This is a genomic window from Paracoccus sp. J56, from assembly GCF_019633685.1.
In the GTDB taxonomy this organism is placed as follows: Bacteria; Pseudomonadota; Alphaproteobacteria; order Rhodobacterales; family Rhodobacteraceae; genus Paracoccus; species Paracoccus kondratievae.
Genome location: NZ_JAFL01000014.1, coordinates 57,672 through 106,644, shown reverse-complemented (window position 1 = coordinate 106,644; position 48,973 = coordinate 57,672). Strand labels below are relative to the sequence as shown.

The following is a 48,973-nucleotide window of genomic DNA, read 5'->3' as shown; positions in this document are numbered from 1 at the left end:
ATGGCAAAGGCAAAGTTTGAACGTACGAAACCGCACGTCAACATTGGTACGATTGGTCACGTTGACCACGGCAAGACGACTCTGACGGCAGCGATCACCAAGTACTACGGTGAATTCAAGGCCTACGATCAGATTGACGGGGCCCCTGAAGAGCGTGCTCGGGGTATCACGATCTCGACGGCGCACGTTGAGTACGAGTCCGATACGCGCCACTATGCGCACGTCGACTGCCCCGGCCACGCTGACTATGTCAAGAACATGATCACGGGCGCTGCGCAGATGGACGGCGCGATCCTGGTTGTGAACGCTGCTGACGGCCCGATGCCTCAGACACGTGAACACATCCTGCTGGGCCGTCAGGTTGGCATCCCCTACATGGTCGTTTACCTGAACAAGGTTGATCAGGTTGACGATCCCGAGCTGCTGGAACTGGTCGAGATGGAGGTTCGTGAGCTTCTGTCGTCCTACGACTACCCCGGCGACGACATTCCGATCATCAAGGGCTCGGCCCTGGCTGCTCTGGAAGGCCGCGACGCCGAGATCGGCGAGAACTCGATCCGGGAACTGATCAAGGCCGTTGACGAGTACATCCCGACGCCCGAGCGTGCGGTTGACCTGCCGTTCCTGATGCCGATCGAAGACGTGTTCTCGATCTCGGGCCGTGGTACGGTTGTGACCGGCCGTGTTGAGCGTGGCGCGGTGAACGTCGGCGACGAGCTTGAGATCATCGGGATCCGTCCGACCAAGAAGACGACCTGCACCGGCGTCGAGATGTTCCGCAAGCTTCTGGATCGCGGTGAGGCTGGCGACAACATCGGCGCTCTGCTGCGCGGTGTTGAGCGTGACGGCGTTGAGCGTGGTCAGGTTCTGGCGAAACCGGGTTCGGTTACCCCGCACACCGAGTTTGAAGCCGAGGCCTACATCCTGACCAAGGAAGAGGGCGGTCGTCACACTCCGTTCTTTGCGAACTACCGTCCGCAGTTCTACTTCCGGACCACTGACGTGACCGGTACGGTGAAGCTGCCGGAAGGCACCGAGATGGTTATGCCTGGCGACAACCTGAAGTTCACGGTTGAACTGATCGCTCCGATCGCGATGGAAGAGAAGCTGCGCTTCGCCATCCGTGAAGGTGGCCGCACCGTCGGCGCAGGCGTCGTCTCCAAAATCATTAAATAAGCAAGCCTTGTGCTTGTTGCGGGCTGCGTCTCTGGCGCAGCCCGTAAAGAAAATATGGCAATCGCCCGATTCGGGGTTGCCAAGAGGCGGACCGGCGGCTATGTCGCCGGCCTGCCAATTTGAAGACGGTTCGACGCAGGCGCCGCATGGTGTGGGGTCTGCCTCTCAACTGAACACGCCCCGCAAGAGGGATGATGATGCAAAGCCAGAATATCCGCATCCGGCTGAAGGCGTTCGATTACCGCGTTCTGGATGCCAGCACGCAGGAAATCGTGAACACCGCCAAGCGCACCGGCGCCCAGGTCCGCGGTCCGATTCCGCTGCCCAACAAGATCGAAAAATTCACCGTGCTGCGCGGTCCGCATATCGACAAGAAATCCCGCGACCAGTGGGAAATCCGCACGCATAAGCGGCTGCTGGACATCGTCGATCCGACCCCGCAGACCGTGGACGCCCTGATGAAGCTCGACCTCGCCGCTGGCGTGGACGTCGAGATCAAGGTGTAAGGAGGCTATCATGCTGCGGACTGGTGTTATCGCCAAGAAGCTGGGCATGACCCGGCTGTTCCTGGAAGACGGGCGTCAGGTGCCCGTCACCGTCCTGCATGTGGACAACGTGCAGGTTATCGCTCAGCGTACCGTGGAAAAAGACGGCTATGTCGCGCTGCAGCTTGGCGCTGGCGAAGCCAAGGCCAAGCGCACGACCGCTGCGCTGCGCGGTCATTTCGCCAAGGCCAATGTCGCGCCCAAGCGCAAGATCGCGGAATTCCGCGTCTCGCCCGAGAACCTGGTTGAAGTGGGTGAAGAGATCGTTGCCGATCACTACTTCCCCGGCCAGTATGTCGACATCGCCGGCACCTCGATCGGTAAAGGTTTTGCCGGTGCGATGAAGCGGCACAACTTTGGCGGTCTGCGCGCCTCGCACGGTGTGTCGATCAGCCACCGCTCGCACGGTTCGACCGGCCAGTGCCAGGACCCCGGCAAGGTGTTCAAGGGCAAGAAGATGGCCGGCCATCTGGGTGCGGTCCGTGTCACCACCCAGAACCTGCAGGTCGTCAAGACTGATTCCGAACGTGGCCTGATCATGGTTAAAGGCTCGGTTCCGGGTTCGAAAGGTGGCTGGGTCACCATCAAGGATGCCGTGAAGAAGCCGCTGGCCGAAAACACCGTTTTCCCGGCCGCGACCCGTTCCAAGGTCCAGGCTCAGGCCGAGGCTGCGGTCCCGGCTGAAGCTGCCGCGCCCGAAGGAGACAACTGATGAAACTCGACGTTATCACGCTCGATGCCGGCAAAGCCGGGAACATCGAACTGAGCGATGACATCTTCGGGCTCGAGCCGCGTGCGGATATCCTGCATCGCGTCGTGCGCTGGCAGCGTGCGAAGGCTCAGGCGGGCACCCATTCGGTGCTGGGCAAATCGGATGTCAGCTACTCGACCAAGAAGATCTACCGCCAGAAGGGCACCGGTGGCGCCCGTCACGGCAGCCGCAAGGCCCCGATCTTCCGTCACGGTGGTGTCTACAAAGGTCCGACCCCGCGGTCGCACGCCTTTGATCTGCCCAAGAAGGTCCGCGCTCTGGGTCTGAAGCATGCGCTGTCGGCCAAAGCTGCTGCCGGTGAGCTGGTGATCGTAGAGAACCTGAACATCGCGGAAGCCAAAACCGGAGCCGTCGCCAAGGCAGTCAAGGAAAACGGCTGGAAGCGCGTTCTGGTCATCGACGGTGCCGAGGTGAACGAAACCTTTGCCCGCGCTGCCCGCAACCTGGAAGGCGTTGATGTGCTGCCCTCGATCGGCGCCAACGTCTATGACATCCTGCGTCGGGATACGCTTGTGCTGACCCGCGCCGGTGTCGAAGCTCTGGAGGCTCGCCTGAAATGAGCGTCAAACCCGAACATTACGACGTGATCGTCAAGCCGGTCATTACCGAAAAGGCCACCCTGGTGGGCGATGCCAACGCCTATGTCTTCCAGGTGGCCAAGGACTCGACCAAACCGGCGATCAAAGAAGCCGTCGAGGCTCTGTTCAATGTCAAGGTGAAGGCCGTGAACACGACCATTACCAAAGGCAAAACCAAGCGTTTCCGCGGCCGCCCCGGTGTCCGTTCGGACGTGAAAAAGGCCTATGTCACGCTGGAAGCTGGCAACAGCATCGACGTGTCGACTGGTCTCTGATATAGAGCCTGCGAATCGACGGCCCCGGCAGCGGGGCCGTCGCCTTTTGACTGAAACGGACCACCTGAGGTCCAAAGCAACGGAAGACAGAAAGCATGGCACTCAAGTCGTATAAACCGACGACGCCTGGCCAGCGTGGGCTGGTTCTGATCGACCGTTCGGAGCTTTGGAAAGGGCGCCCGGTCAAATCCCTCACTGAGGGTCTGACCAAGAACGGCGGCCGGAACAACACCGGACGGATCACGATGCGCCGCAAGGGCGGCGGGGCGAAGCGTCTCTATCGCATCGTCGATTTCAGGCGCACTAAATTTGATGTTCCGGCGACCGTCGAGCGGATCGAATACGACCCCAACCGTACCGCCTTCATCGCGCTGATCAAATATGAAGACGGTGAGCAGGCCTACATCATCGCTCCGCAGCGTCTGGCTGTGGGCGACAAGGTCATCGCCGGCAATAAAGTGGACGTCAAGCCCGGCAACGCCATGCCTTTCAGCGGTATGCCGATCGGTACCATCGTTCACAACGTCGAGCTGAAGCCCGGCAAGGGCGGCCAGCTGGCCCGTTCGGCCGGCACCTACGCCCAGTTCGTCGGCCGCGACGGTGGCTATGCCCAGATCCGCCTGTCCTCGGGCGAACTGCGCATGGTGCGTCAGGAATGCATGGCGACCATCGGCGCCGTGTCGAACTCTGACCACTCGAACCAGAACTTTGGTAAAGCTGGCCGCAACCGTCACAAGGGCATCCGTCCGAGTGTGCGCGGTGTCGCCATGAACCCGATCGACCACCCGCATGGTGGTGGTGAGGGCCGGACCTCGGGTGGTCGTCACCCGGTTACCCCCTGGGGCAAGGGCACCAAGGGGACCAGGACCCGCTCGAACAAATCGACCGACAAATACATTCTGCGGTCGCGTCACGCGAAGAAGGGGCGTTAATCCATGGCACGTTCTGTTTGGAAGGGCCCCTTTGTCGATGCCTATGTGCTTCGCAAGGCCGAGAAAGCCCGGGAATCCGGCAAGTCGGATGTCATCAAAATCTGGTCGCGTCGTTCCACCATCCTGCCGCAGTTTGTCGGCCTGACCTTTGGTGTGTACAACGGCCAGAAGCACATCCCGGTCTCGGTGACCGAAGAGATGATCGGCCAGAAGTTCGGTGAGTACTCGCCGACCCGGACCTACTACGGTCACGCCGCCGACAAGAAAGCGAAAAGGAAGTAATCGTCATGGGTAAGGAAAAGAATCCGCGCCGCGTGGCGGAGAACGAGGCGATGGCGAAGACCCGCATGCTTCGCACCTCGCCGCAGAAGCTGAACCTGGTGGCGGCGATGATCCGCGGCAAGAAGGTCGACAAGGCGCTGGCCGATCTGACCTTTTCGTCCAAGCGCATCGCGGGCGATGTGAAGAAATGCCTGCAATCGGCTATCGCCAATGCCGAAAACAACCATAACCTCGACGTTGACAATCTGATCGTCGCCGAGGCCTGGGTTGGCAAGAACCTGGTGATGAAGCGCGGCCGTCCGCGGGCGCGGGGCCGTTATGGCCGCATCATGAAGCCGTTTTCGGAAATCACCATCAAGGTGCGTCAGGTCGAGGAGCACGCGTAATGGGTCAGAAGGTAAACCCCATCGGGATGCGTCTCCAGGTCAACCGCACCTGGGATAGCCGCTGGTATGCGGATGACAAGGACTACGGCAATCTGTTGCTGGAAGACCTGAAAATCCGTAGCTTCATCAAAAAAGAAGCCAAGCAGGCCGGTGTCAGCCGCGTCGTGATCGAACGTCCGCACAAGAAATGCCGGGTGACGATCTATGCTGCGCGTCCGGGCGTGATCATCGGCAAAAAAGGCGCCGATATCGAAACCCTGCGTAAAAAGCTGGCGAACTTCACCGCCTCGGAACTGCATCTCAACATTGTTGAGGTTCGCAAGCCCGAGTTGGATGCCCAGCTGGTGGCCGAGTCGATCGCTCAGCAGCTTGAGCGTCGGGTGTCCTTCCGCCGCGCCATGAAACGTGCGGTGCAAAACGCCATGCGCATGGGCGGCCTGGGGATCCGGGTGAACGTTTCGGGCCGTCTTGGCGGTGCTGAAATCGCCCGTACCGAATGGTACCGTGAAGGCCGGGTTCCGCTGCACACGCTGCGTGCCGACATCGACTATGCGCTGTCGGAAGCATCGACCCCTTACGGGATCATCGGTGTGAAGGTCTGGATCTTCAAGGGCGAGATCATGGAGCATGATCCGCAGGCCCACGACCGCCGCGCGACCGAAGCGCAGGACGGGCCGTCGCCCCGCGGCCCGCGCCGTGACCGCGACGCGCGCTAAGGAGAAGAAGCAATGCTGCAACCGAAACGGACTAAGTTCCGCAAACAGCACAAGGGCCGCATCCACGGCGAGGCCAAGGGCGGGTTCAACCTGAACTTCGGCTCCTATGCGCTGAAAGCCATCGAGCCCGAGCGTGTCACCGCCCGTCAGATCGAAGCGGCTCGCCGCGCGATCACTCGTCACATGAAACGTCAGGGCCGGGTCTGGATCCGGATTTTCCCGGACGTGCCGGTTTCGTCGAAACCGACCGAAGTGCGGATGGGTAAAGGTAAAGGCTCGGTGGATTACTGGGCCGCTCGCGTCCACCCCGGCCGGATCATGTTTGAGATCGACGGTGTGAACGACACTATCGCGCGCGAAGCTCTGCGTCTTGGTGCTCAGAAGCTGCCGGTTCTGACCCGCATTGTGGTTCGCGAAGACTGGTAAGAAGGAGGCGCCATCGCGCCTTCGACTTCGGTTTGAAATAAAAAAGCTCCGGAGAGATCCGGGGCTTTTTCATATGTAGTCTCTAACCAGCTTTCTGACTGACTGACTGATTGGCTGGCTTGGATTGTGTCTGTTTTACGCCAGGGGCATTCCACGTTTGATAGCTGAGCAAGCCCCGATCGCCTGAACACTACCGTCCTCCCCACTATAGGGGTCGGCAGTATATGAACTAATTGCATCGGCCCTGCTCTCGCCATGGATTGCTGCGAGTTCACTGGATCAGTCGGGATAATAGCTGATCCCGTCATCTCCATCGTTCCGACCATCCGGCCCCGTTCGTCAATCGCGGGTTCAGGTCCTTAATCCGGCATCGGAAAGCCCTCGGGGCCGGGCTCATCCGGCTATGTCATTGCCATCCGGGTTAACGACAGCAGAATTATCGCTCACTTGCGAGCAATTATAGGTTGGATGATGCAGGGGTAGGTGAGCACACCTGTCCGGCTGGTACGGCCGGTTCAATAAAGCCCTTGTGTTTGCTGGGGGTCCAGCGTATAGGCACGGCTTCATCATGGACTCCACCGGGAATCAGGGTGGCCCTGCGTGCAGGGGCTCTCCGGTGATGTTGAAAGGAAGAGGCGCATGAAAGCGCAGGAACTAAAAGACAAAACGCCGGATCAGCTGAAAGAACAGCTGCTCTCGCTGAAAAAGGAAGCGTTTAACCTGCGCTTCCAGCAGGCCACCGGCCAGCTCGAATCGACCGCCCGTATCCGTGCCGTCCGTCGTGACGTTGCACGCGTCAAAACCGTTTTGAACCAGAAAGCGGCCGAAGCCGCGGCGTCGAATTAAGGAGCCGGTCCATGCCCAAACGCATCCTGCAAGGCAAGGTCGTCAGCGATAAGAACGAACAGACCGTCACCGTTCTGGTGGAGCGGCGCTTCAAGCATCCGCTGCTGCACAAAACCGTGCGTTCGTCGAAGAAATATCGCGCCCATGACGCGAAAAACGAGTTCAAGGTCGGGGATATCGTTCGCATCGCCGAATGTGCGCCGATTTCGAAAACCAAACGCTGGACTGTTTTGTCTGACGCTTCTGAAGCCCAGGCCTGACACCAGAATTTAACGAAACCCTGGGGCCGGAGCATGAAGCAATTCGGGCCGGTCCCCAAAGGTCGGGAGTAACCAAATGATCCAGATGCAGACCAATCTGGATGTTGCTGATAACTCCGGCGCACGCCGGGTTCAGTGCATCAAGGTCCTGGGTGGTTCGCACCGTCGCTATGCGTCGGTGGGCGACATTATTGTCGTCTCCGTCAAGGAGGCCATCCCGCGCGGCCGTGTCAAGAAAGGCGACGTCCGCAAGGCCGTTGTCGTGCGCACCGCCAAAGAGGTGAAACGCGAAGACGGCACCTCGATCCGCTTTGACCGTAACGCTGCCGTCATCCTGAACAACCAGGGTGAACCGGTCGGTACCCGTATCTTCGGGCCGGTCGTGCGCGAGCTGCGGGCCAAGAACTTCATGAAGATCATCTCGCTTGCGCCGGAGGTGCTGTGATGGCTGCGAAGCTCAAAAAGGGCGACAAGGTCGTCGTGCTGACGGGCAAGGACAAAGGCAAGCAGGGTGAAATCACTGCTGTGTTCCCGAAAGAGAACAAGGCCGTGGTTGATGGCGTCAACATCGCTATCCGTCACCAGCGTCAGACCCAGAACAGCCAGGGCGGCCGTGTGGCGAAAGCCATGCCGATCGACCTGTCGAACCTTGCGCTGATGGACAAGAACGGCAAGGCCACCCGCGTCGGCTTCCGTGTCGAAGACGGCAAGAAGGTCCGCTATGCCAAGACCACCGGGGAGGCGATCTGATGCTGGATCAAGCCAATTACACTCCGCGCCTCAAGTCGCTCTACAAGGACAATATCCGCGCCATGCTCAAAGAAGAGTTTGGCTATAAGAACGACATGCAGATCCCGAAACTGGACAAGATCGTCCTGAACATGGGTATCGGCGAGGCCGTCAAGGACACCAAGAAGGTCAAACAGGGCGCTGAAGAGCTTTCGCTGATCGCTGGTCAGAAGGCCGTCATCACCAAGGCGAAGAAGTCGATCGCAGGCTTCCGCGTCCGTGAAGAGATGCCGCTGGGCGCCAAGGTGACCCTGCGTGGCGACCGGATGTATGAATTCCTGGACCGTCTGATCAACATTGCGCTGCCCCGCGTCCGCGACTTCCGCGGCGTCAAAGGCACGGCTTTCGATGGCCGCGGCAACTACGCCATGGGCCTGAAAGAGCACATCGTGTTCCCGGAAATCAACTTCGACAAGGTCGACGAAGTTCTGGGGATGGACATCATCATCTGCACCACCGCGCGGACCGACGCGGAAGCGAAGTCGCTGCTTCGGCATTTCAACATGCCGTTCAACAGCTGATCGCGGAGGGAAGAAGATATGGCAAAAAAATCCATGGTCGAGCGCGAGAAAAAGCGCCAGCATCTGGTTGAGAAATACGCCGCCAAGCGTGCTGCTCTTAACGAGATCATTCACGATCAATCCCGCCCGATGGAAGAGCGCTTCAAAGCCAGCCTGAAACTGGCTGAACTGCCGCGCAACTCTTCGGTCACGCGTCTGCACAACCGGTGCCAGCTCACCGGCCGTCCGCACGCGTATTACCGCAAACTGAAACTGTCGCGGATCATGCTGCGCGAGCTCGGCTCGTTCGGCCAGATCCCTGGCATGGTCAAATCGAGCTGGTAAGGGGGCACGATGTCGATGAACGATCCTCTCGGCGATATGCTGACCCGCATCCGCAACGCACAGATGCGCGGCAAATCGACCGTCCGTACGCCCGCCTCCAAGCTGCGCGCCTGGGTGCTGGACGTGCTTAAAGCAGAAGGCTACATCCGCGGTTATGAGCAGATTCAGACTGAATCCGGCCATACCGAGCTGGAAATCAGCCTGAAATACTTTGACGGCACCCCGGTGATCCGCGAGCTTGCTCGCGTGTCGAAACCCGGCCGTCGTGTCTATGCTTCGGTCAAGGACATCCCGCTGGTCCGCAACGGCCTTGGCGTGTCCATCGTCTCGACGCCGAAAGGCGTGATGTCGGATGCGGCGGCTCGCAGTGCCAATGTCGGCGGCGAAGTCCTCTGCACCGTGTTCTAAGGAGGGCAGGATGTCTCGGATTGGTAAAAAGCCGGTCGAACTGCCCCAGGGCGTGACCGCCGAAGTGAAAGGCCAGACCATCGAGGTGAAGGGTCCGAAAGGGACCCGTTCCTTCACCGCGACGGATGACGTGACCCTTGCGATCGATAACGGTGCTGTCACCGTTACGCCGCGCGGTCTGTCCAAGCGCGCGCGCCAGCAATGGGGCATGTCGCGTTCGATGGTGGCGAACCTTGTAACTGGCGTCAGCCAGGGCTTCAAAAGAGAGCTGGAAATCCAGGGTGTGGGTTACCGCGCGCAGATGCAGGGCAAGGTCCTGAAACTGGCGCTTGGTTATTCGCATGACGTGGATTTCGTGACGCCCGATGGCGTGACCATCACGGCGCCGAAGCAGACCGAGATCGTGGTCGAAGGCATCGACGAGCAACTCGTCGGCCAGGTCGCCGCGAACATTCGCGAGTGGCGCCGTCCCGAGCCCTATAAGGGCAAGGGGATCCGCTACAAGGGCGAGGTCGTCTTCCGCAAGGAAGGCAAGAAGAAGTAAGGGGCGCATAAATGGCACTGACCAAAAAAGAGCTGTTCCAGAAGCGCCGCCTGCGCGTGCGGAACAAGTTGCGGAAGATTGCGAACGGTCGTCCGCGTCTCTCCGTCCACCGTTCGTCCAAGAACATCAGCGTTCAGGTGATCGACGATGTGAAAGGGGTCACGCTGGCCTCTGCCTCGTCGCTCGAAAAGGACCTGGGTGTTATTGGCAAGAACAACGTCGAAGCCGCGGCCAAGATTGGCGCCGCGATTGCCGAGCGGGCCAGGAAAGCCGGTGTCGAAGAGGTTATCTTCGACCGTGGTGGTTTCCTGTTCCACGGCAAGATCAAGGCTCTGGCGGATGCAGCCCGCGAAGGCGGTCTGAAATTCTGATGGTGCGGGTGGCGTTCGCGCCACCCCGATGATCCGGGGACTGCTCTTTCTTTTGCGGCCCACCTGGATTGGCTAACACGGCGCGCGACGCGCCAGCTTATGAGGAATGCCAGATGGCAGAACGTGAAAACCGTCGGAGTCGGCGCGAAGAGCGCGAAGAGACTCCGGAATTCGCCGACCGGCTGGTCGCGATCAACCGCGTGTCGAAAACCGTTAAGGGTGGTAAGCGTTTTGGCTTTGCTGCTCTTGTGGTGGTTGGGGATCAGCGCGGCCGCGTCGGCTTTGGTAAAGGCAAGGCCAAAGAGGTGCCCGAGGCGATCCGTAAGGCTACTGAACAGGCCAAGCGCAGCCTGGTCCGCGTGCCGCTGCGTGACGGTCGCACCCTGCATCACGATGTCGAAGGCCGTCACGGCGCTGGCAAAGTGGTGATGCGGACCGCCGTTCCGGGTACCGGTATCATCGCCGGTGGTCCGATGCGCGCTGTGTTTGAGATGCTGGGCGTTCAGGACGTTGTGGCCAAGTCGCTGGGTTCGCAAAACCCCTACAACATGATCCGGGCCATGATCGACGGGCTGAAAAAAGAAGCCTCGCCCCGCAGCGTTGCACAGCGCCGCGGCAAGAAAGTGGCCGAGATCCTGCCGTCCAACGACAAGCCGGCAGAAGCCGCTGTCGAAGCGTAAGGAGACAGGCTTATGGCTAAAACCATCGTTGTGAAGCAGATCGGTTCGCCGATCCGCCGTCCGGCCATCCAGCGTGAAACGCTGAAAGGTCTTGGTCTGAACAAGATGAACCGTACCCGCGAGCTTGAGGATACCCCGGCGATTCGCGGTATGGTTGCCAAGATCCCGCATCTGGTGACCATCATCGAAGAGCGCGGCTGATCTCGGTCCCGCGCGACGGAAAGTCAGAAGCGCCCCGGAGATATCCGGGGCGTTTTTCATTCGCGCAGGGCACGAAAGCAGGACCTGTTAACCTTGTGGTAAGGGGTTCCGTCTATGCTGCGGGGGTGATTTGGGCTCCTGCAAGGGACATGCTGTGCTGTGCCGGATATTTGGTCTGATCCTATGCCTGTTGTTTTCGGCTGGGTTCGCTGATGCCAGTCCGTGGGCGCGTGGGAAGCGGGGTGTTTTTCTTTCCCTGTCCGGGGAGCGGGATCATGAGGGCAACGGCTATCTTGGCCTTTATGGCGAATATGGGCTGAGCCCGCGAGACACGCTGGGCTTTGAACTGGGGCGCGCCAGCGGCGGCGAAAACAGCGCAATGATCTGGTGGCAGCGGTCTCTCGATCAAGGGGCGGGGCCGGATCGCTGGGTGGTTTCTGCTGGTGGTGGAGTGCTGAAACGTGGCGGAGATTATTTGCCGTTAGCTCAGGTTGGTGTGGGCTGGGGCAGGGGTTGGGATGCACTTCCGCTGTTGCGCGCCCTGCATGGTGGCGGCTGGCTTTCGGTCGAGGCCCGTTACCGGGTCGCACTACGCTGGAAGGATGGGGAGGCTTGGTCCGAACTCGCCTCGCAAGGGGCGGGGCTGTTTAGTTATCTGACGCCAGAGGCGACCGCCAAGGCTGAGCTGACATTCGGCTGGCATACGACCGACACAATGATGCTGATCAACCAGTTGCGATTTGAGGATCGCACGGATACCGGCTTTTCAGCGAGTCTCGCAACCACAGTGGTGCGGGATCTGGCTGGCCCCGTAAGACTGGAAGTCGGCGCGGTTCTGCCTCTGAGCGGAGCGGGGGAGACGGCGGTAAGGATCGGAACATGGGTCGAGTTTTGAGTCAGGCCGAAGGGCTGTGCGACCAAACCCCACAGGGTAACGGCAGCTTGTTGACCGCGGCGCCTGCACTGTATAAAGACCCCCGGTGCCCATCGGCACCGACTCAATCAAGAATGCCGTGTTCGCCCTTTTCGCTTCATGGGGCGCTTCCGGCCAAGGAGAAGCGATATGAAACTGCATGAACTGCACGACAATCCCGGCGCCTCGCGCAAGAAAAAGCGCGTTGCCCGTGGTCCCGGCTCGGGCAAGGGTAAAACCGCCGGCCGTGGTATCAAAGGTCAGACCTCGCGTTCAGGCGTCGCGCTGAATGGCTATGAAGGCGGCCAGATGCCGCTTTACCGCCGCCTGCCCAAGCGTGGCTTTAGCAAACCGAATCGTCTTGAATTCGCGGTGGTCAATCTTGGCCAGCTGCAAACGTTCATTGACGCCGGCAAGCTGGACGTAAAAGCCGAACTGAACGAGGATGCGCTGGTTGCTGCCGGTGTCATTCGCCGCAAGCGCGATGGCGTGCGTCTGCTGGCCAAGGGTGAGCTGAGGGCTGCCGTGAACCTGACCGTGACCGGCGCGTCGAAATCGGCGGTCGAAGCGGTCGAGAAAGCTGGTGGCAAGGTCACCGTCACCCGTCCGGCAAAAGAAGCCGCTGACGCTTCCGCGGCCGAATAAGCTGTTGAAGGGCGCGCCCGCGCCCCATAGATAGCTATCGAGTTTTCCAGGCGCCGCGGGATCGGGAAACGATCCGGCGGCGCTGCCACGAAGGGGCTTAAGCATGGCGTCAGCCGCAGAACAGATGGCCGCGAACCTTTCCTGGGGCGCGCTCGGCAAGGCGACCGAGCTGCGTCAGAGAATCTGGTTCACCCTCGGACTTCTCATTATCTACCGCCTTGGCACCTATATCCCGGTGCCCGGCATTGATGGCGCCGCATTGCGCAATTTCATGGATCAGGCGCAGGCTGGTCTGGGCGGAATCCTGTCCATGTTCACCGGCGGTGCGCTGGGACGCATGGGCATCTTTGCGCTTGGCATCATGCCCTATATCTCGGCCTCGATCATTGTGCAGCTGCTGGCTTCCATGGTGCCGGCTCTTGAGCAGCTCAAGAAAGAGGGCGAACAGGGCCGCAAGAAGATCAACCAATACACCCGTTATGGTACGGTCGCGCTGGCGCTGTTCCAGGCCTGGGGTCTGGCGGTCAGTCTTGAGCACGGCAACCTTGCCCATGAACCGGGGATGTTCTTCCGCGCCTCGGTCGTGATCACGCTGGTCGGCGGCACCATGTTCCTGATGTGGCTGGGTGAGCAGATTACCGCTCGCGGCATCGGCAACGGTATTTCGCTGATCATCTTTGTCGGCATCGTTGCTGAAATTCCGGCCCATCTGGCACAGTTTCTGGCGCAAGGCCGTTCGGGTGCAATCTCGACTCCGGTGATTCTGGGCGTGATCGTCATGGTCGCCGCAGTGATTGCCTTTGTGGTCTTCATGGAGCGGGCGCTTCGCAAGATCCACATCCAGTACCCGCGGCGGCAGGTCGGGATGAAGATCTATGACGGCCAGTCCTCGCACCTGCCGATCAAGGTGAACCCGGCGGGCGTGATCCCGGCGATTTTTGCCAGCTCGCTGCTGCTGCTGCCGGTCACGATCTCGACTTTCTCGGGCAATCAGACGGGCCCGATCATGTCGACGATCCTTGCCTATTTTGGCCCCGGCCAGCCGCTTTACCTGCTGTTCTTTGCGGCGCTGATCGTGTTCTTTACCTACTTTTACACGTTCAACGTCAGCTTCAAGACCGAGGATGTGGCCGAGAACCTGAAGAATCAGGGCGGGTTCATTCCGGGCATTCGTCCCGGCAAACGGACCGAGGATTATCTGACCTATGTCGTGACCCGGGTGCTGGTCATTGGTTCGGCCTACCTGACCTTTGTCTGCCTTTTGCCCGAGGTCATCCGTAACCAGCTGGCGATCCCCTTTTATTTTGGCGGAACGTCGGTGCTGATCGTTGTCAGCGTGGTCATGGATACGATCAACCAGGTGCAGAGCCACCTGCTGGCGCATCAGTACGAAGGTCTGATTGAGAAATCGCAGCTGCGCGGCAAGCGTGGCAAGGCGAAGACGCGCAAGGCCCCCGCGCGTCGCTGAGGCAAGCCCACCATAAGGGTAGGAGAGGGACGAGACATGGCGATCAACATCATTCTGCTGGGCCCGCCCGGCGCAGGCAAAGGCACCCAGGCGCGGCGTCTGATCGACGAGCGCGGTCTCGTCCAGCTCTCGACCGGCGATATGCTGCGCGAAGCGCGCAACTCGGGCACCGAGATGGGCAAGCGCGTGGCTGAGGTCATGGACCGGGGCGAGCTGGTGACGGATGAGATTGTCATTGGTCTGATCCGGGAAAAACTGGCGCAGCGCGGTAAGGGCTTCATCTTTGACGGCTTTCCGCGCACTCTGGCACAGGCCGACGCGCTGCAATCGCTGATGGCGGAAATGGATCAGCGCGTTGATGCCGTGATCGAGATGCGGGTCGATGACGCGGCGCTGGTTTCGCGCATCACCGGCCGTTTTACCTGCGGCAATTGCGGTGAGGTCTATCACGATGTGACCAAGCCGACGAAAGAGCCGGGGGTCTGCGATGTCTGTGGCTCGACCGACCTGCGTCGTCGCGCCGATGACAATGAGGAAAGCCTCAAGACGCGGTTGATGGAGTATTACAAAAAGACTTCGCCGCTGATCGGTTACTTCTACGTCAAGGGGAACCTGCATACGGTCGATGGCCTTGCCGAGATTGATGAGGTTGCCGGCCAGATCTCGCGGATTATGGACAGGTTTCCGGGTCAGGGTTGACCTTGACCAGCAAATCCCTTAATTCGCAGCATCTCGGAAGAGAATCACCTGAGTCTCAGGTGTAGCTTTAGGCCCGAAGGCACGGCTTTCGGGTCTTTGGTTGTGAAAAAAGGTTCCGGCATTACGGAACCGCAACATGGAAAAGGAAACACGCGTGGCTCGTATTGCTGGCGTCAACATTCCGACGGGGAAACGCGTCCCCATCGCTCTGACCTATATCCACGGGATCGGCCCGAAATTCGCCGAACAGATCATTCAGGCTGTCGGTATCGATCCGGCGCGCCGCGTGAATGACCTGTCGGACGCTGAAGTTCTGCAGATCCGCGAATACATCGACGCCAACCTGACCGTCGAAGGCGACCTGCGCCGTGAGACGCAGATGAACATCAAGCGTCTGATGGACCTCGGCTCGTATCGCGGCCTGCGTCATCGTCGCGGCCTGCCGGTGCGCGGCCAGCGCACCCACACCAATGCCCGCACCCGCAAGGGCCCGGCGAAACCCATCGCCGGCAAGAAGAAGTAAGGGGGAACGGACATGGCACGCGATAAGACTCGCATCAAGCGCAAGGAACGCAAAAACATCGCCGCTGGCGTGGCGCATGTGAATTCGTCCTTCAACAACACCAAGATCCTGATCTCGGACGTGCAGGGCAACGCTATTGCCTGGTCGTCGGCCGGCACCATGGGCTTCAAAGGTTCGCGTAAATCGACCCCCTATGCCGCCCAGATGGCCGCTGAGGACGCTGGCCGTAAGGCGCAGGAACATGGCGTTCGCACGCTGGAAGTTGAAGTTCAGGGCCCCGGCTCGGGCCGCGAATCGGCGCTGCGTGCGCTGGCTGCGGTTGGCTTCAACATCACTGCGATCCGCGATGTTACCCCGATCGCGCACAACGGCTGCCGCCCGCCGAAGCGCCGCCGGGTCTGATCGGTCAAGACTTTGACGCGCTTCGCGCCGTTTTTCGGCGCGGGCGCGCTTTTCGCTTATCACCTCGGGCGTTTCCGACTGTCGGTCATGGGTCGGAAACTGGTATGGAGGCAATCGCATGATCCACAAGAATTGGGCTGAACTGATCAAGCCGACCCAGCTTGAAATCAAGCCGGGTGCCGATCCGTCCCGCGTGGCCACCGTCGTGGCGGAACCGCTTGAGCGCGGCTTTGGCCTGACGCTGGGCAACGCGCTGCGCCGTGTGCTGCTGTCCTCGTTGCAGGGCGCGGCCATCACCTCGGTGCAGATCGACAACGTGCTGCACGAGTTCTCCTCTGTCCCGGGGGTGCGCGAGGACGTCACCGACATCGTCCTGAACCTCAAGGGCGTGACGCTGAAGATGGAAGTCGATGCGCCCAAACGGCTGACGCTGTCGGCCAAGGGTCCGGGCGAGGTCAAGGCTGGTGATATCCAGGAAACCGCTGGCATCACCATCCTGAACCGCGACCACATCATCTGCCATCTTGATGACGGCGCCGAGCTGCACATGGAACTGACCGTTGCCAACGGCAAGGGTTATGTCGCCGCCGACAAGAACCGTCCCGAGGATGCGCCCATCGGCCTGATTCCGATCGACGCGATCTTTTCGCCGGTCAAGCGTGTCAGCTACGAAGTCACGCCGACCCGTGAAGGCCAGGTGCTGGACTATGACAAGCTGACCATGAAGGTTGAAACCGACGGTTCGCTGACCCCGGAAGATGCCGTGGCCTATGCCGCACGTATCATTCAGGACCAGCTGTCGGTCTTCGTCAACTTCGAAGAGCCCGAGACGGCCACCCGCTCGGATGCCGAGGATGGGCTGGAATTCGACCCGCGCCTGCTCAAGAAAGTGGACGAGCTGGAGCTGTCGGTGCGTTCGGCGAACTGCCTCAAGAACGACAATATCGTCTATATCGGCGACCTCATCCAGAAGACCGAAGCCGAGATGCTGCGCACTCCGAACTTCGGCCGCAAATCGCTTAACGAGATCAAGGAAGTGCTCTCGGGCATGGGCCTGCATCTCGGTATGGATGTTGTGGACTGGCCGCCGGAAAACATCGAAGATCTGGCCAAGCGTTTCGACGACCAGTTCTGATCACGAATACCGGGGGCGCATGTCGCCCCCGGAGTACCGGGCATTCCGCCCCAAGGAGAGCGGCCCGCACGCATGGGCTGCCGGACAAAGCAAAAAGACGTAAAGGAGACATATCATGCGTCACGCCCGCGGTTATCGCCGTCTGAACCGTACCCACGAACACCGCAAGGCGCTGTTCGCCAACATGGCTGGCTCGCTGATCGAGCATGAGCAGATCAAGACGACTCTGCCCAAGGCCAAGGAACTGCGCCCCGTCATCGAGAAGCTGATCACGCTGGCCAAGCGCGGCGACCTGCACGCCCGCCGTCAGGCGGCTGCCCAGCTGAAACAGGACAGCCACGTTGCCAAACTGTTCGAGATTCTCGGCCCGCGCTACAAAGACCGTCAGGGCGGCTATGTCCGTGTTCTGAAAGCCGGTTTCCGCTATGGCGACATGGCACCCATGGCGATCATCGAGTTCGTCGAGCGCGACACCAGCGCCAAGGGTGCGGCTGACCGTGCCCGTCTGGAAGCCGAATCGGCCACCGACGAATCGTGAGAAGTCTAACCGTTTCTTGCGGTTAAGCGAATCTTGGGCCCGCAGCCACGCCAGATGGCTGCGGGCCTTTTTGCAACAGTTGCCACAACAAGCTCTGCAAGCAACGGTAGATAGAATTTCTACAGTTCTTCAAATAGTTGTGGCGGCTTATGGAAAAGGTATGGAAAACAGGGGTGCGCCGGGCCGTCATTGGTGTCTGCGAAGATGACAACAACCCCCGGCGCCGACGAGGAGAGACGACGGCGGCAGAAAAAACGTTGCTTCTTAATACAGTATTGCTTGAATACCCTGTAATACATGCCAATTTTCTTGATGACCTGAGGTAAAAGCAATCTGTACAAATAGTCATGTCGTCTCGCGCGGAAATCAACGCAGCACTCGCCAAACTGAAAAAGCTGGCCCCCGCGGGCTACTTTATCGGTTTGCACATCCGCTTTGCTGCGCCCCTGATGCAGTTCCAGACCTATAACAAGGAGTGGACGCAGCGTTATTCCGAGCGCGCCTATGCCTTGCGCGACCCGACGATTGCCTGGGGATTCTCGACAACAGGCGTATGCCGCTGGAGCGTGCTGCCGATTCCCGACCCCTTTTCGATCCTTCAGGACGCAGCAGATCACGGCCTGCCTTATGGTGTGGTGGTGGCTCATGGGCCGATCAAGTCGCGTACCATCGCTGCCTTTGCTCATGACAGGCGGGAGTTCACGGATGATGAGATTGATGTGATCTCGGCGACGATACGTCGGCTTCACGAAATTACGGAGCCGCCGGAGAGTCTGACGAAGGCTCAGCAAGAGGCCCTTCGGTGTATCGCAGAGGGCGATCGTCATGCAGCGGCGGCTGCAAAGCTTGGTATTACGGAAAGCGCATTCAAAGCTCGTCTGATCTCGGCGCGCGAAAGGCTGATGGCAAGAACGACTGCCGAAGCGCTGCAACGGGCCAAGGATTACCGCCTGCTGTAGGACGTTGCGTTAACCATTGCGGTTTACACCTGGGGGCCAGTACCACCGCAACCCCAGGAGAAGAGCATGCAGACCACCACCCTTTCCTTTGCTAACCTGCACATCCATGGCGAGCTGTTCGCGAATATCTTTCGTGCACGCAAGCAAAGCTTCATCGTCCAGAAGTGCTGGGATCTGCCCCAGACGGACGATATGGAGTTCGATCAATACGACACCCCGATGAGCCGTTGGGTGGCGATCCATCAGAACGGGCAGGTACTGGCTGGAGTTCGGCTGACGCCCACCACGGCGCACTGCGGCATGTACTCTTACATGATTCGCGATGCCCAGCTTGATCTTCTGGGCGGTTCGATCCCTCAGAACCTGCTTGATGAGCCGGCCCCGGTCGATCCCGGGACGTGGGAGGCAAGCAGGCTGTTCGTCAATCACGACGTCCCCCAGCGTGAACGTCGCCGCGTTCACCTGAACCTGGTGCAAGAGATGACGAACTCGGCGCGTAATCTGGGTGCCACGCGTCTGGTGTGCCTTGTCGCCTCGAACTGGCCGCGTTGGCTGGTGCCCTGCGGGCTTGATGCGCAGGCCATGGGGCCGGTGGTCTGGATTGATGACGGTTACTTCCAGTGTGTCTCGATCAACCTTGCGGCAAAGATGCACTGATGCGCGGCATCGGGTGCAGGGCCTTTCGCCGATGATGCGGGCGGCGTAACATACCGTCCGCATGGCTGATCTGTTTGATACCGCGCCCGCCTCGGGCGAACCTGCGCGCCCTGTGGCGCGTCCTCTGGCCGACCGGATTCGACCGGCACGGCTGGCTGATGTCGTGGGTCAGGACAAGGTGCTGGGCCCGGACGGGCCACTTGGCGCCATGCTGCATGCCGGCAGCCTGTCGTCGCTGATTCTCTGGGGGCCGCCGGGGGTTGGGAAAACCACCATCGCGCGTCTGCTCGCACAGGAAACCGACCTGGCTTTCGTGCAGATCTCGGCGATTTTTTCGGGTGTGCCCGAACTGCGCAAGGTTTTTGACGCAGCCCGTCTGCGTCACCAGCAAGGCAGGGGCACGCTTTTGTTCGTGGACGAGATCCATCGTTTCAATAAGGCGCAGCAGGACAGTTTCCTGCCGCATATGGAGGATGGCACCATCACGCTGGTCGGTGCCACTACCGAAAACCCTAGTTTTGAGCTGAACGCCGCGCTGTTGTCCCGCGCTCAGGTCATCGTGCTGGAGCGGCTGAGCCTTGCCGATATGGAACGTCTGGCGCAGCGGGCCGAGAAAGAGCTTGATCGCCCGCTGCCCCTGACCGCCGAGGCGCGCGACCGGCTGCTGGAGATGGCAGATGGCGATGGCCGCGCCGCGCTGAACCTGATCGAGCAGGTGATGGCCTGGCGGGTCCCGGGCAAGCTCGACACCGACCAACTGGCGCAGCGTTTGATGAGGCGCGCGGCGAAATACGACAAGTCGGGTGATGAGCATTACAACCTGATCTCGGCCCTGCACAAATCAGTGCGTGGAAGTGATCCCGATGCGGCGCTGTACTGGTTGTCGCGTATGCTCGAAGGCGGAGAGGACCCGCGCTATCTCGCCCGCCGCCTGACCCGTATGGCGGTCGAGGATATCGGCCTGGCCGATCCTGCCGCGCAACGCCATTGCCTTGACGCCTGGGCACTTTACGAACGGCTGGGCAGCCCCGAGGGAGAGCTGGCGCTGGCGCAGGCCACGATCTATCTGGCGCTGGCGCCCAAATCGAATGCCGGCTATGTCGCCTATAAAGCGGCGCGAGATCTGGCGCGACGCTCGGGCAGCCAGATGCCGCCCAAGCATATTCTGAACGCACCGACCGGATTGATGGCCGATCAGGGCTATGGTGCGGGCTATCGCTATGACCACGACGCCGAGGACGGATTCTCGGGTCAGAATTATTTCCCCGACGACATGAAGCGGCCGGTTTTCTATCTGCCCGTCGAACGCGGTTTCGAGCGTGAGTTGAAAAAGCGCGTTGAATGGTTCGCCGGGCTGCGCCAGAAGCGGCGGACAGAGGACAAGGCATGACACATACATTTCTTCAGGTCGGGCTGGGCGGGGCCTTGGGGTCCGCTGCGCGCTACGGCGTCAATATTCTGGCCGGGCGGATGACACAGGGTTTTCCTCTGGGCACGTTGATCGTGAACATCGTCGGCTGCCTGGCGATGGGGCTGCTTGCGGCCTTGCTCGCGCATCGCGGCGGGCAGCATCTCGCGCCCTTTCTGCTGACCGGGGTGTTGGGCGGCTTTACGACCTTTTCCGCGTTTGCACTGGATACGGCAACGCTGTGGGAGCGTGGCGCGGGCGCGGTTGCGCTGGGTTATGTGCTGTGCTCGGTGATCCTGTCGCTTGCGGCGGTGGTCATGGGGCTGGTCATTGGTCGGGGGCTGTTCTCGTGAGCGGCGTGCAAACCATCCGCGTCAGCGCGGACGAAGGCGATCAGCGTATCGACCGCTGGCTGAAAAAGCGTTTTCCCCAGCTGACCCAGGGCGCGGTCGAGAAATGGTGCCGCACCGGTCAGTTGCGCGTCGATGGTGGACGGGTCAAAGCCAATACCCGCATTGAGGCGGGCCAGGAGGTACGTGTGCCGCCGTTGCCTGTGGCGGCCTCGGGACCTGTGCCCGCCCGTCCCAGGGCGGCGGTGAAACAGTCCGATGCCGAGATGATCCAGTCCTGCGTCTTGTGGCGCGACGAACATATCATTGCGCTGAACAAGCCTCCGGGCCTGCCTTCTCAGGGTGGTTCGGGGCAGGGGGACCGGCACGTGGACGGGCTGACCGCGGCGCTGATGTTTGGCTACAAGGACCGGCCCAAGCTGGTGCACCGTCTGGATAAGGACACCTCGGGTGTTTTGCTGCTGGCGCGCACCGACCGGATCGCACGCTCTTTGTCCGAAGCGTTTCGTCATCGCCTGACCCGCAAGATCTACTGGGCGGCGGTGGCCGGCGTGCCCAGCCCGCGCATGGGGTCGATCAAATACGGGCTGGTCAAGGCACCGGGACGTGGGCGCGGCGGCGAAGGCGAAAAGATGATGACCGTGCATCCTTCTGCCGTCGCCTCGACCGAAGGGGCCAAGCGCGCCCATACCGATTTTGCCGTGCTGGACGCTTTGGGCAGCCGCACGGCATGGGTTGCCATGGTCCCGGTGACGGGCCGCACCCATCAGCTGCGCGCCCATATGGCCGGGATCGGCCATCCCATTGTGGGCGACGGCAAATATGGCGGTTCGGGTCAGGAAAACCCCGGTGACGGATGGGGCGCCCAGCTTGGCGGAGAGATCAGCCGCAAACTGCATCTGCACGCTCGGATGATCCGTTTCGAGCATCCGATCACCAAAAAGCTGATCACCGTGACCGCGCCCTTGCCCGACCACATGGTCCGGACGTGGAAAACACTGGGCTGGTCGGAAAACGATGTGCCCGAGGACCCATTTGCCGAGGCAACATGAAGCTGGTCATCTTTGACATCGACGGCACGCTGGTTGACAGCCAGCATGAGATTACCCATGCGATGAACAGCGCCATGGCAGGCGCAGGCCTGCCCGAGATGGAGCCGGCGCGCATCCTGTCCATCGTCGGTCTGTCACTGCCGGTGGCGGTGGCGCGGCTGTTGCCGGAGGCCGGGCCAGACCTGCACGAGCGCGTCGTCGCTGGCTACCGCGAAGCATTCATCGCGGAACGGCTGGCAGGGGCACGGCCGCCGCTGTATCCCGGCGCGCTGGACTGTCTGGATGCGCTGGCGGCGATGGACGAGGTGCTTTTGGGTATTGCCACCGGCAAGCCAGCGCGGGGGCTGGCGGCGACCCTTGATGCGCATGGGCTGACGCGACGTTTTATCACCCGGCAATCGGCGGACGGGCATCCTTCGAAACCACATCCGGCGATGCTGGAAAGCGCGCTTTCCGAAACCGGGGTCGAGGCCGGGCGGGCGGTGATGATCGGCGATACTGTTTTCGATATGGAAATGGCGCGGGCGGCGGGTGTTGCCGGGTTCGGCGTCCAGTGGGGCTTTCACCCGGCCGAGGATCTGCACGCGGCCGGTGCGCGGCTGGTCGCCCCGGACTATCCCGCCCTGACCCGCGCCCTGTTGGAGTGGGCGAATGAGTGAATGGAAGGCGCGCCGGTTCTGGAAATCCGTGAACCTGCGCAAGGAAGCCGGGGGCTGGATGGTTCTTTTGGACGAGCGGCCCTTGCGCACGCCGGGCAAGCAACCGCTGATCCTGCCGGCTGGGGCTTTGGCCGAAGCCATTGCCGAAGAATGGCAGACGGTCGAGGATGTGATCAATCCTCAGGACATGCCGCTGACCCGTGCCGCGAACTCGGCCATTGAAAAGGTGATCCCGCAATTTGCCCAGGTCGCGGCAATGCTTGCTGAATATGGCGGAACCGACCTTTTATCCTATCGTGCCGACGCGCCCGAAACACTTGTCCGCGCCCAGGCCGAGGGCTGGGACCCGCTGATCGACTGGGCCGCGACCGAACTGAAGGCGCCCCTGCGCATCACCCATGGCGTGATTCCCGTGCCACAGGAACCAGCGGTGCTGGGAAAACTGCATGCCGAGGTGGCAGAGCTTGATCCATTCGGCCTGACGGCGTTGCACGATCTTGTGACGCTGCCTGGTTCGCTGATCCTTGGACTGGCGGTAATCCGGGGCCGGATCGACGCTGATACGGCCCATGCGCTGTCACGAATTGATGAAGAATTTCAGGCACAACGATGGGGTCGGGATACCGAGGCCGATGAGGCGGCCCGGAACCGTCTGGTCGCCCTGCGCAGTTCCGAACGGTTCTGGCAGCTTAGTCGCAGCTGAACCGTCTGGTTTGGGTTCTTTCTTGACGCATGGCCCCCTATCGGCACAATGCCGCTTATGGGGGTATAAAGCCTCCTTGCATAAACCGGGCCCGCCAATGGCCCAGTTACGGCTCATTCCTCGGCGGGACCGGGAACAACAGTGGGGAAATCTATGAAGAAATCCGTATTCTTCGGCTCTGTGACAGCGGTCGCCCTGGCGGCCTCGGGCGCGCTGGCCGCAGAGGGAGACACGCTGAAAGAGGTCAAGGCCCGCGGCGTGCTGAATTGCGGCGTGAACACCGGCCTGATCGGTTTTGCCGCCCCCGATGCGAACGGGAACTGGTCGGGCTTTGACGTTTCGTTCTGCAAGGCGCTGGCTGCGGCCGTTCTTGGCGATGCCACCAAGATCAAATATGTGCCGACCACCGGCCAGACCCGGTTCACCGCCCTTTCCTCGGGCGAGGTGGACATTCTGGCCCGCAACTCGACCTGGACCTTCCAGCGCGATACCGACCTCAAGCTCGATTTCATCGGCGTGAACTATTACGATGGTCAGGGCTTCATGGTGCGTAAAGATCTGGGCGTGTCCTCGGCCAAAGAGCTGAACGGCGCGACGATCTGTATCCAGACCGGCACCACGACCGAGCTGAACCTGGCAGATTACTTCAAAGCCAACAACATGGAGTATCAGCCGGTCAACATCGACAGCAATGCCGAGGGCGAGCAGCAGTATCTGGCCGGCGCCTGCGATGCCTATACGACCGATGCATCAGGTCTTGCCGCGACGCGCGCAAGCTTTGCCGACCCGGAAAACCACATCATCCTGCCCGAGATCATCTCGAAAGAGCCTCTCGGCCCGGCGGTCCGCCATGGCGACAGCAACTGGGCTGATATCGCGCGCTGGACCCTTTACGCGCTGATCGCGGCCGAGGAATACGGCGTCACCTCGGCCAATATCGACGAGTTGGCAAAAAGCTCGAACAACCCCGAGGTTCAGCGTCTGCTGGGCACGACCGATGAGCTGGGCAAGATGATCGGCCTAGATGCCGAATGGGCCAAGCGGGCGATCAAGGCCGGCGGAAACTATGGCGAAATCTTTGCTGCCACCATTGGCGAGCAGACCCCCATTGGCCTTGCGCGCGGCCTGAACGCTCAATGGACCCAGGGAGGCCTGATGTATGCGATGCCCTTCCGGTAATCGCATCTGAAAAAGGGCGCGCGGGGGCCCTATGCCCCCGGGCGCCCCCAGGCTTGACCGGCAGTACAGAGGCCAAAGGCCCGACATCCAAGCCGGAAACAGGGGGTTAAAATATGGTGACTTACACGGGGGCGGACCATCCGCCGTTCCGGTTGTCGATGCTGATCTATGATCGGCGCTACCGCTCGCTGACCTTGCAGGCGATTGTCTTCATCCTTGTCATGGTGATGGCGAGCTGGCTGATCGACAACACGCTGCGCAACCTGTCCGCGATGGGCAAAACGCTCAGCTTTGACTTTCTATTCCGCCGTGCGGGATATGACATTCCGCAACAGCTCATTCCCTACAACTCAGACGACACCCATCTGCGCGCCACCATCGTGGGGCTGCTGAACACGCTGCTGGTTTCCCTGTTGGGCTGCATTGCGGCCACTGCGCTGGGCGTGGTCGTCGGTGTGTTAAGACTATCCTCGAACTGGCTGATCGCGCGGCTGATGACGATCTATGTCGAGGTGTTTCGCAATATCCCGGTGCTTTTGTGGATTCTCGTCTGCCTTGCGATCTTTACCGAGGTCATGCCCGCACCGAACGCCTATCGCGGCGAAAATCCTGCTGCGCAGATGATCCTGTTTGACCTGATCGCGCCGACGAACCGCTATACCGCCATCCCCTCACTGGGCATGACCAACCCGCCGGGCACCATCGCCCTGGGGCGCGAAGCGATCAGCTGGGCGCTGATCGCCTATGTCGTGGTCATCGTTGTCGCATGGATCGCCTGGCGGCGGTTGCGGGTCTGGGCGCAGGCGGTGCAGGACCGGACCGGGACCCGCCCGACGACCTGGTGGATCAGCCTTGCGATCTTTGCCGTGCCGCTGCTGCTGTTGACCTGGTATTTCGGCCTGCATCTGGTGCCGCCGGTGCTGCGCGGCTTCAACTTTGCCGATGGCATAAATCTTGATAACGCGCTGGTGGTTCTGTGGCTGGCGCTGACCCTTTATACCGGCGCTTTTATCGCCGAGATCGTGCGCGGCGGCATTCTGGCTGTCAGCCGTGGTCAGACCGAGGCGGCATTCGCGCTGGGGCTGAGGCCACGCCGGACCATGTCGCTGGTGGTGCTGCCCCAGGCGCTGCGGGTGATCGTGCCGCCGCTGATTTCGCAGTATCTGAACCTGACCAAGAACAGTTCTCTGGCCATCGCGGTCGGCTATATGGATCTGCGCGGCACGCTGGGCGGTACCACGCTGAACCAGACCGGACGCGAGATGGAATGCATGGTGCTGATGATGGGCATCTATCTGGCACTAAGCCTGATCATTTCGGGCGGGATGAACATCTTCAACAGCCGCGTCAAGCTGAAGGAGCGGTGAGATGAGCGACACTCATACAGAAACCGTTGCCTATGTACGCGAAACCATGCTGCCGCCCGAACCTCCGCCTCTGGCCGAGACCGGGGCGATCAAATGGTTGCGCGAGAACCTGTTTTCCGGGCCGCTGAACATCGTCCTGACCCTGATCGGTCTTGGCATCGTCTGGCTGGTGGCCAGCATTGTCGGGCCATGGCTTGTCCACGGGGTCTGGAACGCAAACAGCATGGCAGAATGCCGCCAGATCATTGCCGAGACCTGGGGGCAGGGGACGGATGGCGCCTGCTTTGCCATCATCAAACATCGCTGGAATCAGTTCCTGTTCGGCTTTTATCCGCAGACGCTTTACTGGCGGCCGGTGCTGGCCTTTGGCCTGTTGTTCCTTGCGCTTGCTCCGGTGCTGTTTGCGGACAGCGAGCGGGCGCGACGCATCGTGCTAGGCCTGGCGGTGGTGTTGACGCTGCTGGTTGCCAGCCTGCTTGGCGCGGGTGGCGCGGTGCTGCTGGCTGCCGCGCTGGTCATGCTGGGCTGGAGCGCGCTGATCGAGACCCGCCCCGGCTGGTCGCTGCTGGCGACCCTGGTTTATCCGTTCATCGCAGTCTGGCTGCTTTGGGGCGGTTCGCTGTGGAGTGAGATTGCGGCACTGGCCGGTTTCGTGATCGGCTTTATCGTCTGGCGCCTGCTGGTGGTGCGGTTCGGCCTTTTGGCCTTTGCGCTGGGTGTTGTCGCGGCCGTGGCCTGGTGGCTGGTCGCTGCCGGACCCCTGACCTCGTCCCTGGCCGGTGTGCTGCCCTTGCGATTGCAGCCGGTGTCGTCGGACCAGTTCGGCGGTTTCGTACTGTCGATCACCATTGGTGTTGCGGGTATCGCGCTGTCCCTGCCGGCAGGGATCATCCTTGCGCTGGCCCGGCGTTCGGACCTGCCGGTAATCAAGATGCTGGCGGTGATGTTCATCGAGTTCATCCGCGGTGTGCCCTTGATCACGTTGCTGTTCGTGGCGTCGCTGCTGCTGAACTATTTCCTACCGCCGGGGACGAATTTCGACATCATCCTGCGGGTCATCATCATGGTGACGCTGTTTGCCTCGGCCTATATGGCCGAGGTGATCCGTGGCGGGCTTGCTGCCCTGCCCAAGGGGCAGTACGAGGCAGCCGATGCGCTGGGGCTGGACTATTGGAAAGCACAGCGGCTGATCATCCTGCCGCAGGCACTCAAGATCTCGATCCCTGGCATCGTCTCGACCTTCATCGGCATGTTCAAGGACACGACGCTGGTCGTGTTCGTCGGGTTGTTCGATCCGTTAAAGGCGATGGCCGACACCATCCGCGCAAGCTTTGAATGGAAAGGCGCCTATTGGGAGCCCTACATCTTTGTCGGCGCGATCTTTTTCATCCTCTGCTTCGGCATGTCGCGCTATTCCATGTATCTGGAACGCCGGCTGAAGCGCGACCACCGCTGAAGGAGGCCAACCATGACTGCACAAACCAACGCAGCCCCCGCGATGACCGGCGAAACCGCCATCGAAATCGCCAAGCTCAACAAGTGGTACGGCACTTTTCACGTCCTGCGCGATATCGATCTGGTCGTCAGCCGGGGTGAGCGTATCGTCATTGCCGGCCCCTCGGGGTCCGGCAAGTCGACGCTGATCCGCTGTATCAACCGTCTGGAAGAGCATCAGGCCGGCAAGATCATCGTCGATGGGACCGAGCTGACACATGACCTCAAGAACATCGACAAGGTGCGTTCGGAAGTCGGAATGGTGTTTCAGCACTTCAATCTCTTTCCGCATCTGACCATTCTTGAGAACTGCACGCTTGCCCCGATCTGGGTGCGTAAGATTCCCAAGCGCGAGGCCGAAGAGATCGCCATGCATTTCCTGACCAAGGTCAGGATCCCCGATCAGGCCCACAAATACCCCGGTCAGCTTTCCGGCGGGCAGCAACAGCGGGTAGCGATCGCGCGTGCGCTATGCATGCGGCCCAAGATCATGCTTTTTGACGAGCCGACCTCGGCCCTGGATCCCGAGATGATCAAGGAGGTGCTCGATACCATGATCGAGCTTGCCGAAGAGGGCATGACCATGCTGTGCGTTACCCATGAAATGGGCTTTGCGCAGGCAGTGGCGCATCGGGTGATCTTTATGGATCAGGGGCAGATCGTCGAGCAGAACACTCCCAAGGAGTTCTTCAATAACCCCCGCTCTGAGCGGACCAAACTGTTCCTTTCCCAGATTCTGGGGCATTGAGCTGCGCGGTCGCAGGGGAACTTCGCGTTCCCCGTCCGCCGCCGGTGCGGCGGCCTCCCCTTGCGGGATATTTGCCCACGGAAGACATCGCAGGAATGCGGGCAGTTGCGGGGCAGGGCGGGGCCGGTCTATCTTGCCGCCGACCGCTTCGGAGATTTCGCGATGAATGAGACCATTTTTCTGGTGCTCGGCCTTCTTGGCCTTGCCGGCATCGGCTCGCTGGTGTCGAGCAATGACGACGACCATCCGCCGGAGGGTCCCTCGGATGATCCCCGGCTGTATCCCGACAAGCTGATCGAGGGTGATGGTGAGGATAATGAGATGACCGGCACCGACGGCGATGACGGCATCCTGAGCTATGACGGCGATGACAGGGTCAATGGCGGTGCGGGTAATGATCTGATCGGCACCGGCGCAGGCAATGACACCGTGATTGCCGATGCGGGCGATGACGAAATATACTTGGGCAAAGACGATGATCTTTACGGTGCCTACAACCCCGGCGTGGATGAAGGGAACGACACCATCGACGGCGCCTCGGGCAACGACACCATCATCACCAACCTCGGCAATCATTCGATCACCGGCGGCGATGGTGATGATCGTATCGAGGATCATGGTGGTTCGGTCTTTATCGACGGCGAGGATGGCGATGACCTGATTCTGTCGCCCGATGCATCGGACCCCGAGCGGCCGGATACGTTGCTGGGTGGGGATGGCAATGACACCATTCATGCAGGCGCCGGCGATATCGTCGATGGTGGCAGCGGCGCGGATGAGCTGGTGCTGCGCAGCGATATCGGTGGCGAGGCGGATATCCGTTATGGCAGCGCCGATACCATCACTGTCACGCTGGCAGAGGATTACGAAGGCGAAGGTCGCTATGAGCTGGTTCAGGATGGCTCGGACGTTCGCCTGCTGCTTGATGGCGAACCGATCGCCGTGCTGCGCGATACGGAAGTGCGCGACGTAAGGGACATCAGCGTGGTCCGGGAGACCTCTTCGCGCTAAGGCAGCGGTTCAGGTTCTGGCAAGCAAGAGGCGCGGTGTTGGTCCCCGCGCCTTGTTCGTTCAGGTGGTTCTGATCCGGGCTTCAGACTGCGGATTTGCGCGATTCTTCCAGATAGAGTTCGCGCAGGCGGGTTGCCACCGGGCCGGGCTTGCCCGCGCCGAGTGTGACGCCATCGACCTCTACCACCGGCATCACGAAAGCCGATGCCGAGGTGAAGAAAGCCTCATCGGCTGCCTGTGCCTCTGCGATGGTGAAGGGGCGTTCCTCGATCTGCATCTGCGCTTCGGCTGCGTAGCGCAGCAGCGAACTGCGGGTGATGCCGTGCAGGATGTCGGTCGAAAGCTGGCGGGTGATGATCTTGCCGTCCTTGACGATATAGGTGTTGTTTGAGGTGCCCTCGGTCACGAAGCCATCCTCGACCAGCCAGGCGTCATCGACGCCCTTGGCCTTGGCCTCCATCTTGGCCATCGAGGGGTAAAGCAGCTGCACCGTCTTGATGTCGCGGCGGCTCCAGCGCAGGTCGGGCAGCGAGATCACCCGCACACCGGTTTTCGCCTGCGGATTGTCCGCAAGGCCGGGTTTGGACTGGGTGAACATGACGACGGTTTGCGGCGTATCCTCGGGCGGATAGGCAAAATCGCGGTCACCGGGGTTGCCACGGGTCACTTGCAGATAGACCATGCCCTCGGTCACCTCATTGCGGGCGACGAGCTGGCGATGCGCCTCAAGCCATTCCTCTTCGCTAAGGGGGTTACCCATCCCAAGCTCGGCCAGTGATCGGGTCAGCCGCGCCATGTGACCGGCAAACTCTAAAATCTTGCCGTCCAGCACACTCGTCACTTCATAGACGCCGTCACCCATCAGGAAACCCCGGTCGAAGATCGAGACCTTGGCTTCGGTTTCCGGCAGATAGTCGCCATTCAGATAGACGGTGCGGGTCATGTCGTTTCTCCTGTCCCAGAGGCTTGCAGCGCGGTCCTGCGCCTAAAGCGGCGAGGCGTCAAGACGCTGGGTTTTTCGCAGATGCAGAATCAGCTTGATGCTGGCGCAGCAATTATCTATCACATCGGTAGCGCTGATTGAAACATCCTTACCCGAAAGGCAAGATATGTCCTTCCGCACGCAACCCGCTCCGCCCGCACGTCTGAACCGCTGCCAGCTTTTCGGTCCCGGCTCACGCGAGGCGCTGTTTGAAAAGATGGCGGGATCGGCCGCCGATGTCATCAACCTTGACCTTGAGGATTCGGTTGCGCCCGACGACAAAGAGCAGGCGCGCAAAAATGTGATTGCGGCGATTGGCGATATCAATTGGGGCAACAAGACTCTGTCGGTTCGCATTAACGGTCTGGATACACCCTGGTGGTATCGTGACGTGGTCGATTTGCTTGAGCAGGCCGGAGAGCGGCTGGACCAGATCATGATCCCCAAGGTCGGCAATGCCGCCGATATCTATGCCGTCGATGCCTTGGTCACCGCTGTCGAGGCGGCCAAGGGCCGCTCCAGGCGCATTGCGCTGGAAGTGATCATCGAATCTGCTGCCGGTATCGCCCATGTCGAAGAGATCGCCGCCTCAAGCCCCCGGCTGCAGGCGATGAGCCTTGGCGCGGCAGATTTTGCCGCCAGCATGGGCATGGCCACGACCGGGATCGGCGGCACGCAGGAAAACTATTACATGCTGCATGAGGGCGCCAAATACTGGGCCGATCCGTGGCATTGGGCGCAGACCGCGATTGTCGCCGCTTGCCGCACCCATGGCGTGCTGCCGGTCGATGGACCGTTTGGCGATTTCAGCGATGATGAGGGCTTTCGCGCTCAGGCCCGGCGTTCAGCCACTTTGGGCATGGTCGGAAAATGGGCGATCCATCCCAAGCAGGTGGCGCTGGCGAATGAGATCTTTTCGCCTGGCGAAAAGGCCGTGACTGAGGCGCGCGAGATCCTTGCCGCGATGGAAGAGGCCAAGCGTAGCGGGGCCGGCGCGACGGTATACAAAGGTCGACTGGTTGACATCGCGTCCATCCGTCAGGCACAAGTGATTGTGCGTCAGGCAGAGTTGATCAGCGCCTGAGCAGATCAGTTACCTGAGGCGGCTACGCGGGGAGGCTGGCCGCCACAACAGGGGAGGAGCAACAGGCCCTGCCAGCGCGGGGCCTGTTGTTTTTGGAAAACCGCGGGCCGTTCCGGTCGTAATGAATTTTCTGTGATTTCAGATGGTTGCAAATTCGGTAACGGCCGGGGCACTGCCACTGGCGCGATCCTGACCCTTTTGCGCATCATTCACCGCAGGCCGGGACTGCACGGCCGTGGCGTCAGAGCTGTGCTGCGTCAGCGGATCAGGGGTGCGGTTGCGGGCCGACCAATCGGGAATAGGTGATTCGGGCATGGCGGGGAGCAAAGCGCCGGTGCCGCCCTGCAGGGCCGTGGGCCCGTCAGCCTTGCTGCCGCTGGCCGGGACGGTTGTGCCGTGATCTTCGCGCATGGGTTGTGGTCTTTGGTTGCGTTCAGCTTTGGGAGTGCCGCAGCTAAGGTTCCGGAAAAGAAAGTGCAACCCCGTTGACCTGTTCGTGAACGCTCCACCCGTCGGGGATCTGCGGCGTCGCGGCAAGCAGACTGGCGGTATAGGGATGTTCGGGCGTTTCCAGCACCGCATGGGTGGGGCCGGATTCGACGATGCGGCCCTTTTCCATGATCATCACCCGGTCGGTGATCCGGCGCACGACCGAAAGGTCATGGCTGATAAACAGGTAGGACAGGCCATGGCTGACCCGCAGCTGGGCCAGAAGGTCCAAAACCTGCGCGCGCACCCGGACATCAAGCGCGCTGACCGCCTCGTCCAGAACGATCAGCCTGGGCTTGATGATCAGGGCCCGGGCGATGGCGATACGCTGGCGCTGGCCGCCGGAAAATTCGTGGATATGGCGGCGCATGGCATCCCCAGCGATGCCGACCTCGAACAGCGCCTCGGCCACCTGTTCGCGCCAGTCGCGGGGGCGGCCGGTCAGGTGAAACGGTTCGGCCACAAGCTGTTCGACTGTCCAGCGCGGATCGAAACTGCCGAATGGGTCCTGAAAGACAACCTGCATCCTGGCGCGCAGATTGGGCGGCATGGCGTGACCGGCGCGGATCTCTTGTCCTTCAAGCAGGATGCGACCGCCCTGCAGCCGGTCGAGGCCTAGGATCGCCCGCGTCAGCGTTGATTTCCCGCAGCCTGACTCGCCGACCAGTCCAACCGACTCTCCGGCGTCGATGTGAAAGCTGACGCCGTCCACCGCCCGCAGGCTGTCGCGCCTGCCGGTCAGGCCGCGACGGGGCAGGGGATACTCGCGCACCGCGCCCTCGACCTGCAACAGCGGGCGGGGCTGGTCCGAGGGCAGCGCCAGCCGCGGCTGATGGGTCGAGGCAGCAAACAGCGCGCGGGTATAGGGATGGAGCTGCTGGCGAAAGACTTGCTCGGTCGGCCCCTCTTCGACGATGACGCCGTGCTGCATCACCGCAACGCGATCCGCGACCCCTGCAACCACGGCCAGGTCATGGGTAATGAGCAAAAGCGCCATCCCCTCGTCGCGCACCAGCTCTTTCAGCAGGTCAAGGATCTTGGCTTGTGTGGTCACGTCCAGCGCGGTCGTCGGCTCATCCGCGATCAGCAGTTCCGGGCGCAGGGCGATGGCAAGGGCGATGGCGACGCGCTGGCGCTGACCGCCCGATAGTTCATGCGGGTAAAGCGTCAGCGGAAAGCGCGGGGCGGTCAGGCCGACGCGATCCAGCCGGTCGCGGGCACGCAGCAGCGCCGTTTTGCGGTCCAGACCCTCATGGATGCGCAGCACCTCGGCCACCTGATCGCCGATGGTCATCAGCGGGTTCAGCGCCGTCATCGGCTCTTGAAAGATCATGCCGATGCGCTTGCCCCGGATGCGGCACAGCTCGCGTTCGGGCAGGTCAAGCAGGTTCAGCCCGTCAAGCCCGATCCGGCCCTCGGCGCGCATCCCCTCGGGCAACAGGCCCATGATCGCCAGCGCCGCCATGGATTTGCCCGAGCCGCTTTCGCCGACCAGCCCGGTGATCTCGCCCGGCGGCAGGCGCAGGCTGATCCCGTGCAGGATGTCATGAGTGCCGATGCTGATGGCAAGCTTGCTGGTCTCGATCATGGCGACCTGCGCAATCTGGGATCCAGAGCGTCCCGTAACCCGTCCCCAAGCAGGTTCAGCCCCAGTACGGTCACCACGATGGCAAGGCCGGGGATCACGGCGACATGCGGGGCCAGCGCGACCATGGTCTGGGCCTCGGCCAGCATCCGGCCCCAGCTTGGCGTCGGAGGCTGCGCGCCAAGGCCGACATAGGACAGGCCTGCCTCGGCCAGGATGCCCAGGCTGAACTGGATGGTGCCCTGTACGATCAGCAGGCTGGCGACATTCGGCAGGATATGTTGCAGGCTGATCCGCGTGCGGCCCTTGCCCGCGACCTGCGCTGCGCGGACATAGTCCAGCGTCCACAGCGGCAGGGCGGCCCCGCGCGTGACCCGGGCAAAGACCGGGATGTTGAATATCCCGATGGCGATGATCGCATTCGTCGCTGACGGCCCCAGCGCCGCGGTGATAAGGATGGCGATGACGAGGCTTGGAAAGGCAAAGACAAGGTCATTGCCGCGCATGATCGTTTCGTCCAGCCAACTGCCACTGCGGGCGGCGGCGACAAGGCCCAAAGGCACGCCAAAGCCCATACCGATCCCCACCGCCACCAGCGCGACAGCAATCGAGGTGCGCGCACCGACCATGATCATCGACAGCATGTCGCGGCCAAAGTGGTCGGTGCCAAACCAGTGTTCGGCCGAGGGTGGCAGCAGCTTTTGCGCAATCGCCAGTTGGGTCACATCCGCTGGCGTCCAAAAGAATGAGACCGCCGCCGCGACCAGCGCCAGCCCCGAAAGCAGCGCCCCAAGGATCAGCGATACCCTCATCTGCGCAGCCTCGGATCGACGGCCGCGTAGGACAGATCGACCAGAAAATTGACAAGGATGACAGCTGCGACCAGCACCAGCACCGCGCCCTGCACGACGATCAGATCGCGCTGGGTGATGGCCTGAAAGATCAGGCGGCCAAGCCCCGGCAGGTAAAAGACGTTTTCGACGATGATCGCTCCGGCCAGCAGGAACGAAAACTGCATGCCAAGGATGGTCAGTACCGGAATCAGCGCATTGCGCAGCGCGTGGCGGCGCAGGGCCCGACCCGCGCTCAGCCCCTTGGCGCGTGCAGTGCGGATATAGTCCTGTCCCAGCGTCTCGATCAGGGCCGAGCGCAGCACCCGCGCAAGGATCGCGGCCTGCGGCAGGGCCAGCGCCACAGCGGGCAGGATCAGCGATTTCAGCGCCGCACCGGGATGATCCCAGCCCGGGAAACCGCCAGCCGGCAAAAGGCGCAGGTTCACCGCAAAAACCAGCACCAACAGCATGGCGAACCAGAAATTGGGCAGTGCGATCCCGACCTGTGTCGCGCCCATCACCACCGTATCGCCCACCCGCCCGCGGCGTCCGGCAGCGAACATGCCGATGGGCAGGGCAATCAGCGTCGATAGCGCCAGCGCCATCAGCGCCAGCGGCAGCGAGACCTGCATCCGGTCAAGGATCATCCCTGCGACCGGGGTCTTGTAAGTGAAGCTATGGCCCAGATCACCGCCCAGAATACCGCCGAGCCAGTGCAGGTAGCGCAGGGGCAGCGGCAGATCCAGGCCCATCTGCTGGCGCAGCGTGGCCACCGTTTCGGGCTGGGCGCCCGTGCCCAGCATAAAGCTGGCGGGGTCCCCGGGCACCAAAGCGACCACCGAAAAAATCAGCGCCGAGGCCACGAGCAGGCTCAGGCCAAGCGATATCAGGCGGCGGATCAGATAGCGCAGCATGTGAAAACGCTAGTGCGGCGCGCGGCTTGGGTAAAGCCGGTAAACTCACCTATACGCTCAGGGTACCTCTATCTTGCCGATCAGCGGCATATCGTCGTCCAGACTGACGGTGTGACGCTCGATCATGCGGTGGACAAGCGGAGGCTCGCTGCCGCGGTGCAGTTTGTGCAGGTCCTGATAGGTCTCGAAATCCGCTTTGGTGCGGCGCAGGTTGTGGCGGATATATTCATCCCAGGTGGCGATGTGATAGCTTTCGGTCCAGCGCTCGGGGTGTTCAAGATCGCGCAGCAGTGCCCAGTTCCGTGCCCCGTCGCGGCGACGGATATTGCGGCGCAGCGCCATCAGGCGCAGGAATTCGGGCACGTCTTTCTGGTCAATCTCGTAATCCACCATGACCATGATCGGGCCCGAACGGCTGCGTAGATCCACGGCCAGTTCAGGTTCGCGAAAGCGGTTTACCGGGTCCAGATCCAGCGTGCCGAATTCAGGGATGCGCAGCCAATGCCCCAGAATTGCGCCCAGAAACAGCGGGACCGAGGCCGCGATCAGTGCCGTGTTCACGTCATAGCTGTTGGCGACCGCGCCCCAGATCCAGCTGCCCGCAGCCATGCCGCCAAAGACCGCCGTCTGGTACAGCGCCAGTGCCCGTGCCACCACCCAGCGCGGCGTCGACAGCTGGACCGTCACATTAAAAAGCGACAGCGCCAGCACCCAGCTTGCCCCCGCGGGCAGCATCGCCAGCACATGCAGCCATGTGCTTTCCGTCAGCGCCAGCAGCAGGGCTGAGCCGCCAAAGGCGGCAAAGGCCAGCCGGATGACATTTTCATTGTCCAGCCGTTCGCGCACACGCGGGTTGATCAGCGCCCCGCAGATCGCGCCCAGTCCGAAACAGCCAAGCAGCAGGCCAAAAAGCAGCGAACCTCCGGCCGGGTTCTGTTTGGCGACCACCGGCAATAGCGCCATGATCACGATGGCCGAAAAACCGAACAGTGCCCCACGCGACAGCACGCGCACCAGATTGGGCGACAGCGCCACATAGCGCAGCCCCGCGCCCACCGCCGCGACAAAGGGCTCGGGCGTTGTGGTGCGGGGTGGGGTGACCGGATGCCAGCGCAACAGCGTGCCAAGCAAAGGCACATAGCTGATCGCGTTCACCGCGAAGGTAACCGCTGCGCCAAAGGCGGCGGTGATGATCCCGCCCACTGCCGGGCCGACGCTGCGCATCAGGTTAAAGCCGACCGAGTTCAGCGACACCGCCGCCGGCAGGTCTTCGCGCGGGACCAGATCCTGCATGCTTGCCTGCCACGGCGGGTTATAGATCGCCTGTCCGACCCCGATCAGAAAGGTCAGGGACAAAAGGATCAGCGGCGTCATCCAACCCTGCCATGTCAGCACCGCGAGCATGACCGAGACCAGCGCCATGAACGTCTGCGCCCCCAAAAGCAGGGTACGGCGGTCAAAAATATCGGCAAGCGCCCCCGAAAGCAGCGCAAACAGCATGATCGGCAGGGTGTTTGACGCCTGCACCAGTGCGATCAGCGTTGCCGAATCGGTTAGCTGGGTCATCATCCAGGCGGCACCAACCGCCTGAACCAGCCCTCCAAAGTTGGAAATCAGCGTGGCCGACCAGAGCAGCCGGAAATCGCGGTGACGGAACGGGGCAAAGGGGCTCTTGCGGGCAGGGGCTGGCATGATCCTGAAAACCTGGGACGGCGTCTCCAACCTTAGGCAGAGGTCGTGCCAGTCGCAATCCGCCCCGGGCGATTCTTGCCGCCCTGGCGCGATTGTCCGGCAATTTCGGAAATTCATCGAATAATCTTCGATTGAAATCGCATATTACGCATTAGTATTGTCGTTTATCCGTAATTTTGTGATGGAATCGGGATTTCATTTCCATCCGCTTGGATATCCTTGGCCCAACTCGGATTTGGGGGTGCGCGAAGATGAAGGTCATCGTTCTTGGGGCGGGCGTGCTGGGGGTCACTTCGGCATGGTATCTGGCCAAGGCAGGTCATGAGGTCACCGTGATCGACCGGCAGCCGGGACCGGCGCTGGAAACCAGCTTTGCCAATGCGGGAGAGATTTCGCCGGGCTATTCCTCGCCCTGGGCCGCGCCGGGCATCCCGCTGAAGGCGCTGAAATGGATGTTCCAGCGCCATGCGCCCCTGGTTATTCAGCCCCGGCTGGACTGGCAGCGCTTGTCGTGGATGGCGCGGATGCTGGCGAATTGCACCTCTTCGGCCTATGCCATCAACAAAAGTCGTATGGTCCGGCTGGCCGAATATAGCCGCGACTGCCTGGTTGAGCTGCGGGCCGAGACGGGCATCCGTTATGATGAGCGTACTCAGGGTACGTTGCAGGTCTTTCGCAAGCAGCAGCAGCTGGATGCGGCGGGCAAGGATATCGAGGTGCTCAAGGCCGACGGGGTTCCCTTTGAGCTTTTGGACCGCGCAGGCTGCGTTGCTGCCGAGCCGGGGCTGGCCAAGGCCGCTGATGAGATCGTCGGCGGGCTGCGCCTGCCGGGGGATGAGACGGGGGATTGCTTCCTGTTCACCAACCGGCTGGCCGAGATGGCGGCCGAGGCGGGCGTCAAGTTCATGTGGGGCGTCAATATCGAGTCGCTCGAAGCCGGGGTTGGCCGCATCAGCGCCGTGCGCACCGATAAAGGCCGCCTGACCGCAGATCGCTATGTGCTCGCCATGGGTCCCCATTCGCCGCAGATGGTGCGGCATCTGGGCCTGCGCCTGCCGATCTATCCGCTGAAGGGTTATTCGCTGACCATTGATATCAGCGATGAAAGCCGGGCTCCGGTTTCGACCGTGATGGACGAGACTTACAAGGTTGCGATCACCCGGCTTGGCGACCGCATCCGCGTTGGTGGCCTGGCCGAGATCGCAGGTTATGACCTTAGCCTGAACCCGCGCCGCAAAGAGACGCTGGCGAAATCGGTGAATGAGCTGTTCGGTGGAGCGGGTGATACCGATAAGGCGCTGTTCTGGACCGGGCTGCGACCGATGACGCCAGATGGGACGCCGATTGTCGGTGCGACCCCGATCCCGAACCTATACCTCAATACCGGGCATGGCACGCTGGGCTGGACCATGTCGGCGGGGTCGGGGCGGCTGATTGCCGACCTGATCTCGGGGCGCAAACCGGACATCGCGGCCGAGGATCTGGGCTATGCGCGCTATCTGCGCGGCGGTCGTGCGGCGGGCCAACCCACGCTGCAGCCTGCCGAAGCCTGATCCGTCAGCAATTTCCAGAATGGAAACGAAAGGGATCGTATACGATCCCTTTCGTCGTTCTGAGGCCGGGTTGATTCTGAGGTCAGGCCCTTTTGATCAGCCGCAGCACCACCAGCAGGATGACTGCGCCGATTGTGGCCGAGACAATTGTGCCAAGGGTTGAGCCCGAAGTGCCAAGGCCGATGGTCGGAAACAGCCAGCCGGCGATTACGGCGCCAAGGATACCAACAACAATATTCATCAGCAGGCCCTGCCCATGGCCTTTGACGATCAGACCGGCAAGCCAGCCGGCAATCGCGCCGATGATCAGGGTGATAAGCAGTGCGGACAGGGTCATGTGAATGCGCCTCCTTCGCGATTTGCGGCTCTTGGCCGATGTGGCGGGAAACGTTTCCCCGCGGCTGCGGGTTCCCTTGCAGCGTGAATTGCTACGATCAGGTGATGAGAATCGCGCGATTTGGCAACAGTTCGGTAACGACTGCGGTGGTTCGGGCCTGCCGAGGCTTGACGCGGCAAAGCGGTCAGTCTGATACGGTGGGTAGAAATACCCCGTGTCCGCCCTCTGCTCGGGTAGGGCACGCGGCCCGACGCAATGTCACAGCTGCCACGACCGCGCTGGATTGGCGCGGCGCGTTACGAAGGGAAACATTGATGCGCTTTGCACCGCTCATTCTGGCGATGGGTCTTGGCCTTGCCGCCTGTGCGCCTACCCCCCAGACTCCGGCCCAGCCGCCCACCGCTGATCAGGGCGTTTATGGCGCGCGGGTCGATACGGGCCCGAATGGCCAGCCGATCGAGATTCACGCCGTCCGCCCCGCCTACCTGACCGAGCGGAACCGGCGCCAGCGCGTTCCCTATAACGGCCCCGATGCGCCCGGGACGATCGTTGTCGATCCCTATGCGCGGTTCCTTTACTATGTGCTCGATAACGGCGAGGCGATGCGTTACGGCGTGGCCGTCGGTCAGGCCGGTAAGAACTTTCAGGGTTCGGCCACCATCGGGCGCAAGCACGCCTGGCCCAGCTGGACGCCCACCGCGAACATGGTCCGCACCCAGCCCGAGCTTTACGGCCCGCTGAAGGGTGGCCTGCCGGGCGGCGTCGACAACCCGCTGGGGTCGCGCGCGCTGTATCTGTATCAGGGCGGGCGTGACACCATGTACCGTATCCACGGCACGATGGACCCGTCCTCGATCGGCAAGGCGACTTCGGCAGGCTGCATCCGCCTGTTCAACCAGGACATCATGGACCTGTTTGAAAACGTGCCGAACGGGACCCGCGTCAAGGTCCGCACCCGCGCTGAAAGCCTTGCGCTGGAAGGCCCGCTGGTCGAGTTGCCGAACGGTTATCTTGCCCCGGCGGGCGAGGTCCAGACCGCGGCGGCCCAGCCTGCGCAATAATCGTCCGATCCTTTCGGACTGATCCTGCCCCGGCCCGTCGTGGCCGGGGCATTCTTTTTCTGGTCTCTGCCGACGAGGCGTGGCAGGTTCTGGCCATCAATTGCCTGAAACGGAGCGATTTTCATGGTTACCCCCGCCGAACCGACCTTGGCAGATGTCCTGAGTGATCTGGATGGGCTTGTTGCCCGGACCGAACCAGCGGCCCTGCGCCAGTTGGACAAGGCTGCGCTGAACAGGCTGCACCGCGACCTGCGCCGGATGCGCGATGAAAGCGAGGCGCTGCGCAAGGCTTTGCTGCTGGCGACCTCCAATGCCTCGACCGAAAAGCGTCGCCGCAAGGCCGAGCAGGGTGATGAGGCTGGGCAGGGGACCGATAAGGCCGAACGCCGGCTCATCAAGCAAGCCGAAAAGAAAACCGCCAAAGAGTCTGACAAGGCTGCGCGCAAGTCGGCGAAATCCGCCGCATCTGCCGCTGACATCTCAGCCAAGGAAAAGGCCCCCGCGAAAGCCGCAGACAAGCCAAAGGCCGACAAGAAGGTTGACGGATGAGCGCAGGCACGGTTTTCAACCCGTGCCCGGATTGCTATCTGGGCCAAGCCTGATCTGTCCGAGACCCCTATGCGCCGCCTGATCCTGGCCCTTGCCACTGTTCTGACCGCGACCGCCGCCCCAGCTTATGAGGCGGTGGATGCGATTCTGGGTCTGCCTGCGCCGCGCCTGTCTGAAAAGCTGCGCTGCACCAATGACGGGAAGTCCTGCATTTCGCTGGCAAGCTATGTCCCTGATGTTTGCGCCGCTATCGAGCGTGAGGCGGGCAAGAACGGGCTCGATCCGCATTTCTTTGCGCGCCTGCTGTGGAAGGAAAGCCTGTTCGAGCATGGCGCGATCAGCCCGGTCGGCGCCATGGGAATTGCGCAGTTCATGCCTGGCACGGCCGATATGGTTGGGCTCGACGATCCCTTTAACCCGGCCAAGGCTATCGAGGCCTCAGCCCGTTATCTGGCCAGTTTGACCACCAGTTTCGGCAATGTCGGTCTGGCCGCTGTTGCCTATAACGGCGGCGAGAACCGGGCGGCGCGTTTCGTTGCCCAAGGCGGTAACCTGCCGTGGGAGACGCAGGATTACGTTCAGGCGATCACCGGCCAGACGGCCACGGCCTGGCGCGAGAACCCACCTGAAAAGCTGGACGTGCGGCTGGATAAAGAGCGGCCCTTTCGTCAGGCCTGCATAGATCTGGCCGGCAAGCGCAAGCTACGCGAGTTCCAGACCCCCGATCATCCCTGGCCGTGGGGTGTGATCGTTGCCACCCACCCAAGCCGCGCGGGGGTCAGCAATCAGGTTGCGCGTCTGAACCGGCAACTGCGCCCGATTCTTGGCGGCAAGCGGGTCAGCTATGTGCTGCGCCGCATTTCGGGTGGGCCGCGCAAGGTGTACACGGCGCAGATCGGCTATTCCTCCAAATCCGAGGCCTATGCTTTTTGCACCCGTCTGCGCGGCCTTGGTGGGCGCTGTCTGGTGCTGAAGAACTGAAAAACGCCGCTTTGGACGGCGTTTTCCAGGGCTTGTCAGCTGGAGCCGGGGGGTTATTCCTTCCACCGCACCTGGGTCAGGTCATTTGCCGGCATAGGAGAGTTGTCCCACAGCCCTTCGATTTCGGCCTTGGCGACGCCGGTCTTGGCAAGCTGGAACAGGAAGGCGTTGGCATAATCCCCCGCCAAAATCTCTTGCGCCTGTTTCAGCAGTGCCGAACGCTCTGCCGGGTCGGTGGTGGCGTCAAGACGAGCCATCACCTCATCAAAGCCTGCGTTGGTGTAGTTGAAATAATAGTCCTTGCGGCCATAGATGCCGATATCCATCGGCTCGACATGGCTGATGATGGTCAGATCGTAATCGGCATTCTTGAAAACCTGCTCAAGCCACTGCGCCCATTCCATATTGGTGATCTGGGTCTGAATACCGACGGCGCGCAGCTCTGCCGCGACGATCTCGCCGCCCCGGCGGGCATAGGGGGTTGGGGGCAGGGCAAGGCGCAGGGTCAGATCCCCGGTGCCAGCCTCGGCCAGCAGCTTTTTCGACTGTTCGGGATCGTATTGCGATTTTGCTGTCAGATCGACGTAATCGGGGTGATGCGGCGCGAAATGGGTGCCGATGGGGGTGCCATAGCCGAACATCGCACCGTCGATGATCTCTTGGCGGTTGATCGCATGGGCGATGGCCTGACGCACCCGGATATCGGCCAGGGCGGGGTTTTTGTGGTTCATGGCCAGAATGGTTTCGCCCTCGGTCGTGCCGGTGAGGATGCGAAAGCGCGGGTCCGCCTCAAGCTGAGACAGTGTCTCGGGCGCAGGATAGATCGGAAAGGCGTCGATATCCCCGGCCATCAGCGCGGCAAAGGCGGCGGTCGGATCGCCGATAAAGCGGAAGGTGGCGGATTTAAGCGCCGGTTTTTGCCCCCAATAGCCGTCAAAGGCGTCCAGTCGCACATGATCGCCCTGTTTCCATTCGCCAAAGCGAAAGGGGCCGGTGCCGACCGGTTGGGTGGCGATGTCCTTGATGCTGGCCTCATCCACCATCACCGCATCGCCCCAGGCCATCTTGAAAGGAAAGCCGCCATCGGGGGATTTCAGCGTGACGCGGACGGTCAGAGGGTCAACGGCCTCAACCGTCTCGATCCCCTCGAACAGGACCTTCTGGGCGTTGGTGCTGTCGTCAGCCCGGGCGCGGTCCAGCGAAAAGATCACGTCCTGCGCGTCAAAGGCGCTGCCGTCGTGAAAGGTCACACCCGGGCGCAGGTGAAAGGTGTAGGTCTTGCCGTCAGAGCTGTCCCAGCTTTCGGCAAGGCCGGGCTGGACGCTGCCGTCCGGGGCGATGCGGGTCAGCCCCTCGAAGACATTGGCATAGACAACTTCGTCGATCGCGGCCGCTGCACCCCCGGTGGGGTCAAGATTCGGCGGCTCCAGCACCATGCCCAATGTGATCGAATCGGGTGCTGCCAGTGCTGGCGTGCACAGCATTGCCGCCGCTGCTGCGGCCAGCTTGAATCTTGCGAACATCCTGCTCCCCTTCGGCTATCCTTAGCCTGGCACCTTCCGGGGAAAATGGCCTTTGATCAAGTCCGCCGCTCAGTCAGTTGCTGGGCCAGCCCGGCAAACATCAGCCACAGCGAACTAAGCAGCAGGCCCCAGCGGGCAAAACTGTCGGGGTGAAAATCGACCAGAACCGCCCAGACTGCAAAGACGACCCAGGCAACGGTGACGGGCAGAGATACCAGCCGCCAGCGTTTGGTTCGTACCGGGTGGATGAATTTTACGTTGGTGAACATGGTCACGGTCAGCGCCACCACGATGGCCAGGATGACCCAGAAATTCGGCTTGAGCGCGAAAAGCACCAGCACGACCATGTTCCAGCAGGCGGGAAAGCCGGCAAAGGAATTGTCCCGGGTTTTCATCCGCGTGTCAGCGAAATAAATCACACTGCCATAGGTGATCGCGATGATGGCAATCCAGCCGGTCCAGCCGGGCAAAAGCCCCGACATGAACAGCGCATAGGCCGGGATGAACACATAGGTCAGGTAGTCGATGATCAGGTCCATCAACACGCCGTCATAGGTCGGCCAGTTGATTTTGACGTGATAACGCCGCGCCAGGGGGCCGTCGACGCCATCGACGATCAGCGCGATGACCAGCCAGAAGAACATCTGCGACCAGTCGCCACGAACGGCGGCCAGCAGCGCAAGCATCGACAGAACCGCTCCGGTAGCGGTCAGAAGATGCACGGTCAAAGCTTTAAGGCGCGGAGTCATTTTCTGCTTCTGTCACCGAACGGTCATGGCCGCAAGTTCGCTTGAGGCCGGAATTTGCTCTTTGGAGCAAGAAGATGCGACAAATTTGACATTTCTAGCCGACAAATTCTTCGGCCGCGTAGCCTTGCAGATATAAAAGCGCGGTCAGATCGCCGTGGTTGATTCGCAAGCCGACCTGCGCTGCGACCGCCGGTTTGGCATGCAGCGCGACCCCCATGCCAGCCAGTTCCAGCATGCCGAGGTCGTTCGCGCCGTCGCCGACCGCCAGCACATCGGCGGCCGAAAGGCCGCGGGCGGCGGTGATATCGTTCAGCGCCTCGACCTTGGCTTCTCGTCCAAGGATCGGCAGGGTGACTTGTCCGGTCAGGACACCGCCTTCGGCCAAAAGGGTGTTGGCGCGATGCTCGTCAAAGCCAAGTGTGCGTGCAATCGGGCCAGTGAAATCGGTGAACCCGCCCGAGACGAGCGCGGTATAGGCGCCCTGCGCGCGCATGGTTGCAACCAGTTCGCGTCCCCCCGGAGCAAGGGTGATGCGCGTGTCGAGCACCTCGCGGATCGCGGTTTCGGGCAGGCCGGCCAGCAGACCGACCCGGGCCAGCAGTGCCTCGTGAAAGTTCAGCTCGCCGTTCATGGCGCGGGCGGTGATGGCTGCGACACGTTCGCCTGCTCCGGCGACCGCGGCGAGTTCGTCGATGCATTCCTGCTGGATCATCGTCGAATCCATATCGGCCAGCAGCACCGCCTTGCGCCGGCCCTGGGTCGGCTGGATCGCGATATCAAAGCCCCGGGCCTGAAGCTGTTCCCACACCTGCCAGAAATCTACGGGCTCGGCAGGCAGCGGGAATTCGGCGGCGATGCCGGCAGCCAGCCAGATCACATGGCCGCCGTTCCAGGCGCTGCACAGCTCATCGACCAGCGAGGGGGAGAGGTCCGCCCGGCTGGGCGCGGCAAGAAGGGTGACGGTGAACATAAGGGCCCCCGGGGCGGTTGTTTGCGGCAGCACTAGCCAATGCGCTGCGGGGGATCAATCGTCGGAATCGTGCCGCCAAACTGTCGCAAACATTGCTTGCAAATTTTCCTTGCGAGAATCCTGGCCGGGTAGTAGAGCCGTTCGCGGGACACGCCGCCCCAACGCGGCGCTTATAGCTGGAAGGCTAACATCATGAGCAAGACTGCTCCGGCCGCGCGGCCGGCCAATCCGCGCTTTTCTTCGGGCCCCTGCGCCAAGATCCCCCATTATTCGCTGGACATGCTTGCCGACGCCCCCTTGGGCCGGTCGCATCGCGCAGCTATCGGTAAGGCCAAGCTGGCCGAGGCCATCGACCTGACCCGCGAGATTCTGGGCGTGCCGGCCGATTACCGTATCGGCATCGTGCCTGCCTCGGACACCGGCGCGGTCGAGATGGCGCTGTGGTCGCTTCTGGGCGCACGCAAGGTCGAGATGCTGGCCTGGGAAAGCTTTGGCGAAGGCTGGGTGACCGATGTGGTCAAGCAGCTGAAGCTGGATGCAGTGGTGCGCAAGGCTGATTACGGCAAGATCGTCGATTTCGCCGAAGTCGACTTCAACAATGATGTTGTCTTTACCTGGAACGGCACGACCTCGGGCGTGCGGGTGCCGAATGGCGATGCGATTCCGGCAAACCGCGACGGGCTGACCATCTGTGACGCGACCTCGGCTGCATTCGCGATGGATCTGCCCTTTGACAAGCTGGATGTGGTGACCTTTAGCTGGCAGAAAGTTCTGGGCGGCGAGGGTGCGCATGGTGTGCTGATCCTGAGCCCGCGCGCTGTCGAGCGGCTGGAAAGCTATACCCCCGCATGGCCGCTGCCCAAGATTTTCCGCATGACCAAGGGGGGAAAGCTGATCGAGGGCATCTTTAAGGGCGAGACCATCAACACGCCGTCGATGCTGTGCGTCGAGGATTATCTGGTGGCGCTGAAATGGGCCAAGTCGCTTGGTGGCCGCAAGGCGCTGATCGCCCGGGCCGAGGCCAATGCACAGGCCGTGCGCGATTTCATCGCCGATAAGGATTGGATCGCTGATCTGGCCGAGGACCCGGCCACGGCCTCGACCACTTCGGTCTGCCTGAAATTTACCGATCCGCGCATCAGGGATGGCGCAGCTTTTGCCAAGGCCGTTGCCAAGCGATTGGAGAAAGAGGGCGTGGCGCTGGACGCCGGCGCCTATCGCGATGCACCTCCCGGTTTGCGGATCTGGTGCGGCTCGACCGTCGAGGCCTCGGATGTCGCGGCGCTGATGCCTTGGATCGAATATGCCTTTGAGGCCGAGATCGAGGCGCAGGCCGAGGCTGCCTGAGCGATCTGCCGGACCGGGGCGCTGCCCCGGACCCCGGAATATTTATTCACGAAAGAAACACTCGCGCGGGGGGCGTTTTCCCGCGCCGGCCCTGCATATCCAGAGGATAGAGAAATGCCCAAGGTTCTTGTTTCGGACAAGCTTTCGGAAACCGCCGTGCAGATTTTCCGTGATCGCGGCGTTGAAGTCGATTACCTTCCCGACGTCGGCAAGGATAAAGACAAGCTGGCTGAGATCATCGGTGAATATGACGGTCTGGCCATTCGCTCGGCCACCAAGGTGACGGCGAAGCTGCTGGAAAATGCCACTCGTCTGAAGGTGATCGGCCGTGCCGGTATCGGGGTGGACAATGTCGATATTCCGGCTGCCTCGAAAAAAGGTGTGATCGTGATGAACACACCTTTTGGCAACTCGGTCACCACCGCCGAACATGCCATTGCGCTGATGTTCGCCGTTGCCCGTCAATTGCCCGAGGCCAGCGTTTCGACCCATGAGGGCAAGTGGGAGAAAAACCGCTTTATGGGTGTCGAGGTCTTTAACAAGACGCTGGGCGTCATCGGGGCGGGAAACATCGGCTCGATCGTCATTGACCGCGCGTTGGGGCTGAAGATGAAGGTCCTGGCCTATGACCCCTTCCTGTCGGAAGATCGCGCCAAGGAGCTGGGCGTCAAGAAGGTCGAGCTGGACGAGCTGCTGGCCAAGGCTGATTTCATTACGCTGCATGTGCCCCTGACCGACAAGACCCGCAACATTCTGTCGCGCGAGAATCTGGAGAAGACCAGGAAGGGGGTGCGCATCGTCAACGCTGCCCGTGGTGGGCTGATTGATGAGAGGGCGCTGGCCGATCTGCTGAAATCGGGCCATGTGGCCGGGGCTGCGCTTGATGTATTTGCGACCGAGCCTGCGACCGAAAGCCCGCTGTTCGGGTTGCCGAACGTCGTGGTGACGCCGCATCTGGGCGCCTCGACCACCGAGGCGCAAGAGAATGTCGCCCTGCAAGTCGCTGAGCAGATGTCGGATTATCTGCTGACCGGCGCGGTGCAGAATGCGCTGAACATGCCCTCGGTCACTGCCGAAGAGGCGGCGGTGATGGGGCCGTGGCTGAAGCTTGCAGGCCATCTGGGAGCTTTTATCGGCCAGATGACCGACGAGCCGATCAAGGCGATCAATGTGCTTTATGACGGCGTGACCTCGGAGATGAACCTTAAGGCGCTGAACGCTTCGGTGATTGCCGGGGTGATGAAGGCGACCAACCCGGATGTGAACATGGTCTCGGCCCCGGTTATGGCGGCTGAGCGCGGGGTGCAGGTGGCGACCACCACCCAGGCCAAGTCGGGTGTCTTTGACGGTTACATCAAGGCAACCGTGGTTACCGACACGCGTGAACGCTCGATCGCGGGCACGGTGTTCAGCGACGGCAAACCGCGCTTTATCCAGATCCGTGGCATCAATGTCGACGCAGAAATCGGGCAATACATGCTTTACACCCGCAACAAGGACGTCCCGGGTGTGATCGGGGCGCTGGGGGCGACGCTGGGTGATCTGGGCGTCAACATCGCCAACTTTACCCTTGGTCGTACCAAGGCTGGCGATGATGCAATCGCGATCCTTTACCTTGACGAAGCTCTGAAGCCTGAAGCGTTGGAGGCCTTGCGCGCCACCGGAAAGTTCCTGCAGGTCCGGCCAATGTATTTCGAGGTTTGAACCTTTCCAGCCCCCGGACTAGGTTCCGGGGGTTTTCATTTGTGAGGGCGGCATGCGGACCTATGCCATTGGAGACATCCACGGCCATATCGAACTGTTGCGCGCGGCGCATGAGCTGATCGCGCGGGATGATGCCGCGCATGGCGGCGGCGGGACGGTGGTGCATGTCGGCGATCTGCTGGACCGGGGGCCGGATTCGCGGGCGGTGGTCGAACATCTGATGCGGGGGCAGGCCGAGGGACGGCCATGGATCGTCTTGCGCGGCAATCACGACCGTTTCCTGCCGCGTTTTGCCGTCGAGCCTGGCTGGATTGATCCCGGCCTGAGCTCGGGGCGGCATTGGCTGGACCATGAATCGCTGGGTGCGGCCGAGACGCTGGCCGCCTATGGGGTCGAGATCCGCGATCATGTCCGTACCCACGCAGATGTGCTGCGCGCGGTGCCCGAGGTGCATCTGCGCTGGCTCTCTGCCCTGCCGCTGTGGCACCTGATACCGCAGGCGCTGTTTGTCCATGCCGGCATTCGTCCCGGTGTGGATCTGTCGCAGCAGACCGAGCATGATCTTGTCTGGATCCGCAAAGGCTTTCTGGATGACGCCAGTGACCATGGGGTGCTGGTCGTGCATGGTCACACTCCGGTCGGCAAAGTGACACATTTTGGCAACAGGCTGGCCATTGACACCGGGGCGGCCTATGGTGGCCCGCTCAGTGCCGTCGTTTTTGACGACACGGGCCTGCATCTTCTGACCGAAGGCGGGCGCGAGCCGATTCCGGTGCCTGCAAATGCGGCAGTAATGTGACAACGCTGCGACTGTAGTGTCGGGAAACATTTAACATTCTTGGTATCCGTTGACGCGTCGCCGCAACGGGCCAGATATTTGTAAAAAAGCACGCATCATAATGGTGCGGCAGGAGGTTATCAGTCGTGCAGTCCTTGTCCGTCATGTTTCAGCTGGCCGGTGCGGTGGCGCTGCTGCTCTTTGGGCTGGGGCTGGTGCGCGACGGGATGGTTCGTGCCTTTGGCGTCAAGCTGAAGATGGTGCTGGGCCGGGGCACAAAGAACGGGCCGCGCGCGTTTATTTCGGGTCTGGTTGCGACGCTGGGGCTGCAAAGCTCGACCGCGACGGCTTTGATGACGGCCTCTTTCGCGGATCGCGGCATGATCCAGCCCCGAATGGGCCAGATCGTGCTGCTTGGGGCGAATCTGGGTACGGCGCTGACCGCCTGGATCGTCGCCTCGGGGATTGAGGCGCTGGTGCCGGTGATGCTGCTTGTGGGTTATATCCTGCGCCGGCAGGATCGTCGCTCGCTCTCAGGGGCGGGGTTGGCGCTGATAGGCATTGCGCTGATGCTGCTGTCTCTCGCGCTGCTTAGCCAGGCGACCGAACCCTTGCGTGAATCGGTAGCAATGGCGGCTTTTCTGGCCATGCTGAGCAATGCGTGGCCGGTGGCCCTGGCCATGGCGGCTGGGCTTGCGGTGATCTGCTCATCCTCGCTGGCGGTGGTGATGCTGGTGCTGTCGCTGGGCATGGACCCGGCGCTGACGGTGGTTCTGGTGCTGGGCGCAAACCTTGGCGGTGCGATTCCGCCGGTGCTTGCGACCGTGGGACAGGGGATTGCAGCACGGCGCGTGGCGCTGGGCAACCTGATCGTGCGTGGGGTTGGCTGCATGGTCGCGC

Annotated in this window: 60 protein-coding genes (1 of these 60 running past the window's edge); 50 read left to right on the top strand and 10 right to left on the bottom strand. The window is 61.6% G+C overall.

Translation table 11 applies throughout. The features are described 5' to 3' along the window. The 41 genes from tuf to M511_RS11870 all read left to right on the top strand — a co-directional run. A partial coding sequence (gene tuf / locus M511_RS12070; RefSeq protein WP_010401000.1) for an elongation factor Tu occupies positions 1 to 1,176 on the top strand: 1,176 nt, incomplete at its 5' end. A gap of 197 nt (positions 1,177 to 1,373) precedes the next feature. Continuing rightward, positions 1,374 to 1,682 (top strand): 30S ribosomal protein S10, encoded by a 309-nt coding sequence (rpsJ, locus tag M511_RS12065; RefSeq protein WP_010400227.1) that lies wholly within the window; start codon positions 1,374 to 1,376, stop codon positions 1,680 to 1,682. Between the two features lie 10 nt (positions 1,683 to 1,692). Beyond that, a complete protein-coding gene (gene rplC, locus M511_RS12060; RefSeq protein ID WP_010400229.1) occupies positions 1,693 to 2,433 on the top strand; it encodes a 50S ribosomal protein L3 in 741 nt (246 codons plus the stop codon). Continuing rightward, on the top strand, positions 2,433 to 3,053 hold the full coding sequence (gene rplD, locus M511_RS12055; RefSeq protein ID WP_010400231.1) for a 50S ribosomal protein L4: 621 nt from the start codon (positions 2,433 to 2,435) through the stop codon (positions 3,051 to 3,053). Before rplC ends, rplD begins: the two co-directional genes overlap by 1 nt. After that, a complete protein-coding gene (locus M511_RS12050; protein WP_010400233.1) occupies positions 3,050 to 3,346 on the top strand; it encodes a 50S ribosomal protein L23 in 297 nt (98 codons plus the stop codon). Before rplD ends, M511_RS12050 begins: the two co-directional genes overlap by 4 nt. Before the next feature lie 95 nt (positions 3,347 to 3,441). Next, positions 3,442 to 4,278 carry a 50S ribosomal protein L2 gene (gene rplB, locus M511_RS12045; protein ID WP_010400235.1) on the top strand — a complete coding sequence of 279 codons (837 nt, stop codon included), beginning with the start codon at positions 3,442 to 3,444 and terminating at the stop codon, positions 4,276 to 4,278. A gap of 3 nt (positions 4,279 to 4,281) precedes the next feature. Then, positions 4,282 to 4,560, top strand: a complete 279-nt coding sequence (gene rpsS / locus M511_RS12040; protein WP_010400236.1) for a 30S ribosomal protein S19 — start codon at positions 4,282 to 4,284, stop codon at positions 4,558 to 4,560. 5 nt (positions 4,561 to 4,565) lie between these two features. Further along, entirely contained in the window at positions 4,566 to 4,946 is a 381-nt protein-coding gene (gene rplV, locus M511_RS12035; protein ID WP_010400237.1) for a 50S ribosomal protein L22, read from the top strand. Continuing rightward, positions 4,946 to 5,662 (top strand): 30S ribosomal protein S3, encoded by a 717-nt coding sequence (gene rpsC / locus M511_RS12030; RefSeq protein WP_010400238.1) that lies wholly within the window; start codon positions 4,946 to 4,948, stop codon positions 5,660 to 5,662. Before rplV ends, rpsC begins: the two co-directional genes overlap by 1 nt. A 12-nt stretch (positions 5,663 to 5,674) precedes the next feature. Beyond that, a complete protein-coding gene (gene rplP / locus M511_RS12025) occupies positions 5,675 to 6,088 on the top strand; it encodes a 50S ribosomal protein L16 (protein WP_010400239.1) in 414 nt (137 codons plus the stop codon). Between the two features lie 639 nt (positions 6,089 to 6,727). Continuing rightward, positions 6,728 to 6,934 (top strand): 50S ribosomal protein L29, encoded by a 207-nt coding sequence (gene rpmC, locus M511_RS12020; protein WP_010400240.1) that lies wholly within the window; start codon positions 6,728 to 6,730, stop codon positions 6,932 to 6,934. A gap of 11 nt (positions 6,935 to 6,945) precedes the next feature. Beyond that, positions 6,946 to 7,194, top strand: a complete 249-nt coding sequence (gene rpsQ, locus M511_RS12015; RefSeq protein WP_010400242.1) for a 30S ribosomal protein S17 — start codon at positions 6,946 to 6,948, stop codon at positions 7,192 to 7,194. Between the two features lie 76 nt (positions 7,195 to 7,270). Further along, positions 7,271 to 7,639 (top strand): 50S ribosomal protein L14, encoded by a 369-nt coding sequence (rplN, locus tag M511_RS12010; RefSeq protein ID WP_010400243.1) that lies wholly within the window; start codon positions 7,271 to 7,273, stop codon positions 7,637 to 7,639. Further along, positions 7,639 to 7,944 carry a 50S ribosomal protein L24 gene (gene rplX / locus M511_RS12005; protein WP_010400244.1) on the top strand — a complete coding sequence of 102 codons (306 nt, stop codon included), beginning with the start codon at positions 7,639 to 7,641 and terminating at the stop codon, positions 7,942 to 7,944. The genes rplN and rplX overlap by 1 nt, the downstream gene beginning before the upstream one ends. After that, positions 7,944 to 8,504, top strand: coding sequence for a 50S ribosomal protein L5 (gene rplE / locus M511_RS12000; RefSeq protein ID WP_010400245.1), 561 nt, complete (start codon positions 7,944 to 7,946; stop codon positions 8,502 to 8,504). The genes rplX and rplE overlap by 1 nt, the downstream gene beginning before the upstream one ends. Before the next feature lie 18 nt (positions 8,505 to 8,522). Continuing rightward, complete coding sequence (gene rpsN / locus M511_RS11995) at positions 8,523 to 8,828, top strand: 30S ribosomal protein S14 (protein ID WP_010400246.1); 306 nt, start codon at positions 8,523 to 8,525, stop codon at positions 8,826 to 8,828. Positions 8,829 to 8,837: 9 nt separating this feature from the next. Then, positions 8,838 to 9,236, top strand: a complete 399-nt coding sequence (gene rpsH, locus M511_RS11990; protein WP_010400249.1) for a 30S ribosomal protein S8 — start codon at positions 8,838 to 8,840, stop codon at positions 9,234 to 9,236. Between the two features lie 10 nt (positions 9,237 to 9,246). Further along, the gene (gene rplF / locus M511_RS11985; RefSeq protein WP_085502300.1) at positions 9,247 to 9,780 is read left to right on the top strand and encodes a 50S ribosomal protein L6; all 534 of its coding nucleotides are present in this window, start codon (positions 9,247 to 9,249) and stop codon (positions 9,778 to 9,780) included. An 11-nt stretch (positions 9,781 to 9,791) separates the two neighbouring features. Further along, a complete protein-coding gene (gene rplR / locus M511_RS11980; RefSeq protein ID WP_010400252.1) occupies positions 9,792 to 10,151 on the top strand; it encodes a 50S ribosomal protein L18 in 360 nt (119 codons plus the stop codon). A gap of 113 nt (positions 10,152 to 10,264) precedes the next feature. After that, on the top strand, positions 10,265 to 10,831 hold the full coding sequence (rpsE, locus tag M511_RS11975; RefSeq protein ID WP_010400253.1) for a 30S ribosomal protein S5: 567 nt from the start codon (positions 10,265 to 10,267) through the stop codon (positions 10,829 to 10,831). A 12-nt stretch (positions 10,832 to 10,843) separates the two neighbouring features. Next, complete coding sequence (gene rpmD / locus M511_RS11970; RefSeq protein ID WP_010400254.1) at positions 10,844 to 11,032, top strand: 50S ribosomal protein L30; 189 nt, start codon at positions 10,844 to 10,846, stop codon at positions 11,030 to 11,032. Positions 11,033 to 11,186: 154 nt separating this feature from the next. Then, positions 11,187 to 11,927, top strand: coding sequence for a hypothetical protein (locus M511_RS11965; protein ID WP_254901054.1), 741 nt, complete (start codon positions 11,187 to 11,189; stop codon positions 11,925 to 11,927). A gap of 168 nt (positions 11,928 to 12,095) precedes the next feature. Further along, entirely contained in the window at positions 12,096 to 12,590 is a 495-nt protein-coding gene (rplO, locus tag M511_RS11960; RefSeq protein ID WP_085502299.1) for a 50S ribosomal protein L15, read from the top strand. 103 nt (positions 12,591 to 12,693) lie between these two features. After that, the gene (gene secY / locus M511_RS11955; RefSeq protein WP_010395694.1) at positions 12,694 to 14,058 is read left to right on the top strand and encodes a preprotein translocase subunit SecY; all 1,365 of its coding nucleotides are present in this window, start codon (positions 12,694 to 12,696) and stop codon (positions 14,056 to 14,058) included. A 36-nt stretch (positions 14,059 to 14,094) separates the two neighbouring features. Next, positions 14,095 to 14,757 carry an adenylate kinase gene (locus M511_RS11950; protein ID WP_010395692.1) on the top strand — a complete coding sequence of 221 codons (663 nt, stop codon included), beginning with the start codon at positions 14,095 to 14,097 and terminating at the stop codon, positions 14,755 to 14,757. 154 nt (positions 14,758 to 14,911) lie between these two features. Continuing rightward, complete coding sequence (rpsM, locus tag M511_RS11945) at positions 14,912 to 15,280, top strand: 30S ribosomal protein S13 (RefSeq protein WP_029371934.1); 369 nt, start codon at positions 14,912 to 14,914, stop codon at positions 15,278 to 15,280. A gap of 12 nt (positions 15,281 to 15,292) precedes the next feature. After that, positions 15,293 to 15,682 (top strand): 30S ribosomal protein S11, encoded by a 390-nt coding sequence (gene rpsK / locus M511_RS11940; protein ID WP_010395688.1) that lies wholly within the window; start codon positions 15,293 to 15,295, stop codon positions 15,680 to 15,682. Between the two features lie 118 nt (positions 15,683 to 15,800). Then, on the top strand, positions 15,801 to 16,817 hold the full coding sequence (locus tag M511_RS11935; RefSeq protein ID WP_010395684.1) for a DNA-directed RNA polymerase subunit alpha: 1,017 nt from the start codon (positions 15,801 to 15,803) through the stop codon (positions 16,815 to 16,817). 115 nt (positions 16,818 to 16,932) lie between these two features. After that, on the top strand, positions 16,933 to 17,355 hold the full coding sequence (rplQ, locus tag M511_RS11930; protein WP_010395682.1) for a 50S ribosomal protein L17: 423 nt from the start codon (positions 16,933 to 16,935) through the stop codon (positions 17,353 to 17,355). Between the two features lie 347 nt (positions 17,356 to 17,702). Continuing rightward, the gene (locus M511_RS11925) at positions 17,703 to 18,314 is read left to right on the top strand and encodes a helix-turn-helix transcriptional regulator (protein ID WP_010395680.1); all 612 of its coding nucleotides are present in this window, start codon (positions 17,703 to 17,705) and stop codon (positions 18,312 to 18,314) included. A gap of 66 nt (positions 18,315 to 18,380) precedes the next feature. Continuing rightward, a complete protein-coding gene (locus M511_RS11920; protein ID WP_010395678.1) occupies positions 18,381 to 18,971 on the top strand; it encodes an acyl-homoserine-lactone synthase in 591 nt (196 codons plus the stop codon). A 61-nt stretch (positions 18,972 to 19,032) separates the two neighbouring features. Continuing rightward, the gene (locus M511_RS11915) at positions 19,033 to 20,361 is read left to right on the top strand and encodes a replication-associated recombination protein A (RefSeq protein ID WP_085502298.1); all 1,329 of its coding nucleotides are present in this window, start codon (positions 19,033 to 19,035) and stop codon (positions 20,359 to 20,361) included. Next, positions 20,358 to 20,732 carry a fluoride efflux transporter CrcB gene (gene crcB, locus M511_RS11910; RefSeq protein ID WP_010395674.1) on the top strand — a complete coding sequence of 125 codons (375 nt, stop codon included), beginning with the start codon at positions 20,358 to 20,360 and terminating at the stop codon, positions 20,730 to 20,732. Before M511_RS11915 ends, crcB begins: the two co-directional genes overlap by 4 nt. Continuing rightward, positions 20,729 to 21,781 (top strand): RluA family pseudouridine synthase, encoded by a 1,053-nt coding sequence (locus M511_RS11905; protein ID WP_010395671.1) that lies wholly within the window; start codon positions 20,729 to 20,731, stop codon positions 21,779 to 21,781. The genes crcB and M511_RS11905 overlap by 4 nt, the downstream gene beginning before the upstream one ends. Then, on the top strand, positions 21,778 to 22,440 hold the full coding sequence (locus tag M511_RS11900; protein WP_010395669.1) for an HAD-IA family hydrolase: 663 nt from the start codon (positions 21,778 to 21,780) through the stop codon (positions 22,438 to 22,440). The genes M511_RS11905 and M511_RS11900 overlap by 4 nt, the downstream gene beginning before the upstream one ends. Next, a complete protein-coding gene (locus tag M511_RS11895) occupies positions 22,433 to 23,143 on the top strand; it encodes an ATP12 family chaperone protein (protein WP_085502297.1) in 711 nt (236 codons plus the stop codon). Before M511_RS11900 ends, M511_RS11895 begins: the two co-directional genes overlap by 8 nt. Before the next feature lie 153 nt (positions 23,144 to 23,296). Continuing rightward, on the top strand, positions 23,297 to 24,322 hold the full coding sequence (locus M511_RS11890; protein ID WP_010395665.1) for an amino acid ABC transporter substrate-binding protein: 1,026 nt from the start codon (positions 23,297 to 23,299) through the stop codon (positions 24,320 to 24,322). A gap of 113 nt (positions 24,323 to 24,435) precedes the next feature. Continuing rightward, positions 24,436 to 25,689 (top strand): amino acid ABC transporter permease, encoded by a 1,254-nt coding sequence (locus M511_RS11885; RefSeq protein WP_085502296.1) that lies wholly within the window; start codon positions 24,436 to 24,438, stop codon positions 25,687 to 25,689. 1 nt (position 25,690) lies between these two features. Beyond that, entirely contained in the window at positions 25,691 to 27,145 is a 1,455-nt protein-coding gene (locus M511_RS11880) for an amino acid ABC transporter permease (RefSeq protein WP_085502295.1), read from the top strand. Between the two features lie 12 nt (positions 27,146 to 27,157). Beyond that, positions 27,158 to 27,931 carry an amino acid ABC transporter ATP-binding protein gene (locus M511_RS11875; RefSeq protein WP_029371931.1) on the top strand — a complete coding sequence of 258 codons (774 nt, stop codon included), beginning with the start codon at positions 27,158 to 27,160 and terminating at the stop codon, positions 27,929 to 27,931. Between the two features lie 162 nt (positions 27,932 to 28,093). Next, entirely contained in the window at positions 28,094 to 28,942 is an 849-nt protein-coding gene (locus tag M511_RS11870) for a calcium-binding protein (protein ID WP_050804180.1), read from the top strand. 82 nt (positions 28,943 to 29,024) lie between these two features. Here the strand turns inward: M511_RS11870 and M511_RS11865 are convergent, their stop codons facing one another. After that, entirely contained in the window at positions 29,025 to 29,885 is an 861-nt protein-coding gene (locus tag M511_RS11865; protein WP_085502294.1) for a D-amino-acid transaminase, read from the bottom strand. Between the two features lie 166 nt (positions 29,886 to 30,051). Between M511_RS11865 and M511_RS11860 the strand changes: the two genes are divergently transcribed. Continuing rightward, complete coding sequence (locus M511_RS11860) at positions 30,052 to 31,008, top strand: L-malyl-CoA/beta-methylmalyl-CoA lyase (RefSeq protein WP_010395653.1); 957 nt, start codon at positions 30,052 to 30,054, stop codon at positions 31,006 to 31,008. A 138-nt stretch (positions 31,009 to 31,146) separates the two neighbouring features. Here the strand turns inward: M511_RS11860 and M511_RS11855 are convergent, their stop codons facing one another. The 5 genes from M511_RS11855 to M511_RS11835 are packed head-to-tail and all read right to left on the bottom strand — an operon-like array spanning position 31,147 to position 36,521. After that, positions 31,147 to 31,419: a hypothetical protein gene (locus M511_RS11855; RefSeq protein WP_085502293.1), complete on the bottom strand. Its 273-nt coding sequence runs from the start codon at positions 31,417 to 31,419 to the stop codon at positions 31,147 to 31,149. Positions 31,420 to 31,462: 43 nt separating this feature from the next. Continuing rightward, positions 31,463 to 33,085: an ABC transporter ATP-binding protein gene (locus M511_RS11850; protein WP_085502292.1), complete on the bottom strand. Its 1,623-nt coding sequence runs from the start codon at positions 33,083 to 33,085 to the stop codon at positions 31,463 to 31,465. Then, positions 33,082 to 33,894 (bottom strand): ABC transporter permease, encoded by an 813-nt coding sequence (locus tag M511_RS11845; RefSeq protein WP_010395647.1) that lies wholly within the window; start codon positions 33,892 to 33,894, stop codon positions 33,082 to 33,084. The genes M511_RS11850 and M511_RS11845 overlap by 4 nt, the downstream gene beginning before the upstream one ends. After that, entirely contained in the window at positions 33,891 to 34,829 is a 939-nt protein-coding gene (locus M511_RS11840; RefSeq protein WP_085502291.1) for an ABC transporter permease, read from the bottom strand. The genes M511_RS11845 and M511_RS11840 overlap by 4 nt, the downstream gene beginning before the upstream one ends. 57 nt (positions 34,830 to 34,886) lie before the next feature. Then, the gene (locus M511_RS11835) at positions 34,887 to 36,521 is read right to left on the bottom strand and encodes an MFS transporter (protein ID WP_010395641.1); all 1,635 of its coding nucleotides are present in this window, start codon (positions 36,519 to 36,521) and stop codon (positions 34,887 to 34,889) included. Between the two features lie 251 nt (positions 36,522 to 36,772). Between M511_RS11835 and M511_RS11830 the strand changes: the two genes are divergently transcribed. Further along, positions 36,773 to 38,074, top strand: coding sequence for a D-amino acid dehydrogenase (locus tag M511_RS11830; RefSeq protein WP_010395639.1), 1,302 nt, complete (start codon positions 36,773 to 36,775; stop codon positions 38,072 to 38,074). 82 nt (positions 38,075 to 38,156) lie between these two features. On the opposite strand, the gene M511_RS11825 is transcribed toward M511_RS11830, so the two are convergent. Further along, positions 38,157 to 38,411: a GlsB/YeaQ/YmgE family stress response membrane protein gene (locus tag M511_RS11825; protein ID WP_010395637.1), complete on the bottom strand. Its 255-nt coding sequence runs from the start codon at positions 38,409 to 38,411 to the stop codon at positions 38,157 to 38,159. Positions 38,412 to 38,725: 314 nt separating this feature from the next. Here M511_RS11825 and M511_RS11820 point away from each other — a divergent pair, with 314 nt between their 5' ends. The 3 genes from M511_RS11820 to M511_RS11810 all read left to right on the top strand — a co-directional run bounded on the left by M511_RS11820 (position 38,726) and on the right by M511_RS11810 (position 41,002). Continuing rightward, positions 38,726 to 39,472 (top strand): L,D-transpeptidase, encoded by a 747-nt coding sequence (locus M511_RS11820; protein WP_010395634.1) that lies wholly within the window; start codon positions 38,726 to 38,728, stop codon positions 39,470 to 39,472. A gap of 123 nt (positions 39,473 to 39,595) precedes the next feature. Continuing rightward, a complete protein-coding gene (locus M511_RS11815) occupies positions 39,596 to 40,021 on the top strand; it encodes a hypothetical protein (RefSeq protein ID WP_085502290.1) in 426 nt (141 codons plus the stop codon). A 69-nt stretch (positions 40,022 to 40,090) separates the two neighbouring features. Beyond that, positions 40,091 to 41,002: a lytic transglycosylase domain-containing protein gene (locus M511_RS11810; protein WP_010395628.1), complete on the top strand. Its 912-nt coding sequence runs from the start codon at positions 40,091 to 40,093 to the stop codon at positions 41,000 to 41,002. A gap of 53 nt (positions 41,003 to 41,055) precedes the next feature. On the opposite strand, the gene M511_RS11805 is transcribed toward M511_RS11810, so the two are convergent. From M511_RS11805 to serB, 3 genes are all read right to left on the bottom strand, one after another. Further along, positions 41,056 to 42,525 (bottom strand): ABC transporter substrate-binding protein, encoded by a 1,470-nt coding sequence (locus M511_RS11805; protein ID WP_085502289.1) that lies wholly within the window; start codon positions 42,523 to 42,525, stop codon positions 41,056 to 41,058. A gap of 56 nt (positions 42,526 to 42,581) precedes the next feature. Next, on the bottom strand, positions 42,582 to 43,274 hold the full coding sequence (locus M511_RS11800; protein ID WP_085502288.1) for a CDP-alcohol phosphatidyltransferase family protein: 693 nt from the start codon (positions 43,272 to 43,274) through the stop codon (positions 42,582 to 42,584). Between the two features lie 94 nt (positions 43,275 to 43,368). After that, on the bottom strand, positions 43,369 to 44,244 hold the full coding sequence (gene serB, locus M511_RS11795) for a phosphoserine phosphatase SerB (protein WP_010395620.1): 876 nt from the start codon (positions 44,242 to 44,244) through the stop codon (positions 43,369 to 43,371). A gap of 192 nt (positions 44,245 to 44,436) precedes the next feature. On the opposite strand from serB, the gene M511_RS11790 reads away from it, so the two are divergent. From M511_RS11790 to M511_RS11775, 4 genes are all read left to right on the top strand, one after another. After that, positions 44,437 to 45,591: a phosphoserine transaminase gene (locus tag M511_RS11790; protein ID WP_085502287.1), complete on the top strand. Its 1,155-nt coding sequence runs from the start codon at positions 44,437 to 44,439 to the stop codon at positions 45,589 to 45,591. A 114-nt stretch (positions 45,592 to 45,705) separates the two neighbouring features. Next, a complete protein-coding gene (gene serA, locus M511_RS11785) occupies positions 45,706 to 47,295 on the top strand; it encodes a phosphoglycerate dehydrogenase (protein ID WP_010395617.1) in 1,590 nt (529 codons plus the stop codon). Positions 47,296 to 47,347: 52 nt separating this feature from the next. Further along, a complete protein-coding gene (locus tag M511_RS11780; protein ID WP_085502286.1) occupies positions 47,348 to 48,094 on the top strand; it encodes a metallophosphoesterase in 747 nt (248 codons plus the stop codon). A gap of 125 nt (positions 48,095 to 48,219) precedes the next feature. After that, positions 48,220 to 48,973, top strand: the start of a protein-coding gene (locus M511_RS11775; RefSeq protein ID WP_085502285.1) for a Na/Pi cotransporter family protein. It continues 875 nt past the right edge of the window; 754 of the gene's 1,629 nt are visible here — the first part of the coding sequence; the start codon lies at positions 48,220 to 48,222; its stop codon lies off the right edge, out of view.

What these genes read in the sequence shown, in the direction of transcription:
- rpsJ (WP_010400227.1), top strand. Translation starts at nt 1,374, where the DNA reads ATGCAAAGCCAGAATATCCGCATCCGGCTGAAGGCGTTCGATTACCGC.
- rplC (WP_010400229.1), top strand. Translation starts at nt 1,693, where the DNA reads ATGCTGCGGACTGGTGTTATCGCCAAGAAGCTGGGCATGACCCGGCTG.
- rplD (WP_010400231.1), top strand. Translation starts at nt 2,433, where the DNA reads ATGAAACTCGACGTTATCACGCTCGATGCCGGCAAAGCCGGGAACATC.
- M511_RS12050 (WP_010400233.1), top strand. Translation starts at nt 3,050, where the DNA reads ATGAGCGTCAAACCCGAACATTACGACGTGATCGTCAAGCCGGTCATT.
- rplB (WP_010400235.1), top strand. Translation starts at nt 3,442, where the DNA reads ATGGCACTCAAGTCGTATAAACCGACGACGCCTGGCCAGCGTGGGCTG.
- rpsS (WP_010400236.1), top strand. Translation starts at nt 4,282, where the DNA reads ATGGCACGTTCTGTTTGGAAGGGCCCCTTTGTCGATGCCTATGTGCTT.
- rplV (WP_010400237.1), top strand. Translation starts at nt 4,566, where the DNA reads ATGGGTAAGGAAAAGAATCCGCGCCGCGTGGCGGAGAACGAGGCGATG.
- rpsC (WP_010400238.1), top strand. Translation starts at nt 4,946, where the DNA reads ATGGGTCAGAAGGTAAACCCCATCGGGATGCGTCTCCAGGTCAACCGC.
- rplP (WP_010400239.1), top strand. Translation starts at nt 5,675, where the DNA reads ATGCTGCAACCGAAACGGACTAAGTTCCGCAAACAGCACAAGGGCCGC.
- rpmC (WP_010400240.1), top strand. Translation starts at nt 6,728, where the DNA reads ATGAAAGCGCAGGAACTAAAAGACAAAACGCCGGATCAGCTGAAAGAA.
- rpsQ (WP_010400242.1), top strand. Translation starts at nt 6,946, where the DNA reads ATGCCCAAACGCATCCTGCAAGGCAAGGTCGTCAGCGATAAGAACGAA.
- rplN (WP_010400243.1), top strand. Translation starts at nt 7,271, where the DNA reads ATGATCCAGATGCAGACCAATCTGGATGTTGCTGATAACTCCGGCGCA.
- rplX (WP_010400244.1), top strand. Translation starts at nt 7,639, where the DNA reads ATGGCTGCGAAGCTCAAAAAGGGCGACAAGGTCGTCGTGCTGACGGGC.
- rplE (WP_010400245.1), top strand. Translation starts at nt 7,944, where the DNA reads ATGCTGGATCAAGCCAATTACACTCCGCGCCTCAAGTCGCTCTACAAG.
- rpsN (WP_010400246.1), top strand. Translation starts at nt 8,523, where the DNA reads ATGGCAAAAAAATCCATGGTCGAGCGCGAGAAAAAGCGCCAGCATCTG.
- rpsH (WP_010400249.1), top strand. Translation starts at nt 8,838, where the DNA reads ATGTCGATGAACGATCCTCTCGGCGATATGCTGACCCGCATCCGCAAC.
- rplF (WP_085502300.1), top strand. Translation starts at nt 9,247, where the DNA reads ATGTCTCGGATTGGTAAAAAGCCGGTCGAACTGCCCCAGGGCGTGACC.
- rplR (WP_010400252.1), top strand. Translation starts at nt 9,792, where the DNA reads ATGGCACTGACCAAAAAAGAGCTGTTCCAGAAGCGCCGCCTGCGCGTG.
- rpsE (WP_010400253.1), top strand. Translation starts at nt 10,265, where the DNA reads ATGGCAGAACGTGAAAACCGTCGGAGTCGGCGCGAAGAGCGCGAAGAG.
- rpmD (WP_010400254.1), top strand. Translation starts at nt 10,844, where the DNA reads ATGGCTAAAACCATCGTTGTGAAGCAGATCGGTTCGCCGATCCGCCGT.
- rplO (WP_085502299.1), top strand. Translation starts at nt 12,096, where the DNA reads ATGAAACTGCATGAACTGCACGACAATCCCGGCGCCTCGCGCAAGAAA.
- secY (WP_010395694.1), top strand. Translation starts at nt 12,694, where the DNA reads ATGGCGTCAGCCGCAGAACAGATGGCCGCGAACCTTTCCTGGGGCGCG.
- M511_RS11950 (WP_010395692.1), top strand. Translation starts at nt 14,095, where the DNA reads ATGGCGATCAACATCATTCTGCTGGGCCCGCCCGGCGCAGGCAAAGGC.
- rpsK (WP_010395688.1), top strand. Translation starts at nt 15,293, where the DNA reads ATGGCACGCGATAAGACTCGCATCAAGCGCAAGGAACGCAAAAACATC.
- M511_RS11935 (WP_010395684.1), top strand. Translation starts at nt 15,801, where the DNA reads ATGATCCACAAGAATTGGGCTGAACTGATCAAGCCGACCCAGCTTGAA.
- rplQ (WP_010395682.1), top strand. Translation starts at nt 16,933, where the DNA reads ATGCGTCACGCCCGCGGTTATCGCCGTCTGAACCGTACCCACGAACAC.
- M511_RS11925 (WP_010395680.1), top strand. Translation starts at nt 17,703, where the DNA reads ATGTCGTCTCGCGCGGAAATCAACGCAGCACTCGCCAAACTGAAAAAG.
- M511_RS11920 (WP_010395678.1), top strand. Translation starts at nt 18,381, where the DNA reads ATGCAGACCACCACCCTTTCCTTTGCTAACCTGCACATCCATGGCGAG.
- M511_RS11915 (WP_085502298.1), top strand. Translation starts at nt 19,033, where the DNA reads ATGGCTGATCTGTTTGATACCGCGCCCGCCTCGGGCGAACCTGCGCGC.
- crcB (WP_010395674.1), top strand. Translation starts at nt 20,358, where the DNA reads ATGACACATACATTTCTTCAGGTCGGGCTGGGCGGGGCCTTGGGGTCC.
- M511_RS11900 (WP_010395669.1), top strand. Translation starts at nt 21,778, where the DNA reads ATGAAGCTGGTCATCTTTGACATCGACGGCACGCTGGTTGACAGCCAG.
- M511_RS11895 (WP_085502297.1), top strand. Translation starts at nt 22,433, where the DNA reads ATGAGTGAATGGAAGGCGCGCCGGTTCTGGAAATCCGTGAACCTGCGC.
- M511_RS11890 (WP_010395665.1), top strand. Translation starts at nt 23,297, where the DNA reads ATGAAGAAATCCGTATTCTTCGGCTCTGTGACAGCGGTCGCCCTGGCG.
- M511_RS11885 (WP_085502296.1), top strand. Translation starts at nt 24,436, where the DNA reads ATGGTGACTTACACGGGGGCGGACCATCCGCCGTTCCGGTTGTCGATG.
- M511_RS11880 (WP_085502295.1), top strand. Translation starts at nt 25,691, where the DNA reads ATGAGCGACACTCATACAGAAACCGTTGCCTATGTACGCGAAACCATG.
- M511_RS11875 (WP_029371931.1), top strand. Translation starts at nt 27,158, where the DNA reads ATGACTGCACAAACCAACGCAGCCCCCGCGATGACCGGCGAAACCGCC.
- M511_RS11870 (WP_050804180.1), top strand. Translation starts at nt 28,094, where the DNA reads ATGAATGAGACCATTTTTCTGGTGCTCGGCCTTCTTGGCCTTGCCGGC.
- M511_RS11865 (WP_085502294.1), bottom strand. Translation starts at nt 29,885, where the DNA reads ATGACCCGCACCGTCTATCTGAATGGCGACTATCTGCCGGAAACCGAA.
- M511_RS11860 (WP_010395653.1), top strand. Translation starts at nt 30,052, where the DNA reads ATGTCCTTCCGCACGCAACCCGCTCCGCCCGCACGTCTGAACCGCTGC.
- M511_RS11855 (WP_085502293.1), bottom strand. Translation starts at nt 31,419, where the DNA reads ATGCGCGAAGATCACGGCACAACCGTCCCGGCCAGCGGCAGCAAGGCT.
- M511_RS11850 (WP_085502292.1), bottom strand. Translation starts at nt 33,085, where the DNA reads ATGATCGAGACCAGCAAGCTTGCCATCAGCATCGGCACTCATGACATC.
- M511_RS11845 (WP_010395647.1), bottom strand. Translation starts at nt 33,894, where the DNA reads ATGAGGGTATCGCTGATCCTTGGGGCGCTGCTTTCGGGGCTGGCGCTG.
- M511_RS11840 (WP_085502291.1), bottom strand. Translation starts at nt 34,829, where the DNA reads ATGCTGCGCTATCTGATCCGCCGCCTGATATCGCTTGGCCTGAGCCTG.
- M511_RS11835 (WP_010395641.1), bottom strand. Translation starts at nt 36,521, where the DNA reads ATGCCAGCCCCTGCCCGCAAGAGCCCCTTTGCCCCGTTCCGTCACCGC.
- M511_RS11830 (WP_010395639.1), top strand. Translation starts at nt 36,773, where the DNA reads ATGAAGGTCATCGTTCTTGGGGCGGGCGTGCTGGGGGTCACTTCGGCA.
- M511_RS11825 (WP_010395637.1), bottom strand. Translation starts at nt 38,411, where the DNA reads ATGACCCTGTCCGCACTGCTTATCACCCTGATCATCGGCGCGATTGCC.
- M511_RS11820 (WP_010395634.1), top strand. Translation starts at nt 38,726, where the DNA reads ATGCGCTTTGCACCGCTCATTCTGGCGATGGGTCTTGGCCTTGCCGCC.
- M511_RS11815 (WP_085502290.1), top strand. Translation starts at nt 39,596, where the DNA reads ATGGTTACCCCCGCCGAACCGACCTTGGCAGATGTCCTGAGTGATCTG.
- M511_RS11810 (WP_010395628.1), top strand. Translation starts at nt 40,091, where the DNA reads ATGCGCCGCCTGATCCTGGCCCTTGCCACTGTTCTGACCGCGACCGCC.
- M511_RS11805 (WP_085502289.1), bottom strand. Translation starts at nt 42,525, where the DNA reads ATGTTCGCAAGATTCAAGCTGGCCGCAGCAGCGGCGGCAATGCTGTGC.
- M511_RS11800 (WP_085502288.1), bottom strand. Translation starts at nt 43,274, where the DNA reads ATGACTCCGCGCCTTAAAGCTTTGACCGTGCATCTTCTGACCGCTACC.
- serB (WP_010395620.1), bottom strand. Translation starts at nt 44,244, where the DNA reads ATGTTCACCGTCACCCTTCTTGCCGCGCCCAGCCGGGCGGACCTCTCC.
- M511_RS11790 (WP_085502287.1), top strand. Translation starts at nt 44,437, where the DNA reads ATGAGCAAGACTGCTCCGGCCGCGCGGCCGGCCAATCCGCGCTTTTCT.
- serA (WP_010395617.1), top strand. Translation starts at nt 45,706, where the DNA reads ATGCCCAAGGTTCTTGTTTCGGACAAGCTTTCGGAAACCGCCGTGCAG.
- M511_RS11780 (WP_085502286.1), top strand. Translation starts at nt 47,348, where the DNA reads ATGCGGACCTATGCCATTGGAGACATCCACGGCCATATCGAACTGTTG.